The organism is Mesorhizobium sp. M0601 (assembly GCF_040320845.1).
In the GTDB taxonomy this organism is placed as follows: Bacteria; Pseudomonadota; Alphaproteobacteria; order Rhizobiales; family Rhizobiaceae; genus Mesorhizobium.
This window is the reverse complement of record NZ_JAMYQK010000025.1, coordinates 1-53,560: the sequence shown is the minus strand read 5'-3', so window position 1 is coordinate 53,560 and position 53,560 is coordinate 1. Positions and strand designations below refer to the sequence as shown.

Annotated in this window: 63 protein-coding genes, 2 tRNA genes and 2 pseudogenes (1 of these 67 cut by a window edge); 36 read left to right on the top strand and 31 right to left on the bottom strand. The window is 62.8% G+C overall.

Annotation, left to right across the window (positions count from 1 at the left end):
* Together NKI41_RS21210 and NKI41_RS21205 are read left to right on the top strand one after the other, a co-directional pair.
* Positions 1-163: the 3' portion of a DUF680 domain-containing protein gene (locus tag NKI41_RS21210; RefSeq protein ID WP_352472617.1), read on the top strand. Its footprint begins 71 nt before the window's first position; the window shows 163 of its 234 coding nt (coding positions 72-234); the start codon falls outside the window, past its left edge; the stop codon is at positions 161-163.
* Positions 164-439: 276 nt separating this feature from the next.
* Positions 440-712, top strand: a complete 273-nt coding sequence (locus NKI41_RS21205; RefSeq protein WP_352472618.1) for a DUF680 domain-containing protein — start codon at positions 440-442, stop codon at positions 710-712.
* Between the two features lie 110 nt (positions 713-822).
* Here NKI41_RS21205 and NKI41_RS21200 read toward each other — a convergent pair whose 3' ends face one another.
* The 6 genes from NKI41_RS21200 to purM are packed head-to-tail and all read right to left on the bottom strand — an operon-like array spanning position 823 to position 4,097.
* On the bottom strand, positions 823-1,338 hold the full coding sequence (locus tag NKI41_RS21200) for a SixA phosphatase family protein (RefSeq protein WP_352684972.1): 516 nt from the start codon (positions 1,336-1,338) through the stop codon (positions 823-825).
* 9 nt (positions 1,339-1,347) lie between these two features.
* Positions 1,348-1,680, bottom strand: coding sequence for a hypothetical protein (locus NKI41_RS21195; protein ID WP_352684970.1), 333 nt, complete (start codon positions 1,678-1,680; stop codon positions 1,348-1,350).
* A gap of 18 nt (positions 1,681-1,698) precedes the next feature.
* Positions 1,699-1,992, bottom strand: a complete 294-nt coding sequence (locus NKI41_RS21190) for a type II toxin-antitoxin system RelE/ParE family toxin (protein ID WP_352684968.1) — start codon at positions 1,990-1,992, stop codon at positions 1,699-1,701.
* A complete protein-coding gene (locus NKI41_RS21185) occupies positions 1,985-2,272 on the bottom strand; it encodes a type II toxin-antitoxin system ParD family antitoxin (RefSeq protein WP_352457662.1) in 288 nt (95 codons plus the stop codon). The genes NKI41_RS21190 and NKI41_RS21185 overlap by 8 nt, the downstream gene beginning before the upstream one ends.
* A gap of 59 nt (positions 2,273-2,331) precedes the next feature.
* On the bottom strand, positions 2,332-3,036 hold the full coding sequence (gene purN, locus NKI41_RS21180; RefSeq protein WP_352501881.1) for a phosphoribosylglycinamide formyltransferase: 705 nt from the start codon (positions 3,034-3,036) through the stop codon (positions 2,332-2,334).
* Complete coding sequence (gene purM / locus NKI41_RS21175) at positions 3,033-4,097, bottom strand: phosphoribosylformylglycinamidine cyclo-ligase (RefSeq protein WP_352472623.1); 1,065 nt, start codon at positions 4,095-4,097, stop codon at positions 3,033-3,035. The genes purN and purM overlap by 4 nt, the downstream gene beginning before the upstream one ends.
* Before the next feature lie 389 nt (positions 4,098-4,486).
* Between purM and NKI41_RS21170 the strand changes: the two genes are divergently transcribed.
* From NKI41_RS21170 to NKI41_RS21155, 4 genes are read left to right on the top strand one after another with little or no spacing between them, the layout of a single operon-like run.
* Complete coding sequence (locus NKI41_RS21170) at positions 4,487-5,044, top strand: CDP-alcohol phosphatidyltransferase family protein (RefSeq protein ID WP_352472672.1); 558 nt, start codon at positions 4,487-4,489, stop codon at positions 5,042-5,044.
* The gene (locus NKI41_RS21165) at positions 5,016-6,212 is read left to right on the top strand and encodes an AI-2E family transporter (protein WP_352615714.1); all 1,197 of its coding nucleotides are present in this window, start codon (positions 5,016-5,018) and stop codon (positions 6,210-6,212) included. The genes NKI41_RS21170 and NKI41_RS21165 overlap by 29 nt, the downstream gene beginning before the upstream one ends.
* Positions 6,213-6,217: 5 nt before the next feature.
* The gene (gene hdaA, locus NKI41_RS21160) at positions 6,218-6,919 is read left to right on the top strand and encodes a DnaA regulatory inactivator HdaA (RefSeq protein WP_352685021.1); all 702 of its coding nucleotides are present in this window, start codon (positions 6,218-6,220) and stop codon (positions 6,917-6,919) included.
* 10 nt (positions 6,920-6,929) lie between these two features.
* Positions 6,930-7,265 carry a hypothetical protein gene (locus NKI41_RS21155; RefSeq protein ID WP_352615716.1) on the top strand — a complete coding sequence of 112 codons (336 nt, stop codon included), beginning with the start codon at positions 6,930-6,932 and terminating at the stop codon, positions 7,263-7,265.
* A 439-nt stretch (positions 7,266-7,704) separates the two neighbouring features.
* Here the strand turns inward: NKI41_RS21155 and NKI41_RS21150 are convergent, their stop codons facing one another.
* The gene (locus NKI41_RS21150) at positions 7,705-8,733 is read right to left on the bottom strand and encodes a GlxA family transcriptional regulator (protein WP_352615799.1); all 1,029 of its coding nucleotides are present in this window, start codon (positions 8,731-8,733) and stop codon (positions 7,705-7,707) included.
* A gap of 126 nt (positions 8,734-8,859) precedes the next feature.
* Between NKI41_RS21150 and NKI41_RS21145 the strand changes: the two genes are divergently transcribed.
* The gene (locus NKI41_RS21145) at positions 8,860-9,687 is read left to right on the top strand and encodes an alpha/beta fold hydrolase (RefSeq protein ID WP_352541634.1); all 828 of its coding nucleotides are present in this window, start codon (positions 8,860-8,862) and stop codon (positions 9,685-9,687) included.
* A 124-nt stretch (positions 9,688-9,811) separates the two neighbouring features.
* On the opposite strand, the gene NKI41_RS21140 is transcribed toward NKI41_RS21145, so the two are convergent.
* Positions 9,812-9,888, bottom strand: a tRNA-Pro gene (locus NKI41_RS21140).
* Positions 9,889-10,048: 160 nt separating this feature from the next.
* Between NKI41_RS21140 and NKI41_RS21135 the strand changes: the two genes are divergently transcribed.
* The 3 genes from NKI41_RS21135 (at position 10,049) to NKI41_RS21125 (ending at position 11,761) form a co-directional block, all read left to right on the top strand.
* Positions 10,049-10,354 (top strand): ETC complex I subunit, encoded by a 306-nt coding sequence (locus NKI41_RS21135; RefSeq protein ID WP_352472630.1) that lies wholly within the window; start codon positions 10,049-10,051, stop codon positions 10,352-10,354.
* Between the two features lie 50 nt (positions 10,355-10,404).
* A tRNA-Arg gene (locus NKI41_RS21130) sits at positions 10,405-10,481 on the top strand.
* 59 nt (positions 10,482-10,540) lie between these two features.
* Positions 10,541-11,761 carry an anion transporter gene (locus NKI41_RS21125; protein WP_352615719.1) on the top strand — a complete coding sequence of 407 codons (1,221 nt, stop codon included), beginning with the start codon at positions 10,541-10,543 and terminating at the stop codon, positions 11,759-11,761.
* 105 nt (positions 11,762-11,866) lie between these two features.
* Here the strand turns inward: NKI41_RS21125 and NKI41_RS21120 are convergent, their stop codons facing one another.
* From NKI41_RS21120 to NKI41_RS21105, 4 genes are all read right to left on the bottom strand, one after another.
* Complete coding sequence (locus NKI41_RS21120; protein WP_352684965.1) at positions 11,867-12,181, bottom strand: cupredoxin domain-containing protein; 315 nt, start codon at positions 12,179-12,181, stop codon at positions 11,867-11,869.
* Between the two features lie 11 nt (positions 12,182-12,192).
* Positions 12,193-12,717, bottom strand: a complete 525-nt coding sequence (locus NKI41_RS21115; protein WP_352615724.1) for a DUF4142 domain-containing protein — start codon at positions 12,715-12,717, stop codon at positions 12,193-12,195.
* Between the two features lie 103 nt (positions 12,718-12,820).
* Positions 12,821-13,492: an RNA polymerase sigma factor gene (locus NKI41_RS21110; protein WP_352684963.1), complete on the bottom strand. Its 672-nt coding sequence runs from the start codon at positions 13,490-13,492 to the stop codon at positions 12,821-12,823.
* 253 nt (positions 13,493-13,745) lie between these two features.
* The gene (locus NKI41_RS21105; RefSeq protein ID WP_352684961.1) at positions 13,746-14,915 is read right to left on the bottom strand and encodes a cystathionine beta-lyase; all 1,170 of its coding nucleotides are present in this window, start codon (positions 14,913-14,915) and stop codon (positions 13,746-13,748) included.
* A 427-nt stretch (positions 14,916-15,342) separates the two neighbouring features.
* Between NKI41_RS21105 and NKI41_RS21100 the strand changes: the two genes are divergently transcribed.
* The 5 genes from NKI41_RS21100 to NKI41_RS21080 all read left to right on the top strand — a co-directional run bounded on the left by NKI41_RS21100 (position 15,343) and on the right by NKI41_RS21080 (position 21,775).
* On the top strand, positions 15,343-16,371 hold the full coding sequence (locus NKI41_RS21100) for an amino acid ABC transporter substrate-binding protein (protein WP_254820740.1): 1,029 nt from the start codon (positions 15,343-15,345) through the stop codon (positions 16,369-16,371).
* A 63-nt stretch (positions 16,372-16,434) separates the two neighbouring features.
* Positions 16,435-17,622, top strand: coding sequence for an amino acid ABC transporter permease (locus tag NKI41_RS21095; protein WP_352472636.1), 1,188 nt, complete (start codon positions 16,435-16,437; stop codon positions 17,620-17,622).
* A 4-nt stretch (positions 17,623-17,626) separates the two neighbouring features.
* On the top strand, positions 17,627-18,784 hold the full coding sequence (locus NKI41_RS21090; RefSeq protein WP_352541629.1) for an amino acid ABC transporter permease: 1,158 nt from the start codon (positions 17,627-17,629) through the stop codon (positions 18,782-18,784).
* 69 nt (positions 18,785-18,853) lie between these two features.
* Positions 18,854-19,603 (top strand): amino acid ABC transporter ATP-binding protein, encoded by a 750-nt coding sequence (locus NKI41_RS21085; protein ID WP_031212005.1) that lies wholly within the window; start codon positions 18,854-18,856, stop codon positions 19,601-19,603.
* A 255-nt stretch (positions 19,604-19,858) separates the two neighbouring features.
* Positions 19,859-21,775: a multicopper oxidase domain-containing protein gene (locus NKI41_RS21080; protein WP_352684959.1), complete on the top strand. Its 1,917-nt coding sequence runs from the start codon at positions 19,859-19,861 to the stop codon at positions 21,773-21,775.
* Between the two features lie 74 nt (positions 21,776-21,849).
* Here the strand turns inward: NKI41_RS21080 and NKI41_RS21075 are convergent, their stop codons facing one another.
* Genes NKI41_RS21075 through NKI41_RS21065 form a run of 3 tightly spaced genes read right to left on the bottom strand, consistent with a single transcriptional unit; the run spans position 21,850 to position 23,876 of the window.
* Positions 21,850-22,563, bottom strand: coding sequence for a HoxN/HupN/NixA family nickel/cobalt transporter (locus NKI41_RS21075; RefSeq protein ID WP_352684957.1), 714 nt, complete (start codon positions 22,561-22,563; stop codon positions 21,850-21,852).
* Between the two features lie 30 nt (positions 22,564-22,593).
* Positions 22,594-23,616: a cation diffusion facilitator family transporter gene (locus NKI41_RS21070; RefSeq protein WP_352928274.1), complete on the bottom strand. Its 1,023-nt coding sequence runs from the start codon at positions 23,614-23,616 to the stop codon at positions 22,594-22,596.
* The gene (locus NKI41_RS21065) at positions 23,613-23,876 is read right to left on the bottom strand and encodes a metal-sensing transcriptional repressor (RefSeq protein ID WP_352684955.1); all 264 of its coding nucleotides are present in this window, start codon (positions 23,874-23,876) and stop codon (positions 23,613-23,615) included. The genes NKI41_RS21070 and NKI41_RS21065 overlap by 4 nt, the downstream gene beginning before the upstream one ends.
* Positions 23,877-23,980: 104 nt before the next feature.
* On the opposite strand from NKI41_RS21065, the gene NKI41_RS21060 reads away from it, so the two are divergent.
* Positions 23,981-24,652, top strand: a complete 672-nt coding sequence (locus tag NKI41_RS21060; protein ID WP_352541626.1) for a TIGR02117 family protein — start codon at positions 23,981-23,983, stop codon at positions 24,650-24,652.
* 27 nt (positions 24,653-24,679) lie between these two features.
* Here the strand turns inward: NKI41_RS21060 and NKI41_RS21055 are convergent, their stop codons facing one another.
* Positions 24,680-25,897 (bottom strand): FAD-dependent monooxygenase, encoded by a 1,218-nt coding sequence (locus NKI41_RS21055; RefSeq protein WP_352684953.1) that lies wholly within the window; start codon positions 25,895-25,897, stop codon positions 24,680-24,682.
* Between the two features lie 19 nt (positions 25,898-25,916).
* Positions 25,917-26,162: a zinc-finger domain-containing protein gene (locus NKI41_RS21050; protein WP_254820632.1), complete on the bottom strand. Its 246-nt coding sequence runs from the start codon at positions 26,160-26,162 to the stop codon at positions 25,917-25,919.
* Between the two features lie 149 nt (positions 26,163-26,311).
* Between NKI41_RS21050 and NKI41_RS21045 the strand changes: the two genes are divergently transcribed.
* The 3 genes from NKI41_RS21045 (at position 26,312) to NKI41_RS21035 (ending at position 30,738) form a co-directional block, all read left to right on the top strand.
* Entirely contained in the window at positions 26,312-28,513 is a 2,202-nt protein-coding gene (locus NKI41_RS21045) for an RNA degradosome polyphosphate kinase (protein WP_352684951.1), read from the top strand.
* The gene (ppx, locus tag NKI41_RS21040) at positions 28,513-30,045 is read left to right on the top strand and encodes an exopolyphosphatase (protein WP_352684949.1); all 1,533 of its coding nucleotides are present in this window, start codon (positions 28,513-28,515) and stop codon (positions 30,043-30,045) included. The genes NKI41_RS21045 and ppx overlap by 1 nt, the downstream gene beginning before the upstream one ends.
* 63 nt (positions 30,046-30,108) lie before the next feature.
* Positions 30,109-30,738 carry a hypothetical protein gene (locus NKI41_RS21035; RefSeq protein ID WP_352684947.1) on the top strand — a complete coding sequence of 210 codons (630 nt, stop codon included), beginning with the start codon at positions 30,109-30,111 and terminating at the stop codon, positions 30,736-30,738.
* 18 nt (positions 30,739-30,756) lie between these two features.
* On the opposite strand, the gene NKI41_RS21030 is transcribed toward NKI41_RS21035, so the two are convergent.
* The 5 genes and pseudogenes from NKI41_RS21030 to betI form a co-directional block, all read right to left on the bottom strand.
* On the bottom strand, positions 30,757-31,170 hold the full coding sequence (locus NKI41_RS21030; RefSeq protein WP_352588583.1) for a DoxX family protein: 414 nt from the start codon (positions 31,168-31,170) through the stop codon (positions 30,757-30,759).
* Positions 31,171-31,309: 139 nt separating this feature from the next.
* The gene (locus tag NKI41_RS21025; protein WP_352501902.1) at positions 31,310-31,744 is read right to left on the bottom strand and encodes a DoxX family protein; all 435 of its coding nucleotides are present in this window, start codon (positions 31,742-31,744) and stop codon (positions 31,310-31,312) included.
* A 159-nt stretch (positions 31,745-31,903) separates the two neighbouring features.
* A complete protein-coding gene (gene fumC / locus NKI41_RS21020; protein ID WP_352588580.1) occupies positions 31,904-33,301 on the bottom strand; it encodes a class II fumarate hydratase in 1,398 nt (465 codons plus the stop codon).
* Positions 33,302-33,565: 264 nt separating this feature from the next.
* A pseudogene (locus tag NKI41_RS21015) lies at positions 33,566-34,323 on the bottom strand (SDR family NAD(P)-dependent oxidoreductase).
* 112 nt (positions 34,324-34,435) lie between these two features.
* Positions 34,436-35,038, bottom strand: coding sequence for a choline-binding transcriptional repressor BetI (betI, locus tag NKI41_RS21010; protein ID WP_352501904.1), 603 nt, complete (start codon positions 35,036-35,038; stop codon positions 34,436-34,438).
* Between the two features lie 123 nt (positions 35,039-35,161).
* Between betI and choX the strand changes: the two genes are divergently transcribed.
* The 3 genes from choX to NKI41_RS20995 are packed head-to-tail and all read left to right on the top strand — an operon-like array spanning position 35,162 to position 38,411.
* Positions 35,162-36,097, top strand: coding sequence for a choline ABC transporter substrate-binding protein (gene choX / locus NKI41_RS21005; protein WP_352684945.1), 936 nt, complete (start codon positions 35,162-35,164; stop codon positions 36,095-36,097).
* Positions 36,094-36,954 carry an alpha/beta fold hydrolase gene (locus NKI41_RS21000; protein WP_352684942.1) on the top strand — a complete coding sequence of 287 codons (861 nt, stop codon included), beginning with the start codon at positions 36,094-36,096 and terminating at the stop codon, positions 36,952-36,954. Before choX ends, NKI41_RS21000 begins: the two co-directional genes overlap by 4 nt.
* Positions 36,955-36,962: 8 nt before the next feature.
* Entirely contained in the window at positions 36,963-38,411 is a 1,449-nt protein-coding gene (locus NKI41_RS20995) for an amidase (RefSeq protein ID WP_352684940.1), read from the top strand.
* A 47-nt stretch (positions 38,412-38,458) separates the two neighbouring features.
* On the opposite strand, the gene NKI41_RS20990 is transcribed toward NKI41_RS20995, so the two are convergent.
* Positions 38,459-39,253 (bottom strand): NIPSNAP family protein, encoded by a 795-nt coding sequence (locus tag NKI41_RS20990; protein ID WP_352684939.1) that lies wholly within the window; start codon positions 39,251-39,253, stop codon positions 38,459-38,461.
* Positions 39,254-39,403: 150 nt separating this feature from the next.
* Between NKI41_RS20990 and NKI41_RS20985 the strand changes: the two genes are divergently transcribed.
* Positions 39,404-39,997 carry a TetR/AcrR family transcriptional regulator gene (locus tag NKI41_RS20985; RefSeq protein WP_352684937.1) on the top strand — a complete coding sequence of 198 codons (594 nt, stop codon included), beginning with the start codon at positions 39,404-39,406 and terminating at the stop codon, positions 39,995-39,997.
* A 59-nt stretch (positions 39,998-40,056) separates the two neighbouring features.
* Here NKI41_RS20985 and NKI41_RS20980 read toward each other — a convergent pair whose 3' ends face one another.
* Complete coding sequence (locus tag NKI41_RS20980) at positions 40,057-40,650, bottom strand: hypothetical protein (protein WP_352684935.1); 594 nt, start codon at positions 40,648-40,650, stop codon at positions 40,057-40,059.
* Between the two features lie 119 nt (positions 40,651-40,769).
* Between NKI41_RS20980 and NKI41_RS20975 the strand changes: the two genes are divergently transcribed.
* Positions 40,770-41,900: a metallophosphoesterase gene (locus NKI41_RS20975; protein ID WP_352472656.1), complete on the top strand. Its 1,131-nt coding sequence runs from the start codon at positions 40,770-40,772 to the stop codon at positions 41,898-41,900.
* A gap of 63 nt (positions 41,901-41,963) precedes the next feature.
* On the opposite strand, the gene NKI41_RS20970 is transcribed toward NKI41_RS20975, so the two are convergent.
* On the bottom strand, positions 41,964-42,143 hold the full coding sequence (locus tag NKI41_RS20970; RefSeq protein WP_254820647.1) for a CsbD family protein: 180 nt from the start codon (positions 42,141-42,143) through the stop codon (positions 41,964-41,966).
* Positions 42,144-42,290: 147 nt separating this feature from the next.
* Between NKI41_RS20970 and NKI41_RS20965 the strand changes: the two genes are divergently transcribed.
* The gene (locus NKI41_RS20965) at positions 42,291-42,959 is read left to right on the top strand and encodes a glutathione S-transferase family protein (protein WP_352684933.1); all 669 of its coding nucleotides are present in this window, start codon (positions 42,291-42,293) and stop codon (positions 42,957-42,959) included.
* A 77-nt stretch (positions 42,960-43,036) separates the two neighbouring features.
* Positions 43,037-43,792, top strand: a complete 756-nt coding sequence (locus NKI41_RS20960) for an SDR family NAD(P)-dependent oxidoreductase (RefSeq protein WP_352684931.1) — start codon at positions 43,037-43,039, stop codon at positions 43,790-43,792.
* An 18-nt stretch (positions 43,793-43,810) separates the two neighbouring features.
* On the opposite strand, the gene NKI41_RS20955 is transcribed toward NKI41_RS20960, so the two are convergent.
* Complete coding sequence (locus NKI41_RS20955; protein ID WP_352684929.1) at positions 43,811-44,662, bottom strand: LysR family transcriptional regulator; 852 nt, start codon at positions 44,660-44,662, stop codon at positions 43,811-43,813.
* Between the two features lie 97 nt (positions 44,663-44,759).
* Here NKI41_RS20955 and NKI41_RS20950 point away from each other — a divergent pair, with 97 nt between their 5' ends.
* The 7 genes from NKI41_RS20950 to NKI41_RS20920 all read left to right on the top strand — a co-directional run bounded on the left by NKI41_RS20950 (position 44,760) and on the right by NKI41_RS20920 (position 48,397).
* Entirely contained in the window at positions 44,760-45,221 is a 462-nt protein-coding gene (locus tag NKI41_RS20950) for a RidA family protein (protein ID WP_352616790.1), read from the top strand.
* A gap of 66 nt (positions 45,222-45,287) precedes the next feature.
* Positions 45,288-46,079, top strand: coding sequence for an SDR family oxidoreductase (locus NKI41_RS20945; RefSeq protein ID WP_352684927.1), 792 nt, complete (start codon positions 45,288-45,290; stop codon positions 46,077-46,079).
* A gap of 425 nt (positions 46,080-46,504) precedes the next feature.
* Positions 46,505-46,714: a cold-shock protein gene (locus NKI41_RS20940; RefSeq protein WP_010915421.1), complete on the top strand. Its 210-nt coding sequence runs from the start codon at positions 46,505-46,507 to the stop codon at positions 46,712-46,714.
* 490 nt (positions 46,715-47,204) lie between these two features.
* Complete coding sequence (locus NKI41_RS20935; protein WP_023677608.1) at positions 47,205-47,432, top strand: hypothetical protein; 228 nt, start codon at positions 47,205-47,207, stop codon at positions 47,430-47,432.
* Complete coding sequence (locus NKI41_RS20930) at positions 47,432-47,839, top strand: hypothetical protein (protein ID WP_352684925.1); 408 nt, start codon at positions 47,432-47,434, stop codon at positions 47,837-47,839. Before NKI41_RS20935 ends, NKI41_RS20930 begins: the two co-directional genes overlap by 1 nt.
* 1 nt (position 47,840) lies before the next feature.
* Positions 47,841-48,005, top strand: a complete 165-nt coding sequence (locus tag NKI41_RS20925; RefSeq protein WP_023722752.1) for a hypothetical protein — start codon at positions 47,841-47,843, stop codon at positions 48,003-48,005.
* 50 nt (positions 48,006-48,055) lie between these two features.
* Complete coding sequence (locus NKI41_RS20920; RefSeq protein ID WP_352685019.1) at positions 48,056-48,397, top strand: YkgJ family cysteine cluster protein; 342 nt, start codon at positions 48,056-48,058, stop codon at positions 48,395-48,397.
* Positions 48,398-48,431: 34 nt separating this feature from the next.
* Here NKI41_RS20920 and NKI41_RS20915 read toward each other — a convergent pair whose 3' ends face one another.
* On the bottom strand, positions 48,432-49,352 hold the full coding sequence (locus tag NKI41_RS20915; protein ID WP_352684922.1) for an AraC family transcriptional regulator: 921 nt from the start codon (positions 49,350-49,352) through the stop codon (positions 48,432-48,434).
* 171 nt (positions 49,353-49,523) lie between these two features.
* Between NKI41_RS20915 and NKI41_RS20910 the strand changes: the two genes are divergently transcribed.
* A complete protein-coding gene (locus tag NKI41_RS20910) occupies positions 49,524-49,943 on the top strand; it encodes a nuclear transport factor 2 family protein (protein WP_352684920.1) in 420 nt (139 codons plus the stop codon).
* 86 nt (positions 49,944-50,029) lie between these two features.
* The gene (locus NKI41_RS20905; RefSeq protein ID WP_352684918.1) at positions 50,030-50,641 is read left to right on the top strand and encodes a LysE family translocator; all 612 of its coding nucleotides are present in this window, start codon (positions 50,030-50,032) and stop codon (positions 50,639-50,641) included.
* 26 nt (positions 50,642-50,667) lie between these two features.
* Here NKI41_RS20905 and NKI41_RS20900 read toward each other — a convergent pair whose 3' ends face one another.
* From NKI41_RS20900 to NKI41_RS20890, 3 genes are read right to left on the bottom strand one after another with little or no spacing between them, the layout of a single operon-like run.
* The gene (locus NKI41_RS20900) at positions 50,668-51,054 is read right to left on the bottom strand and encodes a nuclear transport factor 2 family protein (RefSeq protein ID WP_352569753.1); all 387 of its coding nucleotides are present in this window, start codon (positions 51,052-51,054) and stop codon (positions 50,668-50,670) included.
* A gap of 16 nt (positions 51,055-51,070) precedes the next feature.
* Complete coding sequence (locus NKI41_RS20895) at positions 51,071-51,517, bottom strand: OsmC family protein (RefSeq protein ID WP_352622135.1); 447 nt, start codon at positions 51,515-51,517, stop codon at positions 51,071-51,073.
* A gap of 59 nt (positions 51,518-51,576) precedes the next feature.
* Positions 51,577-52,587 (bottom strand): zinc-dependent alcohol dehydrogenase family protein, encoded by a 1,011-nt coding sequence (locus tag NKI41_RS20890; protein ID WP_352684916.1) that lies wholly within the window; start codon positions 52,585-52,587, stop codon positions 51,577-51,579.
* A 95-nt stretch (positions 52,588-52,682) separates the two neighbouring features.
* Here NKI41_RS20890 and NKI41_RS20885 point away from each other — a divergent pair, with 95 nt between their 5' ends.
* Positions 52,683-53,282, top strand: a complete 600-nt coding sequence (locus NKI41_RS20885) for a TetR/AcrR family transcriptional regulator (RefSeq protein ID WP_352684914.1) — start codon at positions 52,683-52,685, stop codon at positions 53,280-53,282.
* Between the two features lie 93 nt (positions 53,283-53,375).
* On the opposite strand, the pseudogene groEL reads toward NKI41_RS20885, so the two are convergent.
* A pseudogene (gene groEL / locus NKI41_RS20880) lies at positions 53,376-53,560 on the bottom strand (chaperonin GroEL); the annotation flags it as partial.

The following is a 53,560-nucleotide window of genomic DNA, read 5'->3' as shown; positions in this document are numbered from 1 at the left end:
TTATGGCTCGGACAACGTCAACCAGCCGGCCGCCGCTGCTGCCAACGTCGACAACACCTTCACTGGTTCGATCCGCAAGCCAGTTACTTCCGAGCATACCGGTGCCAAGACAACCTCCGAGTCGGTGGCGCCTGAATCCGGCCAAGGCATCTGGGGCCGCTGATTATCACTGCCCGCAACACAAAGAGCGGCGGGCTTGGCCCGCTACTCTTGCTTTCGCGTATCAACGGGCGTGTGCGCCGAATAGTATCCTGCGCCAATCGAATACTTTGATTTGCAGGTTTCATCTGTAGCCACAATCTCGGTTGCTGAAATCGTCCAGCAACGTGCACGTCGGAAAAAGCCGGGTGCGTATTCGTCGGCGCGGACAGCGCTCTCATCTCGAATGCGTCGAAAGCAACGACAACTCACGAATGACCAGTACATTGGAGTACCTGAAATGACCAAGACTGCTCTTACCGTCGCCACCATCGTCCTCGTCGCCACGGGCAGCGCCTTTGCAGGCAGTGATCACTATGGTTCGGACGGCGTCAACCAGCCGGCCGCGCCTGTTGGCAACGCGCCTGTCGGCACCATCGACAGCGGGTTTACCGGTTCCATCCGCAAGCCGCTGACGGCCGAGCACAACGCCGTCGACACCGAGGCGACGACCCGGTTCGGCACGGATCAACCCGTAGTGCCCCAATCTGGCCGGGGCAATTGGGGCCGATAGTTCCTCAAACCCCGGAGCACGAAGAGCGGCGGGGTTGGCCCGCCGCTTTTGTTTGTGCGAAGCCGGGTTTGGTCGAAAGGTCGGCGATCCCCCGGCCTGTCGGGCAGTCCCTAGCGAAGATCCTTCGGCCAAATGCAGTGCGTCAGTCGGGCGCTGCCGAAGGTGAGACCGGTCCAATCGCCGTCGACGTCGAACCGAGCCAGGCCCGCGGTTGGGTATTTCTCCGCCAGCTTCTTCAGCGCCGCTTGGTCCGATCCAGCCTCGGCAAGCCCGCGCGCGAACTCCTCCAGCCCGGGATTGTGGCCAAGCACCAGCAGTGTTCCAGTCCCCGCCTTTACTTGCCGCACCTTGGCGAGGATGTCCGCCGCCGCTGCCTCGTAGAGCGCCTGGGAAAATTTGGCCTGCACCTTCGCCGGCAATTCCGCCGAGACCAGCCGCCACGTGTCGCGGGTGCGCAGCGCCGGCGACACCAGCGCCAGCTCCGGCAGCCAGCCGCGCCGGGCCAGTTCGCGCCCGACCAGTGGTGCTGCCTTCAGCCCGCGCGCGGACAGCGGCCGGTCGAAGTCGATGAGGTCGGGATCGTCCCAACTCGACTTGGCGTGACGCAGGAGCAGCAGTTGCTTCATGGATTCAACTCAAGTCCAAGGGATGTCGGGCTGAAAGTCTTTCCCATAGCCGCCGCCATGTTTTGTGCCCATGGCGGTATCAAAACTCGCCCAAAGCGCACCAAAGATGAACAGGCCTACATGCCGTTCATCTTTATCCCATCTGACCAAAATGTCTGCTTCAGTGATGGCCCAATCGCCCGATCGAACGTGAATTGCACCGACGACGGGACCTACTCGTCCGTCCTCGATCCGACAGAGATAAAAATATGCCGTGGCACTTTTCGGATCATCCGCCTCGTCGTACTCGAAGACGCCGGCCAGATCACGCTTTGTCCGGATCGCGCTGTCGAAAACGTCCATTTGCTTGTCCGCAATCTATCAAAACAGTGCCGAAGCGTCGCGGGCGCCGTGTACGGCGCGGACGATCTCGACGCGCTGTTCGGCCAGGCGATAAAGCACGAGATAGTTGCCGATCGTCAACGCCCGCACCTCGGCAGCGATGTCGGGCCTCTTGGGACCGGATTCCGGGAATGTGCCCAATTGCACGATGCGCACGGCAATAGCATCCAAAAAGCGGTCCGCGGCAAGCGGGTTGTCCCTTGCAATGCCAAACCAAATATCGATCAGGTCGTCTTCTGCCGCCGGGCTGTGGACAATGCGGATGTCAGCCATTCCGCCGGTTTTTGCTGGTGTTGCCCAACCGGCTGCGGGCTTTCTGTTTTATGTCCTCGATGTCGAACGGCGCAAACGGACCGCTCTCCAGCCCTTCCGTCCAGGCTTTCCGCAACCGCTCCGCTTCGGCCTCGCGCAAGGGCTGGCGAAGCCGCCATTCGCGCAGTGCCTCGCGGATCACTTCACTTGCCGAACCGTACTGCCCGCTGGCCACCGCGCCTTTGACCATGTCCAGCAGTTCCGGGGAAAGCGCTACGCTGACTTTTTCGACTGTCGCCATCAAGCCGTCTCCTCACGAAAACGGTAGCAAAATTTGCTACCAAATTCAAGAACTGACTCTTACGGCGTTATCCGCGCCAGGTGCTCGAGATCGGTCTCTTCGCGCAGCGGGTCGGGCGCGATCACCACCGACGTGGCGTTGTCGGCATCGTCGGCGAAGCGCGAAAACACCGTGCGGCCGCCTTCCATTCGCGCCTTGCCTTCGGCGACCAGCCCCAGCGCCAGCGGATAGAGCTGGTGCTCGGCCTTGAGCACGCGCGCGGCCAGCGTGTCCTCATTGTCGCCGACCATCACCGGCACGGCGGCCTGGGCGATGATCGGCCCGTCATCCATGTCGAGCGTGACGAAATGCACCGTGCAGCCATGGATGCGCATGCCTGCGCGGAGGGCCCGCGCATGCGTATCCAGCCCCTTGAAGGCAGGCAGCAGGGCAGGGTGGATATTGATCATGCGGCCCTGCCACTTCTCCACGAAGCGCGCGCCGAGGATGCGCATGTAGCCGGCCAGCGCGACGATCTCGGCGCCGAACGACAAGAGGGCCGCATCGATCGCCTCGTCATGCGCTTGCTTGCTGGCATGGTCGGAGCGCGAAATCACTCTGGTGGCGATGCCGCGCGCCGCGGCGATGCCAAGGCCGGCGGCATTGGCGCGGTCGGAGATGACGCCGACGATCTCGGCCGGATAGGCCGGGTTGCTCGCCGCCGCAACCAGCGCCGTCATGTTGGAGCCGCGCCCCGAGATCAGTACGACCGTCCGTTTCCTCATAGGCCAATCGAGCCCCGATAGATGACGCCGGCATCGCGGCGCGGCACGATCTGGCCGATCGGCGTCACCGTCTCGCCGGCCTCCTGCAGAACGGCAGCGACCTGCGCCGCCTGGCCGGAGGCGACGACCAGGATCATGCCGATGCCGCAATTGAAGGTCCGCATCATCTCTTCCGGCGCGACGCCGCCGGTCTTGGCCAGCCATGAGAACACCGGCGGCACCTCGATGGCGCCGAGATCGAGCTCGGCCGAAAAATCCTTGGGCAGAACGCGCGGGATGTTTTCGGGAAAGCCGCCGCCGGTGATATGGGCCAGCGCCTTGATGCCGTGGGTGTTGCGGATCGCCTTGAGGATCGACTTGACGTAGATGCGGGTAGGTTCGAGCAGCGCCTCGGCCAGCGTCGCCTCGTCATTGAACGGCGCCGGATCGCCCCAGCCAAGGCCGCTTACGGCGACGATGCGACGGACCAGCGAAAAGCCGTTCGAATGCAGGCCCGACGAGGCAAGGCCGAGCAGCACGTCGCCCTCGACGATGTCGTCGGTCGGCAGCAACTGGCCGCGTTCGGCGGCACCGACGGCAAAGCCGGCAAGGTCATAATCCTTGTCGTGATACATGCCGGGCATCTCCGCCGTCTCGCCGCCGATCAGCGCGCAACCGGCCTGCCGGCAGCCGGCGGCAATGCCGCCGACAATCGAGGCACCCTGGTCGGGATCGAGCTTGCCGGTGGCGAAATAGTCGAGGAAGAACAGCGGCTCGGCGCCTTGCACGACGATGTCGTTGACGCACATGGCGACGAGGTCGATGCCGATCGTATCGTGCTTGCCGGCATCGATGGCGATCTTCAGCTTGGTGCCGACGCCGTCGTTGGCGGCCACCAGCACGGGATCGGTGAAGCCGGCGGCCTTGAGGTCGAACAAACCGCCGAAGCCGCCGATCTCGCCATCGGCGCCCGGCCGGCGGGTGGCGCGCACCAGCGGCTTGATCTTCTCGACCATGAGATTGCCGGCGTCGATGTCGACGCCCGCTTCGGCATAGGTGAGCCCGTTCTTGCGCTTGCTCATACTCTTTCCCTGCTTTCTCGGGCTCTTCGCATGAACGGTTTCGGTCCGCAAGGATAACGGCGGGATGTGGAGCTTTTGCCCCCGATAATAACAAAGGTTGGCAGGCCCTGCAGTTCCGAATGTGGCGATCCTTCGCGCCCCCCTCTGTCCTGCCGGACATCTCCCCCTCAAGTGGGGAGATTGGATGTCGCCTCGGCTTTCGCCAACCTGCAACGTTGCAGGAAGGGCGCGATAAATGAAGCTGCCAATCTCCCCACTTGAGGGGGAGATGTCCGGCAGGACAGAGGGGGGTGGTTCACGCTAGCCTTCGCGTTCCTGTGTCGCTTCTTACTTGCCGTAACCCTCCATCTCCATCATGTATCGGCAAACAAGAGCGACGGGATATGCGTTTGACCATCCCCAACATGATCACGATCATGCGCTTCGTGCTGGTGCCGGCCGTGGTGCTGGCCATGCTGCAGGACCGCTGGGACTGGGCCTTTGCCGGCTTCCTCATTGCCGGCATTTCCGACGGCGTCGACGGCTTCATCGCCCGCCATTTCAATCAGTTTTCCAGGCTCGGCGCCTATCTCGATCCGATGGCCGACAAGCTGCTGCTGGTCTCGGTTTTCGTGGTCCTGGGCTTCAGCGGCGAACTGCCGCTGTGGCTGGTCGTTACCATGGTGTCGCGCGACGCACTGATCGTCTGCGCCGTGCTTTTGTCCACCGTCATGGCGCATCCCGTCGAGATGAAGCCGCTCCTGGTGTCGAAGGCCAACACCGCGATCCAGATCGTGCTGGCGGCAGTGGTGTTGGGCGAACTCGCCTTCGACATCCATCTCGATCCGCTGAGGCCGGCCCTCATATTGCTGTCCGGGGTCTTGACCGTGGCTTCGGCCGCGGCCTATCTCGTGGCTTGGCTGAGGCATATGAGCGGCTATGGCGAAGGCTCCACACCCGGCACCTGACGAACGGTCCATCGACGCTGAAGCTGAGGCTGCGGCAGCGGAGGCTGCGGCATCGGCATCGTTTCGCCGCCAGATCCGCTTCTGGCTGATCAGCGCCATCATCCTCGCCGTCTTCCTCTATGTCTTCAGCGGCATCCTTCTGCCGTTCGTCGCCGGCATGGTGCTCGCCTATTTCCTCGACCCTGTCGCCGACCGGCTGGAGCGGCTCGGCCTCTCCAGGCTGATGGCGACGGTGGTCATCCTCATCGCCTTCATCGTCGTCCTGGTGCTGGCCGTCGTCATCCTGGTTCCGGTGCTCGCCTCGCAGATGGCTGATTTCGCCAGCAAGCTGCCGGACTATCTGACCCGGCTGCAGAGCCTGATCACCAGCTTCGACCCGAAATGGCTGGAAGAGAAATTCGGCGTCGACGCCAACGGCCTGCGCGAAGGCCTGAACTCGCTGCTGACCTCCGGCTTCGGCCTCCTGACCACCGTGTTCACCTCGATCTGGAGCTCCGGCGTGGCGCTGGTCTCGGTGGTCAGCCTGTTCGTGGTGACGCCGGTCGTCGCCTTTTACATGCTGCTCGACTGGGACCGCATGGTGACAATCGTCGACAGCTGGGTGCCGCGCGACTATGTCAAGACCGTCAGGACGATCGCCAGGGACATCAACACGGCGACCGCCGGCTTCGTGCGCGGCCAGGGCACGCTCTGCCTGGTGCTCGGCGCTATGTATGCCACCGGGCTGACACTGACGGGCCTGAATTTCGGCATCCTCATCGGTCTGTTCGCCGGGCTGATCTCCTTCATCCCCTATGTCGGCTCGCTGACCGGCCTGGTGCTGGCCGTCGGCGTCGCCTTCGTCCAGTTCTGGCCCGACTGGACCATGATCGCGGCGGTGGCCGGCGTGTTCTTCGTCGGCCAGTTCATCGAGGGCAATATCCTGCAGCCGCGACTGGTCGGCAAAAGCGTCGGCCTGCATCCGGTGTGGCTGATGTTCGCGCTGTTTGCCTTCGGCGCGCTGTTCGGCTTCGTCGGCCTGCTGATCGCCGTTCCGGCTTCCGCCGCCGTTGCCGTTCTGGTGCGCTTCGCCATCGCCCGCTATCTCGAATCGCCGCTCTACAAGGGCCACGCCGACGAGCCGGTGCCGCCGCTGCAGGTGCGCCGCCGCGGGGGCGCGCGCGGTTGAGCCAGATGCCGGACAAGATCGATCCGCCGCGCCAATTGCCGCTCGATCTAGGCCACGGCACCGGCTATTCGCGCGACGAGCTCGTCGTCTCCAGCACCAACAGCCAGGCGGCGGCGCTTGTCGACCGCTGGCCGGACTGGCCGTCGCCGGTCGTTGTGCTGGCCGGGCCGGCCGGCTCGGGGAAAACCCATCTGGCCTCGATCTGGCGGACCCGCGCCGACGCCGTGAAAGTGGAGGCCGGCCGCATCGGCGACTGCATCGAAAACCTCGGTCCGCATCCCGCCCTGATCGACGATGTCGACGCCGAACCGATAGATGAGCACGGCCTCTTCCACCTGATCAACGCGGTGCGCGGCGCCGGCTCGAGCTTGCTGTTGACGGCGCGGCGCTTCCCGTCCGCCTGGGGCGTCACGCTGCCCGACCTGGCGTCGCGGCTGAAGGCGGCGGCGACCGTCGAGATCCACGAACCCGACGATCTTCTGCTGGCCGGCGTCATCACAAAGCTGTTCGCCGACCGCCAGGTCGAGGTCGAGCCGCATGTCGTGCAATATCTGGTGCGCCGCATCGAGCGCTCGCTGGCCACTGCCATGCGGGTGGTCGAACGGCTCGACCGCACCGCACTGGAGCGCAAGACGCCGATAACGCGAGCCCTCGCAGCCGAGACCGTCAGCGCCATGGATGAAGGGCAGGGCGAGTTCGAGATTTAGAGGATACAAAATGACGTCTGAATTCAGTGCATACGACATCATTGATCCGTTTCTGATGTCGTGGGCAAATCGGCACGGAATACGGGTCGCCACGAAATATCGCGACGACGATGTCCGTTCTATCTGGGTTTACGGCAAGAATGGCAATCGTCGTGCTCAGTTGTGGCTCAATTTGCCTGACGTCAACGGCAACGTAACCATTGTGGCGTCGGTGCTGGATCCTAAAAGCGCTACACAATGGGGTGCTAGAGAGGAACGCCACGCGTCTCCCGAAATGCTGCAAGCCGCCCTTGAAGAACTACGGCCAATGGTTTTTGGCTGGGCCGGGGAAGGTGCATATACCTAGTTCTTACCTCGGCCGGTGTCTCATTTCGGGAAACAAACCTGGCATCTGTCTTGCACCTGACAGCTTGCCGGCTAACCCCGGTCCTGATTGCGTACCAAATCAGGTTGTAGGCTCGCCGGGAGATGGGGCGGTTGGGGTTCTCTTCCCGGCGAGCTTGCCATATGCGGGATCCGACCAGTCGCCTTGAAGTGTGATTTTCTCGCCAGCTGATAGCGCTATTCTCAACGCTGTCGGTCTTGCCTGGAAATGATGTCGGCGACGTATTTTGATCGAGAGCCGTCCCACCCGCAGGCCGTGCATCGGCCGCTTTCGAAATGATGTTCGCAGTTTGGATATCCATAGAGCAGAGATGCGCATTCGGCACATAGACTGGCCATTGCGCTGCTGTCGGAAAAATACGTGCTGCCGCACTCATCGCAGGTCGCGATTGGTCGGTCCGTCATTGCTCTAGCCTCGCTACCGTTTCAGACCGATCGTCTCCCCCAAGCGCCGCTCGTTCCACGCCAAAGCGCCGGCGATAGTCGCCGGGCACCAAGCCGGTTATCCTGGCGAATACCTTGCGGAAGGAGCCGGGATCGTCATAGCCGACCTCCCAGGCGATCTGGTCGATCGCTCGTATCGTGGTTTCCAGCATCTCGCGCGCCTTGCCGACGCGCAGGTGCTGACAATATTCGGTCGGCTTGAGGCCGGTGGCGCTGCGGAAGCGCCGCAGAAAAGTCCGCTCCTCCAGCCCGGCGTGATCGGCCATGGCGCCAAGCGTCACATCGCGCGCGCCGTTCGCCTGCAGCCAGTGCTGCACCTTGAGGATCGCTTCGTCGCCGTGGGTCAGCCGCGGCGCGAACGGGCTGTAAAAGCGTTGCTCGCGGCCCGGCGGGTCGACCAGCATGAAACGCGCCGTGTCCATCATGACGGTCGGCCCGAGCACCCTGTCCACCAGCTTCAGGCCGAGATCAGTCCAGGCCATGTAGCCGCCCGCGGTGATGATGTCGCCATCGTCGATGACCAGCCTGTCGGCGTCGAGCAGGATGTCTGGAAAGCGTAGCGCCAGCGCGTCGCGATAGGCCCAATGCGTGGTCGCAGCACGACCCGACAGCAGGCCGGTCTCGGCAAGCACGAAAGCGCCGGCACAGACCGAACCGAGCGTCGCGCCTGCCGCATGACGGTCCCTGAGCCAGCCGGCATAGGGCGCGGCTGCTTCCCGAGCGATCGGATCTCCCAAGGTCGGCGGGAGGATAACCATGGCTGGTTCATTGTCGGCGCCGGGGTCGCTGTCGAAGGTGCGGACTACGGTGTGGCCCGCGTCCTCCAATTGCCAATGACTGACGCGAAGCCTCGCCGCCTCGGGCGACCGCTCGACAGCCAGCCGGTTTGCCAGCATGAAAAGATCGGTCAGGCCGAGCACGGCTGCTTCCTGCACGCCGGGATACAAGACAAGGCCGATTTCGATCAGATCACGCGCCGCCGTCATTGTCAGTTTTGCCACGTTGAATGTCCGTTTTGCCAATGCTCACCCTGGCCGCACTGTTATAATTTGTCCAGCTGAAGGGGCTAAAACTCCCTGTTACCCCTAACTTTTCCATCAAGGAGTAGGACGATGAGCACATTCACCACCCATGACGGCACCGAGATTTTCTACAAGGATTGGGGCAAGGGCCAGCCGATCGTGTTCCATCACGGCTGGCCGCTGAGCTCAGACGACTGGGACAACCAGATGCTGTTCTTCCTCGAAAAGGGCTACCGCGTCATCGCCCATGACCGCCGCGGGCACGGCCGCTCGTCGCAGACCGCGACCGGCAATGAGATGGACACCTACGCCGCCGATGTTGCGGCGCTGGCGGCGCATCTCGATCTCAGGGATGCGATCCACATCGGCCACTCGACCGGTGGCGGCGAGGTGGCGCGTTACGTCGCGCTTTATGGCGGCGGCGGCCGTGTTGCCAAGGCGGTGCTGATCGGCGCCGTGCCGCCGATTATGGTCAAGACCGACAGCAACCCCGGCGGCTTGCCGATCGAAGTCTTCGACGGCTTTCGCGCGGCTCTGGCCGCTAACCGCGCCCAGTTCTACAGGGACGTGCCGGCCGGCCCGTTCTATGGCTTCAACCGCGAGGGCGCCAAGGTCTCGCCAGGGGCTATCGACAATTGGTGGCGCCAGGGCATGATGGGCGGCGCCAAGGCTCATTACGACTGCATCGAGGCCTTTTCCGAGACCGACTTCACCGACGATCTCAAGAAGATTGCCGTGCCCGTCCTGATCATGCACGGGGACGACGACCAGATCGTGCCGATCGCCGATTCCGCGCTGCTTGCGGCCAAGCTGGTGAAGCACGGCACGCTCAAGGTCTACAAGGGCCTGCCGCACGGCATGTGCACCACGCATCCGGAGATCATCAATCCGGATCTGCTGGCCTTCATCCAGGGCTGACGGCTTACATGTCGGACGGGCAGCGCGGGCTCGTGGTGTCCGTCCGTCGCTTAAACATGACCGGCGACGGGAGACACACTCGAGCGTGATCCGCTTGCCCTGTCGACGAGATTTGCTTGATGAATGGTCGGAGTGGAGAGATTCGAACTCCCGACCCTCTGGTCCCAAACCAGATGCGCTACCAGGCTGCGCTACACTCCGAACGGTCTGTTGCCTAGTGATTTCAGTCCGCCAAAGCAAGCGTAAAAAGCCATCGGCCTTGCTGCCGGCGGCATTGCGCAGTAATGACGGGCTAGTGCATGGCCAGAGAACAGTAATGTGGTCTCGGGGTCGTGTGCTTGCAACCAGCAATGAGGTGGTCATGTCAGCCCGCATTTTCAGCCCAGCCAAAACCGCGATGCAGTCCGGCAAGGCCAAGACCGGCTATTGGGTGCTGGAATTCGATCCGGAGCAGCGCAAGAAGATCGATCCGCTGATGGGCTACACCACGTCCGGCGACATGCGAAGCCAGATCAGGCTGACCTTCGACACAAGAGAAGACGCGGTCGCCTATGCCGAGAAGGAAGGGCTGGCTTTCCGCGTCGAGGAGCCGAAGGAAATCAAGCGCCGCCAGATTTCCTATGCGGAGAATTTCCGCTATGACCGCAGGACGCCCTGGACGCATTGATCCCATACCGGCCCTGCCGGCACAATCCGCCGGTCATGCGGCCGGCCAGCGGTCCCGTAGCTCAGCTGGATAGAGCACCGGCCTTCTAAGCCGATGGTCACAGGTTCGAATCCTGTCGGGATCGCCAATATTTTCAGGGTCCATTCCGGACAGGTTCACTCGCCAGTCGCACAGGATTTCCAACACATGACAGCGATGGGCGCGGCGGCATTGCTGATCCTGGTCCTGACCTATGCCGGCGTCGCAATCGGCAGGATACCCGGACTGCGCCTCGACCGGGCAGGCATCGCGCTGCTCGGCGGTGCGGCGATGATCGCCATCGGCGCGCTCGACATGGAAGACGCCTACCGCGCCATCAGCTTCGACACCATCACACTTCTGCTCGGCATGATGATCGTCGTGGCGCATCTTAAAGTGTCGGGCGCCTTTCGCGCGCTCGGCGGGTTCGCCATCGAGCATGCGCATGCGCCGTTCATGCTGCTGGTGATGGTGACGCTGTTGACCGGCGTCCTGTCGGCGTTCCTGGTCAACGACGCCATCTGCCTGGTGATGGCGCCGATCGTCGTCCATGTCACCCGCGTCATCAACCGCAACCCGGTTCCCTATCTGATCGCCACCGCCACGGCCTCGAATTGCGGCAGCGTCGCCACCATCACCGGCAATCCGCAGAACATGGTCATCGGCGCGCTGTCGGGGATTTCCTATCCGGCCTTCTCGGCGGCGCTGGCGCCGGTCGCGGCGTTCGGCCTCGTCGCCGTCATCGTCATCATCCGCATCGTCTACCGCGCCGAATTTTCGCGCAAAGCCGAGCTCAGCCCCGAAGTCTATCGCGGCCGCATGCTGCCGGGGCAGGTGGTGAAGGCGGTGGTCGTCTGTATCGGTTTGGCGATCGCCTTCTTCGCCGGCGTTCCAGTCGCCAAGGCAGCGCTGATCGGCGGCGCCATTCTTCTTTTGACCCGCGCCATCAAACCTGAGCGCATCTATCGCGAGATCGATGGGCCGCTGCTGTTCATGTTCGCCGGGCTGTTCATCGTCGTCGCCGGGGCGGAGAAGACGCTGCTGACGCCCGACATCGTCGCCTCGGCAAAGGACCTCGGGCTGAATGATGTGTGGCGGCTGTCCGGCTTCACCGCGGTGCTGTCCAACATCATGAGCAATGTCCCGGCCGTGCTGGCGCTGAAGCCGTTCGTGCCCGGACTGGAAAACCCCGAGCGGGCCTGGCTGGTCGTCGCCATGAGCTCGACGCTGGCCGGCAATTTCACGCTGCTCGGCTCGGTCGCCAATCTGATCGTTGCCGAGCACGCGCGGGTCTCCGGCAAACCGCTGGGCTTCATCGCCTTCTTCAAGGTCGGCCTGCCGTTGACGCTGGTCACGCTGCTTGTAGGGACGGCATGGCTGGCAGCCTAAAAGCGCGTCGCATTAGACCGGCCTCATGCGGCGCGCTTCAGGCTCTTTTTATGCATGTCGTTATCGCAAAACCGCTGCACACTTTGCGCGACATGCATCAGCCAGTCAGGGCGATGTCACCGTCAGATGGCCTTTCATGTTGGGATGGAAGCGGCAGAAATAATCGACCGATTCCGCCTTCTTCACCGTCAGGCTCGCCGCGTTCTTCGGCGGGATCATCACTTCCCAGCCGCCGTTGACGGTTGCCGTGTGGGCAAACACGTCCTTGTTCACCCACTTGATCGTGTCGCCGACCTTCGCCTCGATCTTTGCCGGCGAAAACACAAGCTTGTCGATCGTCACCTCGATGGTTTCGGCCTTGGCCGGTGCGGCGCCGATGGTCAGCGCCAGCGCAACCCACAGACGCCGCCTCGACACCATTGGCCCGATCCTCACTTCAGCATGCCAGCGACGTGTTCGGCGTGCTGTTCGTGGCCCTGGAATATTTTCAGGCCGGTTTCCAGCAGGCTCTTCAGCTCGGCATTGCTGGCTGACGGGATCAGCAGTGTTTCGAGCGCGCCATTGACCTGCTTGTGGTAAGCCACCTCGCTGGCGACATAGGCCTTGTCGAACGCCGCGCCCTTGAGCTTGGCAAGCTTGGCACGTTCCTCGGCCGCCGCCTTGGTCAGCGCCTTGCTGGTCGGATTGTCCTCAGGCGTGACCTTGAGCTTCTTGACCAGGTCGAGAGCCTGTTTGTTGACCGCCTCGTGATCTCGCACCATGTCCTTGGCGAAATCCACGACCTCTTTGTTCTTCGATTTCTTCAGTGCCTGCTTGGCCGCCTCGACGTCAAGCACGCCTGCTGTGTAGGCGATATGTGCGATCTGCGGATCGGTCGGTTTGTCGGCAGCTTGCGACAAGGGCGCTGCGCTAAGCAGGAAAAATGCGGCCAGTGCCGTGGTCGATCGAATGAACATGATGCTCTCCTTCGCCCCGACGCGGAACTGCATCGCGCTTCGTTTCAGTGATGCTCATTGGATGCAGGTCACGGGAAAACGTTCCCGCGAAAATCGGCGCGGCCTATCCGGAAAGACCGAGCCGCCGCATCACGGCATTGGTCAGCCGTTCGCAGCGCCGGCCCGCGAAGGGAAAGGCGTCGAGCAGCACCGGGCCGATCTGGTCGTCCAGCGCCTTGCGCACCAGCGCGCGGGCGCGGTGCAGCCGGGTCTTGATGGTTTCTGGTCGCACGCCAAGCAGTTCGGCGGTTTCTTCGATGCTCAATCCCTCGATGACGCGCGCCACGAACACCATCCGGTAGACATCGGGAAGACTGTCGGTTGCCCGTTCGACAAGCTCAAGGATCTGCCGTTGCGCCATCGTCCGCTCCGGATCGTCGCTCGGGTTGAGGGGAAACCGGATGATTTCGGCTTGCGGGTTTTCAGGCATCGCTACCATTCGCCGCCTTTTGCGCAAACGGCCGAGCGCTTCGTTGATGACGATACGCGATAGCCACGTGGCGAGCGAGGCATCGCCGCGAAAGGACTCGAGATGGGCAAAGGCACTGACATAGGCCTCCTGGACGATGTCCTCGGCCTCGCTGTCGTTACGCACGACGCCTCGGGCGATGCGGTAGAGCCTTTGGTTGTGCGTCTTGATGATGGTGCGGAATGCATCGCTATCACGTGCCAGCGCGCGACCGACAAGCTGCATGTCGCCGGAAGCGGCGGGCGTTGCCGTCAACGCAGCAGGCATGGCCGATCTCCTGATAGGCTTCTCATCGGACATTGGATGAATCGGCCGACAAAAGGTTCCCGACCGATCCGCCGGCCGGCCTCGATCCGTTTCAACCGCCGGCAGAGGCTATTCTAACGCCTCCACCACACCGGCGTCTCTATTTTGTAGACGCCGTGTCATCGGCTGATCGGTCGCCATGACATCACTCAGGATCGCAATTTTTCCAAGCTGTTACGCCGATTTCCTGACTCAGCCTGGAAAGGTGCTTGGCTCAGGCCTGTGCGGCCGCCGCCAGCCCGCGCGCCAGGTCGGCCTTCAAATCCTCGACATCCTCGAGCCCGATCTGCAAGCGCACCAGCGGCCCGTCATACGGGCCCTTGGCGATTGTGCGGTCGCCAAGGAATACCGGCACGGCAAGGCTCTCATAGCCGCCCCAGGAATAGCCGAGGCCGAAAAACTTCAACGCGTCGAGGAAGGCGTGCTGCTGCTTCTGTCCGCCGCCCGCGAGAACGATCGAGAAGATGCCGCTCGATCCGCAAAAATCGCGCTTCCACATGGCGTGGTCGGGATGACTGGGCAGCCCGGGATGCAGCACCTGCGCTACGCCCGGCTGACCCTCGAGCCAGCCGGCGAGGGCAAGCGCGCTCTTTTGATGATGCTCCAGCCGCACACCCATCGTGCGCAGGCCGCGCAGCACCTGGTAGACGTCGTCAGGCCCGGCGCAGCAGCCCATCGTGTTGAACGTCTCGAAAAGCTGCTTCCAGCAGTCCGCATTGGCCGACACGGTGCCGAGCAGCACGTCGGAATGGCCGGCCGGGTATTTCGTCGCCGCGTGGATCGAGATGTCGACGCCATGGTCGAGCGGGCGAAAGTAGAGCGGCGTCGCCCAGGTGTTGTCCATCATGACGATGGCGCCGGCGGCATGCGCTGCCTTGGCGATGGCCGGTATGTCCTGCACCTCGAAGGTGTTGGAGGCCGGCGATTCGGTGAACACCACCTTGGTGTTGGGCTTGATCAGCGCCGCGATGCCGGCGCCGATGCGCGGTTCGTAATACTCGACCTCGATGCCCAGCCGCTTCAGCATCGTGTCGGCGAAATTGCGGGTCGGATGATAGACGGAATCGACGATCAGCAGATGATCGCCGGCCGACAGGAAGGCGAGCAGCGGCAGCACCACGGCCGCCAGGCCGGACGGCACCGCGACCGTGCCGGCGGAGCCTTCCAGCGCATCGATGGCGCTGGTCAGCGCATCGGTGGTCGGGGTGCCGCGCGTGCCGTAGGTGTATTTCTGGCTGCGCGCCGCCATTGTCGCCGCATTGGGATAGAGCACGGTCGAGGCATGCACCACCGGCGGATTGACGAAGCCGAAATAGTCATGCGGGTTGTTGCCGGAATGGGCGAGCCGTGTGTTGACGCCCATCTCGCTGTCGTCTTTTGCCATTGCTTTTCGTCCCATGGGTTGGTCGTTAGCCATAGTGCGGCGGCATTGGCCGCGCAACCGCACCGCACTCGCCAGGCCAAGGTCTTGAATATGCCAATTCAGCAACGAGCCGTGGACCTGCGGGAAGGCTGCCAAGTGCGCTTGGCAACTCACGGTCGGACTTTGCCGGCTTTATTGGCGCGCTGGCCGATTTGCGAGCGCGTTTGTCTGCAATTTCAGGCATTTCAGGCAGTTGGTTTTCAAAGTCTTTCGGATTTGGTCATTTCCCTTGACCTCACAGGAATAATCGCCTTCGATGTTGTTCGTGAATGGGAGGCAGCGCGTCGGTTACGATGCGGGATTCCGGTAATGGGCCGGGATACATAGCTGCGTTCACACGGGAAAAAGTCAGGTTCGCCTGGAAAAAACAGAAAAGGGTCTGTGGGTCATGAAACACATTGCAATCGGCGTTTTGGGCGCCGCCGCGTTTGGATTCGCGGCTTCGGCGGCTTCGGCGGCCACGCTCGACGATGTCAAAGCGAAGGGCTTCATCCAATGCGGCGTCTCGACCGGTCTGGCCGGCTTCTCGGCGCCGGACGACAAGGGTGAGTGGCAAGGCATCGACGCGGACTTCTGTCGCGCTGTGGCAGCCGCCGTGTTCGGCGATGGCACCAAGGTGAAGTTTACGCCGCTCAGCGCCAAGGAGCGGTTTACCGCTCTGCAGTCGGGCGAGATCGACATCCTGTCGCGCAATACCACCTGGACCATCAATCGCGACACCGCACTCGGCCTGAACTTCATCGGCACGACTTATTACGACGGCCAGGGCTTCATGATCAACGCCAAGAAGCTACCGGGCGTGAACTCGGCGCTGCAGCTTTCGGGCGCGGCGGTCTGCGTGCAGAGCGGCACCACGACCGAGCTCAACCTTGCCGACTATTTCAAGTCGAACAAGATGGAGTACAATCCTGTCGTCTTCGAAAAGCTGGAAGAGGTTAACGCCGCCTATGACGCCGGTCGCTGCGACGTATACACCACCGACCAGTCGGGCCTCTATGGCATCCGCCTGACGCTCGGTGCGCCGGCCGACCACGTCGTGTTGCCCGAGATCATCTCCAAGGAACCGCTTGGGCCGGCCGTACGCCAGGGCGACGACCAATGGTACCACATCGTCAAGTGGACCTATTTCGCGTTGCTCGACGCCGAGGAACTCGGCATCACCAAGGCCAATGTCGACGAGATGAAGAACTCGGACAGTCCAGAGATCAAGCGCGTGCTCGGCCAGGAAGCCGACACCAAGATCGGCACCGATCTCGGCGTCTCTAACGACTGGGTCGTCAACATCGTCAAGGCCGTCGGCAATTACGGCGAGATGTTCGAGCGTAATGTCGGCTCGGGCAGCCCGCTGAAGATCGCGCGCGGCATCAACGCGCTGTGGACCAAGGGTGGCCTGCAGTACGCTCCGCCGATCCGCTGATCGAAAATGGATCCGGAAGGCAGATCGTCTGCCTTCCGGTCTCTCTTTCCAGGGGACTGTCGAATGGCATCGCAGGAAGTTCTTCGCGAGGAGCCAAGCCGCGGTTCCTTCATCAATGATCCTCGTGTCCGCGGAATATTCTTTCAAGCGCTGGTCCTCGTCCTGCTGGTAGCGGGGGTCTGGTGGGTTACCCACAACGTCATCGTCAATCTGACGCGCTTGCACATCGCTTCCGGCTTTGGCTTCCTCAGGGGCCGCGCCGGCTTCGACATCAGCGAAAGCGCGATCGCATATTCGTCGGATTCGACCTATTTCCGAGCCATCCTGGTTGGCTTCATCAACACCGTGATCGTTGCCGTCGTCGGCATCATCACCGCGACCATTATCGGTTTCATCGTCGGCATCGGCCGGCTTTCGCGCAACTGGCTGATCAGGAAGATCTGCACGGTCTATGTCGAGGTCTTCCGCAACATCCCGCCGCTGCTGGTCATCTTCTTCTGGTATTCCGGCGTGCTCGCCGTGCTGCCGCCGCCGCGCGAGAGCATCAATTTGCCGTTCGGCTCCTTTCTCAACCAGCGCGGCTTCTATTTTCCGCGCGCTGTCTGGGGCGAGGGCTCCTGGCTGATCCTGGTCGCCCTGCTCCTCGCCCTTGCCATGGCCTGGTTCGTCGCCCGCAAGGCGCGGCAGCGGCAGATGGCGACGGGCCAGCCGTTCCCGGTGCTCTGGACATCCATAGCGTTGATCGTCGGCCTGCCGCTGCTGGCCTACGCGCTGAGCGGCTTTCCTCTGACCTTCGAATTCCCGAAACAATCGACTTTCAACCTGGTCGGTGGCTTTCAGGTCAGACCAGAGTTCCTGTCACTCTATCTGGCGTTGTCCTGCTATACGGCCGCCTTCATCGCCGAGATCGTGCGCGCCGGCATCAGGGGCGTCAGCACGGGCCAGACCGAGGCGGCCGCGGCACTCGGGCTGCGCTCGGGATCGATCCTCAGGCTTGTCGTCGTGCCGCAGGCGATGCGCATCGTTATTCCGCCGCTGACCAGCCAGTATCTGAACTTGACCAAGAACTCTTCACTCGCCATCGCCATCGGCTATCCGGACCTGACGGCGACTGCCGGCACTGTCTTGAACCAGACCGGGCAGGCGGTTGAAGGCGTGGTGATCATGATGGCTGTCTATCTCGCGCTCAGCCTGATCACGTCGGCGATCATGAACGTCGTCAATGCCAGGATGGCGCTGGTGGAGAGGTAAGGCCATGCAGGAACACGACATGTCCTGGGTGCGGACGGAGATGGCGCTGGCCCAACCGGCGCCGTCGAGCGAGCGTGGCCTCACCGCCTGGATCCGCAAGAACCTGATTGCCACCACGGGCGACACCATTCTCACCATCGTTGGCATCGCACTGGTCGCTGTGATCCTGCCCCAAATCATCAATTGGGCCTTCATCAACGCCCAGTGGACCGGACCGGACCGCTCGGTCTGCGCCACCGTGGCGCAAGGCGGCATCCAGCCGGATGGCTGGACCGGTGCTTGCTGGGCATTCGTCAACGCCAAGTTCGGCCAGTTCATGTTCGGCACCTATCCTATCGAGGAGCGTTGGCGGCCGATCGTGGTGGCCATCCTGTTCGTGGCACTGCTGGTGCCGTTGCTCATTCCGCGCGTGCCGCGCAAGGGGCTGAATGCCATTCTTCTCTTTTTTGTACTGCCGGTCGTCGCCTTCGTTCTGCTGGTCGGCGGCATGTTCGGCCTGCCGCATGTCGAGACGTCGCGTTGGGGTGGACTGCTGGTGACGCTCAGCCTGTCGTTCGTCGGCATTGCCGTGTCGCTGCCGATCGGCATCGTGCTGGCGCTCGGCCGGCGCTCGAACATGCCGATCGTCAAGCTGCTGTGCGTGATCTTCATCGAGACGGTACGCGGCATCCCGCTGATTACGGTGCTGTTCTTTGCCAGCGTGATGCTGCCGCTGTTCCTGCCGGCCGGCGTCAGCTTCGACAAGTTCCTGCGCGCGCTGATCGGCGTGTCGCTGTTTGCCGCCGCCTACATGGCCGAAGTGGTGCGCGGCGGCCTGCAGGCGATCCCCAAAGGCCAGTATGAGGGCGCCGATTCGCTCGGTCTCAGCTACTGGCAGAAGATGGGCCTGGTCGTCATGCCGCAGGCGCTGAAGCTGGTCATTCCCGGCATCGTCAACACCTTCATCGGCATGTTCAAGGACACCAGCCTGGTCATCGTCATCTCGATGTTCGACCTCCTCGGCATCGTCAAGCAGAACTTCTCCGACGCCAATTGGGCGACGCCACAGACGGCCAGATCCGGCCTGGTGTTCGCGGCGTTCATCTTCTGGCTGTTCTGCTTCGGCATGTCGCGCTATTCAATGTACACGGAACGCCGTCTCGACACCGGCCACAAACGCTAAAAAGGGGACCTTGTCATGGCCATAGAAAACGCCGTCAGCGCGGAAGAGATCAAGGTCAATGCCGCCAAGATGCACATTTCCACCACCGATGTCGCCATCGACATCATCGCCATGCACAAATGGTACGGCGAATTCCATGTGCTGAAGGACATCAATCTAAAGGTGATGCGCGGCGAGCGGATCGTCATCTGCGGCCCGTCGGGCTCCGGCAAATCGACGATGATCCGCTGCATCAACCGGCTGGAGGAACACCAGAAGGGCAAGATCATAGTCGACGGCAAGGAACTGACCAACGATCTGAAGAAGATCGACGAGGTGCGTCGCGAGGTCGGCATGGTGTTCCAGCACTTCAACCTGTTCCCGCATCTGACCATTCTGGAAAATTGCACGCTGGCGCCGATCTGGGTGCGCAAGATGCCGCGGAAACAGGCCGAGGAAATCGCCATGCATTTCCTCAAGCGCGTCAAGATCCCGGAACAGGCCAACAAATATCCCGGCCAGCTTTCCGGCGGGCAGCAACAGCGCGTGGCGATCGCCCGCTCGCTGTGCATGAACCCGCGCATCATGCTGTTCGATGAGCCGACCTCGGCTCTCGATCCGGAAATGATCAAGGAAGTGCTGGAGACGATGGTCGGGCTGGCCGAGGAAGGCATGACCATGCTCTGCGTCACCCACGAAATGGGCTTTGCGCGCAAAGTCGCCAATCGGGTGATCTTCATGGATCAGGGTCAGATCGTCGAGCAGAACACGCCGGCCGAGTTCTTCGACCACCCGCGCCATGAGCGCACGAAGCTGTTCCTGTCGCAGATCCTGCACTAATCCTTACTCCGGTTCGGGACAAGACCGGCGGATCAAACCTCTCTGTCTTGCTGGCTTCGCGCGTATTCGACGAGCGCTGACCGTGCGCTGCGCGAGAAGATAGCAAGCGTGCGTCAGGCCGTTCGAGTGGTCACGTTGCAACCTGGTAACTAAGGCCGGCACGGATCATAAGCGCGCCGACTGCGTTCATTGCCATTGGGAGTTGTATAACGAGCCGCGTGGGCGCGTGCGGCGGCAGGTCACGGGTTCATCCTGATGCTCATCCAACCGATCGATTATTTCCTCGTCGTCTGGTTCGCGCTGGCGCTGGCTTCGACGCTTTACGTCGGCTTCGACCAATATCGCAACAATCCCGAGCCGGTGGTGATGAAATGGGGCTTCATCCTGGTCACCCTCTATATGGGTCCGCTCGGCTTGCTGCTCTACGTGCTCGCCGACAAGGAGCCCCGGCCGGGCGAGCATGAACTCTTCACCCGGCCGCTCTGGAAGCAGGGCGTCGGCTCCACCATCCACTGCGTCGCCGGCGATGCCACCGGCATCATTCTTGCCGCCGCCGTCACGGCGGCGCTCGGCCTGCCGATGTGGATCGACCTGATCGTCGAATATCTCGCCGGCTTTGCCTTCGGCCTGTTCATCTTCCAGTCGCTGTTCATGAAATCGATGATGGGCGGCACCTATTGGGAGAACGTCCGCAAGAGCTTCCTGCCCGAGTTCATCTCCATGAACTTCATGATGGCCGGCATGGCGCCGGTCATGAGCTTCCTGATGATGGGCCGCGACATGCGCGCGATGGAACCGACGGAGCTGCTGTTCTGGGGCGTGATGTCGATCGGCGTCATCGCCGGTTTTGCGCTTGCCTATCCGGCCAATGTCTGGCTGGTCGCCCGGGGGCTGAAGCATGGGCTGATGACGCAGCGTGCGCAGGCAGCCGGCATCGATGTCCGGGAGCAGCCTGCCACGAGGCAACATGCGCAGATACAAATGCAGCAGGCCGACGCCAGCGGCCATCGCGGGCAGCACCACGACATGGTTTCCCACAAAGGCAAAGGCGGCGGCCATCACATGGAGACGGATGCCACGACGCCGCAGGTCGCTGCCCTGGGTGCCGTCTCCCTGCTGTCGCTCGCCATCGGCATGGTCGCGCCGGCGAACTGGCTGAACCTGACGCTGTCGGCACGCGACGTCGGCGGGGTGATCATGCCGCAAGGCATGATCATGGATCGCGACACGCCGGCCGATACGATGCGTGACATGGCCGCTACCGATCCACGCCTCGTGGCCGCCTCTTATGGCCTGACGGCAAAGGGCGACCAGGAACTGCCGTTTCGGATGGAGAACGGCATCAAGGTGTTCGAGCTCAGGCCTTCGGTGGTCCGCTGGCAGATCCTGCCGGCCGTTGCGGTCGACGCCTATGCCTATAACGGCCAGATTCCCGGTCCGCGAATTCACATTCGTCAGGGCGATCGGGTCAGGATCAACGTCACCAACGGCCTGCCTGAGGAAACGACGGTGCATTGGCATGGCTTGATCCTGCCGAACCAGATGGATGGGCCGGCCGAGATCACGCAGCCGCCGATCGAGCCCGGGCAATCCTATTCATACGAATTCACCGCAACCCAGCACGGAACCTATTTCTACCACCCCCATGCCAAGCCGGACCGGACCCAGGCGCTCGGCCTCTACGGTGCGCTGATCATCGATCCCGCCAATCCCGCCGACGAGGTCGCGGCCGACCATGATTACGTCATGCAGCTTCAGGAATGGCTGGTGCGGGAAGGGCTGACCTACCCGTCGATGCCGATGGACGGCGGCATGCCGAATTTCTTCACCATCAACGGAAAGGCCTATCCCTCGACCGAGACGATCCCGATGAAGGTCGGCGAGACGCTCAAGGTGCGGTTCATCGGCACCAACAACGGCTTCATCCATCCGATGCATATCCATGGCGGACCGTTCGAGGTCGTTGCCCGCGACGGCGAGACGGTCCCCGCTTCGGGTCGTTTCCTTGCCGATACGATCAACGTCGGGCCGGGTCAGCGCTACGACGTGATCTGGAAGGCGCAGCGTCCGGGCAAATGGCTGATCCATTGCCACATCCCGCATCACACCACGAACAACAATGTCGAGGAGAAGGGCGGCGGCGGGCTGATGGTCGTGATCGATGTGACATGACCGGCGTCGCCTTGGCGCGTTCCATCCGCTGCACCGGCCCGGACGCCATGCAGTGGCTGGGGCCAAATTTTCTCTCAAGCTGAGGTGATCTGCCAGACAGCGACGCCGGCAAGGGCGAGACCGGCGGCGCCCTCGATGGCCCGGGAGATGGTTTCGAACAGCCGTGGCTGGCGCGCGAAAAACTGTACAAGCCGTTCCCGAAACACGATCGACAACACGGCGATGCAGGACAGCGTCAGCGCCACGCCGACCATCATGGTGATGGCAAACAGGACGCCCGCTGCCGGAACACCCCTGGACATCGCGAAAGTCATCGCGAAAAGCGTCAGCGGACATGGGATCAGGCCTGCCATGACGCCGACAGCCTCGCCCTCGTGCCTGTGGTGATGGCTGTGGCTCAAAGCGCGCCAGAGCATCCAGACGCCAATGAGGCCGAGCAGCCCGCGACTGATGTGCTCCAGAAGCGGAGCGCGGCCGACGCTGCCCAATGCTATTGAGACCAGTGGCAGCGAGAGAGCCGCAATCAGAACGGCAATCGTCACATGCGTGAACGATAGCGTGATAGATACGAGCAGACCACGCGAGACCTTCGCATCCGAACCGGCAAGATAAGTCGCCAGGACGGCCTTGCTGTGCCCCGGCGTCAGCGCATGGGCAGCCCCGAACAGGACGCCCATCGGCAGGAAGGCCATGAACGCCAGCCAATTGCCTCCGGCCGCAAGCAGCTTGATCTGTTCGCCGAGCGTCAGATAGATCGTGCGCTGAAATTCGACGAGCGTCTGGAACATCGGGCGAGACTAGCAGAAAATCGGCGAGCGTCAGTGCATGTGGCCGTGGTCATGCGTGTGCTCGTGAGGATGGCCGTTCTCTCCACGTTCCGTTGAAAACCGCACATTCGCCTCAGCCAGGGCGGGCATATGCTGGGATAGTTCGTCCTTCAGCGCTGCGGCGATCTTGTTGGCCGCCGACAGCGGCAGGGTTTCGTCCGCGGCAATTGCGATGTCGGCGTGCAATCTATGACCGATCCAGCGCGCCTTGGCATCGACAATGCGCGCGCCCGGAACATGCTCGGCGGCATGTCGGATTTCGTCTATCACACCGGGTTCGATTCCATCCAGCATGCGGGTCAGCACCGAGCGGGCCGATTGCCAGACGATACCGAAGATCGCAATCGTGATCAGCAGGCCGACGATCGGATCGGCCAAGGAAAAGCCAAACCAGACGCCGATGGCTCCGATGACCACGGCAAGGCTGGTAAGTCCATCTGTGCGGGCGTGGTAGCCGTCGGCAATCAGTGCCGCGCTGTTGATTTCGCGGCCGACGCGGATACGGAACACGGCAACCGCCTCGTTGCCGAGGAAGCCGACAATGCCCGCCGCAGTCAGCCAGCCCAGGTGTGTCACCGCTTGTGGATTGATCAGCCTGTCGATGGCTTGGTAGGCAGCGACTACAGCGCTGAACAGGATGATGAGCACGATGATGATGCCGGCCAGATCCTCGACCCGGCCCAAGCCATACGTGAAGATCCGCGACGGCTTGCGCCGCGCCAGAACGAACGCAATCCAGAGCGGGATCGCCGTGGTCGCGTCGCCGATGTTATGGATCGTGTCGGCCAGCAATGCCACGCTCCCCGACAACGCAACCACGACCATCTGCAATGCCGCGGTGATGGCCAGGATCACGAACGACCATTTGATTGCCCAGATGCCCCGGTCGGTGGTGGCAATTGTCGCGTCGATGACGCCATGGCTGTGACCGTGCGGACCGTGATCGCCGTGATGATGTGCGGCGTGCGAGCCGAACCCGAGCCAGTCCAGAATGCGGGCTACGATGGCATTCATAGATACTTCGCCAGCTGCTTGAGTTCCGCCAGCGAGTTGCCGCCGGTTTCCACGCTGTCCGTCAGGCAATGCTCGATGTGATCGTTGATCAGCTCGCGCTTGGCGCTGCCGATGGCCCTTTCGACGGCATGAAGCTGCTGCGCCAGGTCAACGCAAGGGCGATGCGCCTCGATCATCGCCAGCACCGCCGCAAGGTGGCCCTGCGCGCGCTTCAGGCGCTTTATGATGGAAGGATGCGAGGCGTGGAGGTGATCTGACATGCCTCAGCGTATCCTCCCGGGGAGGATACGCGTCAAGCTCTAAGTCAGCTGTGCACCTTGCGGAGGGGCTTCACCTTGAGCATTGCTTGTTCTATGCCTTTCCCATGAAGAAGCTTGCTCGTTTTCTTGGCCTGCTGGTCGTTGCAGCAGTCCTTGCAGTGGCGCTGGGCACGCTGCTGCCGCGCCCGCTCTGGCCGGCGGCAGTTGCCGATCCGATCGGCTCAAGCCACCGCATCCTGGTGCTGAAAAATCCGATCCACACCGACATCGCCATCCCGGTCGACGACGATGTGCGCCGGCGCTTCCATTTCCTGGTCGATGCCGGCATTCCAGCAGACGTGGCGGAGGTCCGCTACATCGTCTTCGGCTGGGGCGGCCGCGCCTTCTATCTCGAGACGCCGACCTGGTCGGAACTGAAGGCAGTGCCGGTGATGAAGGCGCTGACCGTCGATGCCTCGGTGATGCATGTCGACATTTCAGGCGAAATCGCCGAGCCGCATCCCGACGTCGCCGGCTTCGACATCGGCGAGGAGCGGTTTACGGCGCTGCTCGATTACATTGCGGGAAGCTTCCGGCAGGGACCGAGCGGGGCCATGCCGATCGAGAATGCGGCGTATTCCCGTTTCGATCGTTTCTTCGAAGGCAATGGCCGTTTCAACGCGCTGGTCGGCTGCAACACCTGGGCGGCGGCGGCACTGCGCATCGCCGGGCTGCGCACCGGCTGGTGGAACCCGCTGCCGGCATCGCTCGGCCTGTCGATGCGGCTTTACAATTGACCGGGCGACTTAGGACCGCCGAACGTCCTACGCCCGCCAGCCGTAGAGCCAGTCGAGATCGGCGGCGAGTTTTTCGGGCGAGCGCATCGCCAGGAACAGGTTGCGGGCCATCGCCACCGGCCCGGCCGCATGCCAGGCGAGGCGATTGACGGCGCCGCGGCGGGCGACCTGGGCGACGCGCGGCCGCCGCGCCTGTTCCCAGGCGGCAAGCGCCCCCTCAAGATCGGCTGTGGAGGCCGCAATGAAGCCGGCAAGCGTCGCCGCGTCCTCGATCGCCATCGCCGCGCCCTGTGCGGCAAACGGCGTCATCGCGTGCGCCGCATCGCCGATCAGCGCGATGCCTTGCGGCGTCGTCCACCGCCGCTGCTCGACAATGTGGATCGGCCATGCCGTCCACGGCGCCGCCTCGGTCGCCAGGCGAACCAGCGCCGGCGCGGTACCGCGCATGGCGCTGGCGAGGCTGGCGGGGTCGGCATACCCCGACCAGCCTTCGGCGATGCGCTCGCCCTTGGTGAAGGCAGCGAGGTTGAAGGCAGTGCCACGGCTGACCGGATAGGCGACCATATGAAAGCCGGGATAGAGGAATGCGGTAACGCAATCGGGCGCACCGATCGCCCTGAAGGCTTGTCCGGCGAGGGTGTCCGCGGCCACCGTGGCGCGCCAGGCAAGCTCGCCCGAGAATCGGCTTCTGCCGAATTCGGCCGCCTTGCGGGCCAGTTTTTCTCGCACCGACGACCAGACCCCATCGGCGCCGACCAGCAACGATGCTTCGGTTTCGATGGTCGTGCCGGCAATCTCGACTGTTGCGGTGATGCCATTCGGTCTGGTTGCGACGCCGCAGACGCGGGCACCGGTGACAAGCTCGACCTTGGGCCGCTCGGCTATCCGCTGCATCAGCGCTGACTGCAGATCCGCGCGGTGGGCAACGAGATAGGGCGCTCCCCAGCGCGTGTCGGCCGCCTGGCCAAGCGGTACGCGCGCCAGCTTGCGCAGCGTGGCGGCATCCTTGAGCACGACTGCCTCCGGCCGCACCGCCGTCGCCAGCAGCCGATCGAGTACGCCGAGCTGCCGTAGGATGCGCGTCGCGTTGGGCGAAAGCTGGATACCGGCGCCGGCAGCCTCGAGGTGCTGCGCCTGTTCGAACAGTTTTACCCGATAGCCGCGCTCGGCGAAGGCCAGTGCCGCGGTCAGCCCGGCGACGCCCGCCCCGGCGATGACCACCTGCCGGGACTGCGTTTCCTGCATCAGGCTTGTCGCGGAAGAATCAGGCGGCCTGGTCGATATAGAGGCAGCCCGGCGGCTGCGTTTCCAATGCCTTCAGTTTCGGCGAATAGCGATAGAGCGTCGAGCAATAGGGGCAGACCTTTTCATTGTCGTCGCCCATGTCGAGAAATACATGCGGATGGTCGAAAGGCGGATTGGCGCCGGTGCACATGAATTCCTTGACGCCGATGTCGATTGCCGGGTAGCCCGCATCGTTCTGGAAATGGGGAATGGAACCGCCTGCCATCGTCGTCTCCTGATCTCGTCGATTGCATCTGGATCATAACCCGTCTCTTTGCAAGATCGATGAAATGAAACTGTCGCAAAAGCCTGTCAGAAGATAAGTTAAGCCGGTTAAGGCTGTGCTCGTCGAACGGTGTGGGAAGAGCGGGAACCATGAACGAACTGAAGCCGGTGCAGAACGAATTCATCACCGTCGAGGCGGCGAGCCCCGAAGGCGGCAATCCCGATCGCTTCGTCAATCGCGAGTTTTCCTGGCTGCAATTCAACCGGCGCGTGCTCGAGGAATCGCTGAACGCCAATCACCCGCTGCTCGAGCGCGTTCGCTTCCTGTCGATATCGGCCGCCAACCTCGACGAGTTCTTCATGGTCCGCGTCGCCGGTCTTGCCGGCCAGGTGCGCGAAGGCATCGTGCTGAAGAGCCCGGATGGGCGCACTCCCGAGCAGCAGCTCGAACAATTGCTGCGCGAGGTCGAGCGCCTGCAGGAGGACCAGCAGAACAGCCTTTCGGCGCTGATGCTGCTGCTCGACAAACAAGGCATCGAAAGCATCACCCGCGATGCGCTGACCAAGGACGAGAAGACCTGGCTCGAGGACCATTTCCAGGAGCAGGTATTTCCGGTCCTGACGCCGCTGTCGATCGACCCGGCGCATCCGTTTCCGTTCATTCCCAATCTCGGTTTCTCGATGGCGCTGCAATTGCGCCATCGCAAGAACGGCGAGGAAATGAGCGCGCTTCTGCGCCTGCCGGTGGCACTGAGGCGCTTCATCCGTTTGCCGGATCGCAAGCATCATGTCCGCTTCATTCCACTCGAAGAGGCGGTCAGTCTCTATATCGGCAAGCTGTTCCCCGGCTATGAGGTCAAGGGCTCCGGCACGTTCCGCATCATCCGCGACAGCGATATCGAGGTCGAGGAAGAATCAGAGGATCTGGTGCGGCTGTTCGAGACGGCGCTGAAGCGGCGGCGCCGCGGCTCGGTTATCCGGATCGAGTTCGACCGGCTGATGCCGGCCGAATTGCGCGATTTCGTCGCCGGCGAGCTCGGCGTCTCGGCAAGCCGCATCAGCGTGCTCACCGGTCCGCTGGCGCTCAGCCAGATCTCGGAGATCGTCGCCGTCGCCCGCGACGATCTGAAATTCACCCCCTACAATCCCCGCTTTCCCGAGCGCATCCGCGAGCATGGCGGCGATTGTTTTGCGGCGATCCGCGAGAAGGACATCATCGTCCACCATCCTTACGAATCTTTCGACGTGGTGGTGCAGTTCCTGCGCCAGGCAATGGCCGACCCGGAAGTGGTGGCGATCAAGCAGACGCTCTACCGCACCTCCAACGACAGCCCGATCGTACGCGCTCTGGTCGACGCCGCCGAGGCCGGCAAGTCGGTGACGGCGCTGGTCGAGCTCAAGGCGCGCTTCGACGAGGAGGCCAACATCCGCTGGGCGCGCGACCTCGAGCGCGCCGGCGTCCAGGTCGTCTTCGGTTTCCTCGAGCTCAAGACCCATGCGAAAATGTCGCTGGTGGTGCGGCGCGAGGATGGCAGGCTGCGCAATTACGTGCATCTGGGCACCGGCAACTACCACCCGGTCACGGCACGCATCTACACCGACCTGTCCTTCTTCACCACCGATCCGACGATCGCGCGCGATGTCGCCCAATTGTTCAACTTCATCACCGGCTATGCCGAGCCGGCCGAGCAGATGCGGCTGGCCATCTCGCCGTTTACGCTGCGCGACCGCATCCTCCAGCACATTTCGGATGAGATCAGCCACGCGCTGGAGGGCAGGCCGGCCCGCATCTGGATGAAGATGAACGCCTTGGTCGACCCGATCGTCATCGATGCGCTCTACGATGCCAGCCGCGCCGGCGTCGAGATCGATCTCGTTGTGCGCGGCATCTGCTGCCTGAGACCGCAGGTGCCCGGCCTATCGGAGAACATTAGGGTGAAGTCGATCGTCGGCCGTTTCCTCGAGCACAGCCGCATCTATTGCTTCGGCAACGGTCACGGCCTGCCCTCGGACGGGGCGATCGTCTACATCTCCTCGGCCGATCTGATGCCGCGCAATCTCGACCGCCGTGTCGAGACCATGGTGCCGATCACCAATCCAACTGTGCACGAACAGGTGCTCGGCCAGATCATGCTCGGCAACATCATGGACAACCAGCAAAGTTTCGACGTATTGGCTGACGGAACCTCCCGGCGCGTTGTGCTGGAAGAGGGCGAGGAACCGTTCAACGCGCAGGAATATTTCATGACCAATCCGAGCCTGTCCGGACGGGGCGATGCGTTGAAGTCGCATGCGCCCAAGCGCATCGCGCAGTTCAAGCGCCGCAAGAAACAGAACGCAGCGACGGGCTGATGATTTCAGCGTCCCAGGGCCGGCTTCAGGACCGCCGACCGCTGTCCATCATCGATATCGGATCGAACTCGATCCGTCTTGTCATCTATGAAGGACTGGCGCGCTCGCCGACCTTGCTGTTCAACGAAAAGATGCTGGCCGGCCTCGGCCGCGGCATCGTTTCGACCGGAAAGCTCGATCCCGAGGCGGTGACGCGCTCGATGGAAGAGTTCCGCCGCTTCCGCGCGCTCTCCGACCAGGCCGGCGCCGAGCGCATATATGTGCTGGCGACCGCCGCCGCTCGCGAGGCCGTCAACGGCCCCGACTTCATCCACCGCGCCGAGGATGTGCTCAAGACCGAGATCCAGGTGCTGAGCGGCCGCGAGGAAGCCCATTATTCGGCGCTCGGCGTCATTTCCGGTTTCCATCCGGCCAACGGCATTGCCGGCGACCTTGGCGGCGGCAGCCTCGAGCTGATCGATATTGACGGTGAGACGATCGGTGACGGCATCACGCTGCCGTTGGGCGGCTTGCGCCTGCAGGACATGGCGAAGAACTCGCTGACCCAGGCGGCAAGGATCACGCGCGAGCAACTGGCGCGGGCGAAATTGCTGAAGGGCGGGCAGGGCAGGGCGTTCTACACGGTCGGCGGCACCTGGCGAAACCTCGCCCGGCTGCACATGGAAATGACCAACTACCCGCTCGGCGTCATGCACCATTACGAGATCGGCATCGAAAGCGCCGCGAACTTCCTCCGGCAGGTCGCCAAAGCCGAGATCGACAAGATCAAAGGCATCGAGGGCATCTCCAAGAACCGCCGCTCGCTGCTGCCCTATGGCGCCATCGTGCTGCAGGAGATCATGGCGGCGATGCAGCCGTCGAAGATCATCGTCTCGGCGCTGGGCGTGCGCGAGGGCTTTCTCTACTCGCTGCTCGACGAGGCCGAGCAGAAGGCCGATCCGCTGATCTCGGCGGCGGAAGAGCTTGCCCGCCTGCGCTCGCGCTCGGTCGACCACGCGCATGAGCTTGTCGAGTGGACCGGCAAGGCCTTCTCTGCCTTCGGCATCGACGAAACCAGAGACGAGGCGCGCTACCGCCACGCCGCCTGCCTGCTCGCCGATATCGGCTGGCGTGCCCATCCCGAATATCGCGGCAAGCAATCGCTCAACATCATCGCCCACGCCTCGTTCATCGGCGTCGACCATCCCGGCCGCGCCTTCCTGGCGCTTGTCAGCCTGTTTCGCCACGAGGGCGTGTTCAATGAAGCCGCGCCGGAAATCCGCGGACTGGCGACGCCGCGCTATCTCGAGCGCGCCCGCGTCTTGGCGGCGCTGCTGCGCGTCGTCTATCTCCTGACCGCGGCAATGCCCGGCGTCATGCCGCGGCTGAAATGGGAAAACCGCGGCAATGGCGTGCTGGCGCTGGTGCTGCCGGCAGCACTGGCCGATCTCTACGGCGAGCGCCCCGCCGGCCGGCTGGCACAACTGGCAAGGGTCACCAACCGTCGGCTGGTGCTGGCGGTCGAGGGCGGGCCCAGTATTTCAGTGAAGTAGTTTCAGGCACGACGCCAATTGCATGTGGCAATTCGCTGCGAGCTCCACGCTTGGGAGAAGATCGTGAAATCCAGTCAAATCCTGCTGCTGCTGCTGCTTTCCATCCTGCCATTGTTGATTTTCGACGCGGCCAGAGCTCAGACGGTTTCCAAGGTTTCCGTTGCTGCAAAAGGCGCGTTTGAGTTTGACAAGAGTTATCCAAAAGCCGCAGACGGAAAAACACTGTTCAATTTGCTCACAGGTTTTCTAAAACCTAAAGGCGGACAAAAGATAAACTATTTTGTATTTAGAATAAGCGACGAAATGATCAAATTTCAAAGATCGATTTCGATGAACACGTTTTATGCGGACGTTAATCTCTGTCCTGGCGCTGTCGATCGAACCGTGTCCGTTCATCAGCCCCTCGGCAACTTTCTTGAGCCTGTCGCGGGCCGAATCGACCTGTTGCCATACGTTAAGAGGGCAAGCCTGATCCAACTGCGCAACTACCTGTATGTCGCGATTGACAGCAATCTTCGGAGCTACTCCCCCAAGGGCGCAGATCAATATGGATATGAATGGTTGCCGATCGCGGTACAAAGCAGACAGGTTTGCCTGACCATCAGCGTCGGCCGAATGGGGCATGGGGGCTTCCTCTCTCAGCCCATAAACATAACCAGGCTTGCGGAGTTCGTCTTTCTCGACAGCAAATGAGCCGAGCCGGGCGGCAGCTTAGCCAGTCCCTGCAGCCATCCGGCCGTCGGCCGACCATGCACCCGCGCCAGCCATCGCCAGCGCCAGAAAACCGCCTGATATCGCGATGTCCTTCATCAGCATCTGCGAATGCATGAAGGTCAGCGTCGGATCGCCGCCGCCCTGGCCATAGTGGCCGATGAACGCTGTCGCGACGCAAAAGGCGGCGAGCAGCAGCGCCACGATCGGCGTCTTGAAGCCGACTAGGATGAGCAGCCCGGCGATCAGTTCGAACAGCCCGGTGCCCCAGGCAGCCAGCGTCGGCAGCGGCAGGCCAAGGCCGGCGAAATAGCCGGTCGTGCCGGCAATGTCGGTCAGCGCGTGGAAGCCGGACGGCACGAACAGTGCGGCGAACAGCAGTCGGGAAAGCAAAAGCAGCGCATTGCGGGGCATGGTAACCTCCGTTGTCGGCCGGGTGGCCAAGAGCCCGATCCTAGCAGAATTCCGGTCAGCGGACCGACAGGCACAAACGACAACGAAAAAGGGGCGCGGAAAATTCCGCGCCCCTTTGTTCAGGAAATGCTGGACTGCTTCAGCCGCGCTTGGCGTCGATCGAATACGCGCCTGGGCCCGAGGAGGCGAGCACGAGGAAGCCGCCGGCAATGCCGAGGTTCTTCATGAAATTGATCATCTGCATCTGATCGGCCCAGCCGGTGTGGGCGACCAGCGCGGTGGCGACGGTGAAGATCGCCATTACCCAGCCGACGATCCGGGTCTGGAAGCCGACCAGGATGGCTAGGCCGCCAAGCAGTTCGATAAGGCCGACGACAATGGCGGTCACCATCGGCAGCGGCAGGCCAAGGCTGCCGAAATAGCCGGCGGTGCCGGCAATCGCCGTCAGCTTGCCGAAACCGGAAAGCAGGAAGATGACCGAAAGCAGGATGCGGCCGAGCAGGATCGTGCCCGAGGCGCCGGCGGCGGTGCCGGAACCGGCAAACGAAGTATTGGCGGACGTGTTGGTGGACATGCGTAACTCTCCAGAAGGGTTTGGCCAAACGGCTTGGGATACCCGTCTAGTTAGCGCAGGCCGACTGTTCACCAAAGATGCCAGATTGGTTACGGATTGTTCACCAAGGTAACGTTTTCGCGATCAACATGGGTGTTGAGATCCAGGCATATCAACGCCCTAGCCTGGATGCGTCATGTCCTCCGGCCGCACCAGCCGCTCATAATCGGCTTCGCTGACCAGCCCGGTGGCCAGCGCTTCCTGGCGCAGCGTGGTGCCGTTCTTGTGCGCCGCCTTGGCGATCTTGGCGGCGTTGTCGTAGCCGATCGTCGGCGCAAGCGCCGTCACCAGCATCAGCGAACGGTCGAGTGCTGCCTTGATGTTGTCTTCGCGGGCCTCGATGCCGACGACGCAATTGTCGGTGAACGACACGGAAGCGTCGGCCAGCAGCTGTACCGATTGCAGGAAACAATAGGCCATCAGCGGATTGTATACGTTGAGCTCGAAATGGCCCTGACTGCCGGCGAAGCTGATCGCCGCATTGTTGCCGAACACCTGCACGCAAACCTGCGTCATCGCCTCGCATTGGGTCGGATTGACCTTGCCCGGCATGATCGAGGAGCCCGGTTCGTTTTCCGGCAGCGACAATTCGCCGAGGCCCGAACGCGGGCCGGAGCCGAGCAGGCGGATGTCGTTGGCGATCTTGAACAGCGCCGCCGCGCAGGCATTGATGGCGCCGTGCGAGAAGACCATGGAATCATGGGCGGCCAGCGCCTCGAACTTGTTCGGCGCGGTGACGAAATCGATGCCGGTGATCGCGGCGATGCGCGCCGCCACCTTTTCGGCAAAACCGACCGGCGCATTGAGGCCGGTGCCGACCGCGGTGCCGCCCTGTGCTAGCTCCTGCAGGCCGGGCAGGGTCATCTCGATGCGCTTGACCGACGAGGCGACCTGCGCCGCGTAGCCCGAGAATTCCTGGCCGAGCGTCAGCGGCGTCGCGTCCTGCGTGTGGGTACGGCCGATCTTGACGATGTGGGCGAAAGCCCTGGTCTTGGCCTCGAGTGCCGTATGCAAATGTCTTAGCGCCGGTAGCAGGTCGTGAGTGATGCGCTCGGCGCAGGCGATGTGCATGGCCGTCGGATAGGTGTCGTTCGACGACTGGCTCATGTTGACGTGGTCGTTGGGATGCACCGGCTTCTTCGATCCCATGACGCCGCCCAAAAGCTCGATCGCCCGGTTGGAAATCACCTCATTGGCGTTCATGTTGGACTGGGTGCCTGAGCCGGTCTGCCAGACGACCAGCGGGAAATGCTCGTTCAGCTTGCCGTCGATGACCTCCTGCGAGGCCTCGATAATGGCCTTGCCAATCGCCGGATCGAGCCGCTTCAGCTCCATATTGGCCTCCGCTGCCGCCCGCTTGACGATGCCCAGCGCCCGAACGATCGAGGCCGGCTGTTTCTCCCAGCCGATCTTGAAATTGGCCAGCGAACGCTGCGCCTGCGCGCCCCAATAGCGGTCGGCGGCGACCTCGATGGGACCGAACGTGTCGGTTTCGGTTCTGGTCTCTGGCGCGCTCACGAAGTCTCTCCGGTTTGCAATTTGCAAACGGCGTATCGCGTTGCACAAATGCCTTCAAGCGGAGATTGCGGGTGACGGGAATGCAAATCGGTTGAAGGTGCTGGCAATCTCCCCACTTGAGAGGGAGATGTCGCCGAAGGCGACAGAGGGGGGCGGTAGGTCTTGACGCAACTCCCATAGCGGACGGAACAGGCTGGTGTTCCACGCGAGACGACCCCTCCTGGCCTGCCGGCCATCTCCCCCTCGAGGGGGGAGATCGCAACCTTACCCCGCCGTGTGTCCCCCATCCACGGCGAAGATTCCGCCGCTGGTCCATGCTGCTTCGTCGCTGGCGAGATAGACCGCGATGCCGGCAAGGTCGCTGGTCCGGCCGATGCGGCCGAGCGGATAGCTGCGCTCGACATAGGCCTTGAGCTCGACTTGCGCGGCCTCAGGCAGGTTTTCGATCGACCTGCGCCGCATCGCTGTGTCGACCGTGCCGGGCGCGATCGCGTTGACCCTTATGCCGCGCGGCCCGAGCTCGAAGGCGAGCGACTTGGTCAGCGAATTGAGCGCGCCCTTCGACAGCGAATAGAGGCTGGACGGCCGCTTCGGGATCATTTTGTGCGCGAAATAGGACGAGATGTTGATCACCGAAGCCGCACCCGGCGCGAGATGCGGCAACAGCCGTTGGGTGAGAAAGAATACCGCCGTGACGTTGAGCGCGAATGACTGCTGGAACTGGTCCTCGCTGACGGTCTCGAACGGCACAAGGAACGCTACGCCGGCATTGTTGACGAGGATATCGACAGGTGGGCCGCGCCTGGCATGCTCGACCACGGCATAGATGCCGGCAATGGCCGACAAATCGGCCGACAGCGTGTCGACATTATCCCCGAGCTGCTTGCGGGCGGCGTCGAGTTTTTGCCGTCGCGGCCGACGATCAGCACGTCCGCGCCTTCGCGCAAGAAAGCCTCGGCGATTGCCAGCCCGATCCCGTCCGAGCCGCCGGTGACCAGTGCCCGTTTGCCGCCTAGTCTCATCCAACACTCCCGCGCATTGCCGTCTTGTCTGATAAGCAGAACAGCGCCGTTGCCAATTGTGGTCAAGCCGCCGGCCTATCCTACAATATGAACTTTCGGCTGATGCGCCTGTCTATTCGGCAGCGGCTGCACCGCGCCGAACAGCCAGCCGCGTAGCGACGAAATCCTTGACCTGATGAATGGCCTGTTCACGCGTGACGCTGCCTGGCTGCAGGCCAAGCCGCAACCACAGCCCGTCGATCAGGGCGGTGACGCCGAAAGCGATCTCGTCAGCATCGCGTGCCGGCGCCAGACCGCGCAGGCCAGATAGCAGGTTGGAGCGCATGCGCGCATGGATCACCTTCTGGATGCGGGCAAGCTTTTCGTCGCGCGGCACCTCCGCGCAAAGCGAAAGCCAAGCGTGGCAGAGGGACGGCTGGAAGAGATGCGGCTCGAAATTGCCTTCGATGATGGCCTCTATCCGTTGCATTGGCGTGCGCGCCTGTCTCAGCCGCTCGACCACCGCATGCCGCAGCACCAGGTTCGATTCGCGCATGGCATGCTCGAACAGCTCCCGCTTGCTGTTGAAATAGTGCAGCACGATGCCCTTCGACGCACCGGCCTGTGCCGCCACTTTTTCTATGGTCGCGCCAGCTATGCCTTCGCGCTGAAGCACGGCAAAGGCGGCTTGCCGCAGCTCCTTGCGGCGTATGTCGCTGAGACGCTTGAGTTTCACGGGCCAGGATCCATGCATCGAAAACCGACGTTGACATTTTTGTCCGCCGAGATCAATGATTGACCGTTGGGACAATTTAAAAACCGAATGGTCAACGTCGTTGGTGAAATGAGGAGAACCGAAATGCTTCGTAGCCTTGGAATAGGCGCTTCGCTCTGCGTCCTGCTGGCGATCCGGCCGGCCTTTGCGGCTGAACCTGAGCAATGCGAGGTCGTGCGCATGGCCGAGCCTGGATGGAACGACCTTGCCTTCACCACCGGCGTCACCAGCGTCCTGCTCGATGCGCTCGGCTACAAGCCGGCAAGCTCGCTTCTGGGCATCAACGTCATCTATGAATCATTGAAGAACAATGACTTGGACGTGTTCCTTGGCTATTGGGATCCGGCGATGATCACCTACTACGAGCCCTATAAGAAGGACGGCTCGGTAGACGATGTGCGCGTCAATCTCGTCGGCGCCAAATACACCTTTGCCGTGCCGATTTACGTTTGGGAAGCCGGCGTCAAGGATTTTGCCGACCTGCAAAAGTTCGCCGACAAGTTCGGCAGGAAGATGTACGGCATCGAGCCGGGCTCCAACCAGCTGATGATGGACGCCATCGCCGATAAGTCGCTCGGCCTCGATGGCTGGCAGGTCGTCGAATCAAGTGAAGCCGGCATGCTTTCCGAGGTCGGCTACGAGATCAAGGAAAAGCGCTTCATCGTCTTCCAGGGCTGGGCGCCGCATCCAATGAACACGATGTACAACTTCAAATATCTGAGCGGCGGCGACAAGTTCTACGGTCCGAACTTCGGCGCCGCGACGGTGACGACGCAGGTGCGCAAGGGCTATCTGCAGCAATGCCCGAATGTCGGGCAGTTGCTGAAGAACCTCGCCTTCGATGTCGATTTCGAAAATCTCGGCATGGGCTATCTCATCAATGACGGTATGAAGCCGGAGGAAGCCGGCCTGAAGGCCCTCAAGGAGAATCCGGATAGGCTCGGCGCCTGGCTTGCCGGTGTCACCACATTCGATGGCAAGCCCGCGCTCGACGCAGTCAAGCAGCAGCTCGGCCTGTGATATCGGCCGATCAGGCGGGCTGGAACGGCCGCAAGCGCAGGGTCGGTGCCGGCTGCACTGAAACGGCCTGCGTCGAAATCGCCGGGCAGGAGCCCGCGCTGGTGCTGGTGCACGGCTTCTCCGACACGAGCCGCAGCTTCTCCTTGCTGGCGCCGCATCTCGCCGGGCGCCGGCTTGTCATTCCAGACCTGCGCGGGCATGGCGCCTCGCCGGCCGGGACACGCGGCTTCGCCCCGGCGGATTTCGCGGAAGATGTGGCGAGTTTGATCGAGCGATTGCGGCTCGAGCGGCCGGTTCTGGTCGGGCATTCCCTGGGCAGTATGGTGGCGATCGAGGCAGCCGCGCGCTACGCCGAGATGATCGGCGGCCTGGTGCTGATGGCCGGAACGCTGCGGCCGCAGATCGGTGAGGATCACCCGATGACCATTGGTGTGCGGGCACTTCGAGACCCGATATCGCCGGCCGATCCGTTCTATGACTATTGGCATGCCTGCGAGGCCGAGGTTCCAGCGGAATTCCTGACCATGACTGCGGAGGAGGCGTCAGCCATGCCGGCGGCACTCTGGCGCGCAATCCTGGAGCAGGTTCGGCGCATCGATCTGACCGACAAGGCGCGCATGCTGCGCCTGCCGGCGCTTGTCATTGCTGGCGCGCACGACCTGCTCTTCGACGAAACGCACCAACTGCGGCTCCTCGAAGAAATCCCTAGCGCCGCTTTCGTGAGCGCGGTGCGATGCGGACACAACCCGCACTGGGAGGATCCGGCATTGGTCGCGGCAGCCATCGGCCGGTATTTCAAGATCGGTACCAAAGCTGGACCCCAGCCGACAGCCGAAGCGACCGGTAGTCCGGGCTGAGAGCAGTCATGAATCTTTCCGAATACGTGGCGTTGGATGCCGTCGCCCTGGCCGGGCATGTTCGCTCGGGCGAATTATCCGCCGTCGAGGTCGTCGAGGCGGCTATCGAAGCGATCGAAAGCATCAATCCCGCCCTCAATGCCGTGACGCTGATCGATGCGGACCGGGCGCTTTCCGTCGCGGCAAGCTGCAACCGGCAGGCGGCACTCGCCGGCATTCCTTTCCTGGTCAAGGACACCGGCGTCAATGTACGGGAGTGGCCGACGACGCACTCGTCGCTCTACTTCAAGGATGCCGCGCCGAAGCCCGACAGCGAGATCGTCCAGCGCTGGCGGGCCGCCGGTCTGATCTTGCTGGGCAAGACAAACACGCCTGAATTTGCCAACGACTTCGTCACCGAACCCAGCTTTCGCGGCCCGACCTCGAACCCCTGGGATCCTTCGCTGACGGCGGGCGGCTCAAGCGGCGGAGCTGCTGCCGCGGTGGCGAGCGGCATGGTGCCGGTCGCCCACGGTTCCGATATCGGCGGATCGATCCGGGTGCCGGCTGCCTGTTGCGGCGTGTTCGGCATGAAGCCGTCGCGCGGGCTCACGCCTGTCGGGCCTGGTCGAGGTCAGGTCGGCGCCGGGCTCTACGCCGAGAACGTGCTGTCCCGCACCGTTCGCGACAGCGCCGCCATGCTGGACATGACTGCCGGTCCAGAGCAAGGAGCGCCTTACTCCGTGTCCAAATCGGTGCCGTCCTACCTGGACTGGCTGTCTTCGCCCGGCGAGCGTCTGCGCATCGCATGCCTGGCGCGCCGGCCGGACGGCACGCCCGTCGCGTCCGAGATCGGGGCAAAATTCCAGGAAGCCATGATCCTCCTCGAGGACAGGGGGCACGAGGTCACAGAGGCGCGTTTCCCGCGGGAAGCCAGCGCCGAAGCGGACTGGAGCATCTTCTGGATGTCGGAGGTCGCGCGGCTGGTTGACGAGCGCGCCGACGAGATCAGGCGGATGCCGGGGGCCGGCGAAATCGAAAGCCTGACTCGTCACGCGCTCGACCGTTTTCGGCGGTCTTCGGCCGCCGACTATCTCAGGGCGCAGGACCATGTGCACAGCGCTTCGCTGGCGATGGCGATGGCGTTCGATGGGTTCGACCTGATCATGACACCGACGACGGCCGAGCCTACGCCCCGGCTTGGCGCCATCCATGGCGATGGTGCTCTCTTCGATTACGAGGCTTGGGCGAGCCGGGCCTACGGCTTTGCGCCTTTCACAGAAATCTTCAACGTCACCGGCCAACCGGCCGCCAGCCTGCCGCTTTTCCAGTCGAAAGACGGCCTGCCGATTGGCATCCAGCTCATTGGCCGCAAGAACGAGGATCACCGGCTGCTGCGCGTTTGCCTTGACCTGGAGCAGGCAACCGCATGGACCACGCGTTACCAGGTGATCTATGCGAGGCATTTTCAGGTGTGAACTAGACAGAGGGTTCAGTGCACATAGGTGGCTTTCAACGGCATTGGTCACGCCGGCGTTGGCTGTCCGAGCAGCGACCGCACCGTCGGCGCCAGGCGCAGAACCTCCACGGGCTTGGCGAATTCCCACTGCGTGGCCTGCTCGAATTCCTGCCATCTCGGGAAGGCAGCCAAGGCTGCCTCATGGCGGGCATGCGCTTCGGCGCTGGCGAAACCGGTGATGCTGATGAAGACGTTTTCGCTGGCCCGCACCGGCAACCGCGGAAAGCTGTTTTCGGCATGTTCGGTAACGAAGGCGCCAAGCGGCCGTGCGCCAAATGCGGCGAGCACCGGAAGGGCCGCGGTATGGAAGTCGTTGGCGAAACGGGCTTCCAGGCCCGGTCGCAAATGATGAATCCTGATGACAACAATTGCCTGCAAATCGCTGCTTGCGCTCGGTTTTTCGAGGTCCGCCTGGGGCAATCGTTTCGATCCCGAGAGGTCTAGGCTCGCGCCCGGCCAGGCCGGCTTCAGCAGCAGCACGTCGTCGGATGAGATCATCGTGGCGTTGGCGGCGTCGCGCCACGCAGCCCAGACCGGCCCGTCGTAGAAGGCGGTCAGAGCGTTTTTCCGCGCTTCCATACCGTCGAAGCCGCGCAGCCAGACGAACATATCCGGCCGGTCGAGATCGCGGAACTGGCCGATGATGGTCATCCCCGCGGTTTCCTGGCTCTCGATCAGGTGATTGTCGAAGATGCCGATCAGCGTCTCGCGCCTACCGGGTTTCAGCGTGTATTGCCTGAGTTCGACAACGGGCGAGGTGAGCATATCGGATTTAGAACCGACGTTCAAAGGCAGGTCCATTGCGCGATCTCCAAAACAGGACAGTCATCCTGTTTTACAAAACAGACCGGTTGTCCTGTTTTGTCAATCTGCTATCGTGTGAAGATGTCAGCAGAGATATCCGCTCGCCCAAGGTCGCGGGCTCAAAAACGCACCAACGACCCCCAAGGCATGCGCAAAAAGGTGCTCGATGTCGCCGAGGAGGCGTTTCAGGCACGCGGCTATCATGCGTCCAGCATGGGCGACCTGATGGCGACTGCGGGCGTCACCGGTGGCGCGCTGCACCACCATTTCGCGACCAAGAAGGCGCTGGCGCTTGCAGTGATCGAGGAGCGGGTCGCCGCCGCGGTCGAAGAGACATGGATCGCGCCGGTGCGGATGGCTCCCTCAGCGCGCGAGGGCGTGCGCTCCGTGTTCGCGGCCGTCGCGGCGGAGCTGGAGCGGCAGGGTTTCGTGCGCGGCTGCCCGCTCAACAATCTGGCGCATGAACTGTCGCTTGCCGATCCGGATTTCCGCATTGCCCTTGCCAGCATTTTTTCGGCCTGGCGTCAGGCGATCGTCGACAAGATCAGGGCCGACCAGCAGGCGGGCCGGGAGCAGGGCATCGATCCGCAGCGCTTCGCGGCGCTGGCTGTCGCCACCTATTCCGGCGCGATGTCGATGGCCAAGACCGCGCAGGACGCAAGCGTGTTGCGCGATTGCCTGATGGCATTGGAACAGGGAGTCACGAGGCGACGTCGCAGGATACTGCACAGAGCGCTTTAACGCTGGCAGGACAAAGGCCGCAGTCGCTGATATCGCGACCGAGGCGGGAGGCCGAGCTCTTAATTCGGCAGCGGCTTGATCAGCTCGTAGCCGACCACGCTTTCGGCGCTAGTGCCCTCGTCATAGCGCCTGGCCACAACTGCCTGCAGGTCGGGTGCGTAAAGCGCGGTGAACTCGTCCCGCGTCTCGCCGGCCTCGCTCCTGATCGTCTGCTTGACCGCGAGTACCGAGTATTTGCAATCACCCAGGCTGAACGTCTCCTTGCCCTTAACGTTGATCTCCAGCGTCTCGGTGCCCTTCGGCGGCTTGTTCGGTGCAAGACGGGCAAACACGATCTTGCTCTTGGCACCCGCCTTCAGCGGGAACACCTTCCTGAGATCGGAAAACGGGATCATCGCCAGCTGCCCCGTGCTGCTATCGCGAAACACCTCGATCAGCCCGCCGAACAGGTACTGCGACTGCGGCGATTGGGACTGGTATTTGTTGGCCACGGCAACCATTCCGCCCGCCGCCGGACGAAATTCGCTACGGATGCCGGGCCTTTCGAGAATGAAGCCGGCCTTGGCCGATTTGGCGTCGATGCACCCGGCGCCATGCGCTACGCTCGTCACCGCCAGAATCGCCATTGTCATGCCGATGGATGTAGCTTTCATGGCGTCCTCCTTTGCCCGCGCAAGTTGAATGCCGAAAGCAATGCCAGACCTGGGAGAACGTGTCGACATACTTTACGAGCAACTGGACTGCCGGTCCCCGTCGTGCTGAATTTTAGCGCATGATGCATCGCATTCCCGCCCGGCCGGTTTCCCGGCGCAGGTTCCTGATGCAGGCAGCGGGCCTTGCCGCGGCCGGCGCCGTTTCGCACCCGGCCTTCGGCCAGACCGGCCAGCGCATCCCGCCGATCGACGCCACCTTCTTGTTTATCGCCGATGTCCATGCCTGCCGCACGGCGAACGGATTGAGCCCGCATTGCGAGCAGGAGGGCAAGACCGACGCTGCCTTGCTGCGCAACGTCGCCGCACTCAACGGCGTCGGCGACAGGCAATGGCCGGCTGAAATCGATGGCGTTGCCACCGGCCTGCGCTCGACGGGCAACATCGGCACGCCGCTCGGCCTGGTCGTTGGCGGCGACATCACCGATGATGGCGGCGGCCAGATCACCCAGCCCAGCGAGGGCACGCAACTGCTTCAGTTCAGCCAGCGCTACCAGCAAGGCGTCGGCCCCGACCGCGTGCACATGCCGGTCTATGTCGGCCTCGGCAACCACGACCTCGACCAGAACGGCCCGCGCTCGCATGTCGACTGGTACCGCCGCGAAATGCGCGACTACGTCGAGGTCAACCACCGCCCCGGCGTGTTCTTCAAGCCGCCTGCGCCGGCGACCGACTACGATGTCGGGACCGATTGCTATTCATGGGATTGGGGCGGCCTGCATCTTGTCCAGACGCACCGTTTCGCCGGCGATACCGGCCATGGCGCCACCAGCAGCCTGCCATGGCTGAAGCAGGACCTGGCAACCTATGCCGGCGACGGCCGCCCGGTCATCCTGTTCCAGCATTATGGCTGGGATACTTTTTCGATCGAAAGATGGGACGCCGCCGAGAAAACCTTCGACGACGGCGGCAAGGGTCCGCCCCACTGGTGGAGCGAAGCCGACAGGCAGGCGCTGCTGGCTGTGCTGAAGGGTTACAACGTCGTCGGCATCTTCCATGGCCACCAGCACGCGACGCCGATGATCTACCACCGTGACGGGGTCGACTTGTTCAAGCCGAAGGCCGCCTTCATGGGCGGCTTTGCGTTGGCGCGGGTGACGGGAAACAGCATGGATGTGGTGCTGGGCGAAGCCGCCGGAGATCATGGCGAGGTCACCTTCACCAATGCATACAGCAAAAGCCTGACTTTCTGACGGGCAGGAGAGGGCCAAAAAAGGCGGCCGAGCCGCCTCTTCCTGGTTCACGAAGGGCCGGCGTCAAAGCGCCTTCTTCACCTTGTCCTTCACGTCGCCGTAAGCCTTCTGCATCTTGCCGGTGGCCTTGTCGACGTCGCCTTCGGCCTCGGTGCGCCTGTTGCCGGTGGCCTTGCCGGCGGTCTGCTTGACCGAGCCCTTGGCTTGCTTGGCAACGCCGGCAACCTGATCCTTGTTCACCATCTCGCATCTCCTGGACCGTTCGCCTGGAGAAACGGTCGCGGATCGCTTAGGTTCCGGCTTCTGCCCGTCGATTGGGATAGCTTCCGGCCGCGAAGCCGACAGGATAGGGTGCACCAGAACGCCCGAACAGACAGGGCCGGAGGGACAATGGCTGAATTCACGCTCTTCATCGGCAACAAGTGTTTTTCGTCGTGGTCACTGCGGCCGTGGCTGGCGATGAAGCATCTGGAGGTCCCGTTCGAGGAAGGTCTTGTGCGCCTGCGCACGCCCGAGACCGCGGCCAATCTGGCCAGGATATCGCCGACCGGCCAGGTGCCGGTGCTGAACCATCGGCTGCCGAATGGCGAGGTCCGGATCGTCTGGGAAACCCTTGCCATCCTTGAATATCTTGCTGAGCTGTTTCCCGAGAAAAAGCTCTGGCCGGCCGACATCGGCGCTCGTGCGCTGGCCCGCTCGGCGGCGACAGAGATGCATTCGGGCTTTCGCGAGGTCCGCTATGGCTGGCCGATGAATTTGCGCCGGCCGAAAGGCCACAGGCCGCTCGACGCCGAAGGTGAGGCGCAACGGGCGCGCATCGAGGATTTGTGGCGGCAATGCCGCGAAAAGCACGGCAAAGGCGGCCCGTTCCTGTTTGGCCATTTCACCGCGGCCGACGCCATGTACGCGCCGGTCGTCACCCGCTTCGACACCTATGGTGGCACGCTGGCAACCGATACCCGCGCCTATGTCGACGCCGTGCTTTCGATGCCGGCGATGCGCCACTGGTATGCCGAGGCGGCGAAAGAGCCTTGGCCGGAGCCCGGCCCAGACGAGTAGAACCAAGCAAAGCCGGTCTTCCACTTCGCGGCCCGCGGCCTATCTGAAGATCGGGCAGGGGCCTTGGAGATTTCACAATGACAGCTGTTTCTTCCGCACTGGCCGGCAAGGTCGCACTCGTCACCGGCGCCTCCTCGGGCATCGGCGAGGCAACGGCTGTGGCGCTCGCAGCCGCCGGGGCCAAGGTGGCGATTGCCGCACGCCGCGCCGATCGTCTCGAAGCGCTGGCCGCACGTATCGAAAAGGCCGGCGGCACGGCGCTCCGCATCGAGGCCGACGTCACCAGCAACGACGATGTCACCGCCATGGTCGACAAGGTTGTCACCGAATGGGGCCGCCTCGACATCCTCGTCAACAATGCCGGGGTGATGCTTCTGTCGCCGGCCGCCGAGGCGTTGCTCGACGACTGGCGCCGCATGATCGAGCTCAACCTGCTGGCGCTGATGGGCGTCACCAAGGCGGCGCTGCCGCATCTCAGGGCCGCCAAGGGTCACATCGTCAATGTCTCGTCGATCGCCGGCCGCGTCGCCAATCCCGGCGCCAGCGGCTATGCCGCAACCAAGTTCGGCGTCGTTGGCTTTTCCGAATCGCTGCGCCGCGAAGTCTATGCCGATAAGGTTCGCGTCACCGTCATCGAGCCTGGCCTTGTGCGCACCGAACTCGGCGACCATGTCACCAACCCGGCGGCGAAGGCCGGGCTCGACCAGCGGCTCGCCGCCATGGAGGCGCTGACCGCCGAGGACATCGCCGCGGCCATTCTCTACGCCGTGAGCCAGCCGGCACATGTCAACGTCAACGAGATCGTCATCCGCCCGACCGACCAGGAACGGTGAACGGCGTCAGATATTTCGCTACGCTTCGAATCCCGCTCGCAGGAAATCGCCACACTCCTCGACCAGCCGCGACGGGTCCCTCGCGAGGTAGACGCCGAAATCCGCCATCGGCGCCGGCGGCAGGTTGAAGCGTCCGTTGAGGCTTTGGCAGTCGGGCGGCAGTCCTTCTTGCAGCAGAAGGCCGATGCCAAGCCCGGCCCTCAGCGCCGAGATCAGCGTCGCGAAAGTCGACACGCGGCAGCCGATCTTCCAGCCGATTCCGGCCTCGGCGAGCGAGGCCAGCATTCTGTCCTGCCAGGAGCAGGCGCCTTCGAAGATGATCAGCGGAAGCTCGACCTCGTCATCGATCTCGATCATGCGGCTTGCCGCCCAGACCAGCTGTCGTGACACATGGCCTCGCGGCGCCATTGTGAAGCGCGCCGGATCGGCCATGACGATGTCGCATCTTCCTTCGCCCAGCGACTTGCTGAGATCGCTGCTGCTGGCCGACGTCAGCTCGATCTCCACGGAAGGATGCCGGCGGCGGAATTCGGCGATGATCAACGGCAGCCGCGTTATCGCCAAATCCTCGACGATGCCCAGCCGGACACGGCCGACCAGCCTGCGGCCTTCTATCTCGCGCCTGGCATCGTCACCGATCGCGATGGCCTTGCGGGCGAAGGCGAGCAGGATCTCGCCGGCCTCGGTCAGCGTCACGCCGCGCGGCGAGCGGCGCAGCAGCTCGGCGCCGACTTCACCTTCGAGGCGCTGAAGCTGCATGCTCACCGCCGCCTGGGTGCGGGCAAGCCGATCGGCCGCTCGGCTCACCGTTCCCGTATCGGCCACGGTGACGAAGGCGCGCAGCAGCCGGACGTCGATATCTCCGGTCATAAGAATTCCTGATAGCTGTGTCAGCACTATCAGGCTATCCGAAAGCCCGATCTGAATTCAAGGTCCGCTCGCACCAACGAAAACAGGAGCAGCCACCTTGTCCTACAGACGAAGATTTGAGGAGTTCGGTGTCGCCTGGCCGTCGCTCGATCGGCCCGCTTTGCCGTTCTCGCCGACGGTTCGGGTCGCAGACATCGTCTATGTCTCCGGTCAGATCCCCGAGATCGGGCAGGAGATCGCTGCGATCGGCCAGGTCGGCGCAGAGATCGATCTGGCCGCGGCGCGGAACGCCGCCCGGCTCTGCGCGGCCAACATCGTCTATTGGCTGGACAAGGAATTGGACGGCAATCTCGACCGCGTCGTGAGATTCGCCAAGCTGACCGTCTATGTGAACGCGGCGGCCGGCTTTGCGGCCTATTCGGAGGTCGGCAACGGAGCATCCGAATTTCTGCTCCATGTTTTCGGCGAGCGTGGCGAGCATGCCCGCTGCTCGCTCGGCATGGCCGGCTTGCCGGCCAATGTTCCGGTCGAAGCCGACGCCATTGTGCATGTCCGCTGATGCACGCCCAAAGCATGCACTCAGGGCTTATCCGGGAGTGCGCAGTGAAACCAGAGGAGGCTTGGCTTGATAAGTACAAATCTTGAGGGGCGGAAGGCGCTGGTTCTCGGCGGAGGCAAGGGCCTGGGTTTCGGCGTCGCCGAAGCGCTCGCGGCGAAAGGCGCCGAGATCATCCTGGTCGGACGAGGGGAGGAGACCCTGGATGCGGCGCGGCGCGCGATCGAGTCCGCCGGCCCCGTCTGCTCGACCTTCAGCGCCGATCTTTCCGATAACGACAGCGTCTCCCGGCTGATCCGTGCCATCGAGGACGAGCATCAGCGGATCGACATCGTCCTGCTCAATGGCGGCGGCCCGCCGCCCTTCGCGGCCAGCGTCTTCGATGCGAGCGCCTGGGAGAAGCAGTTCACCAGCATGGTGCTGAGCCAGATGCGTATCGCCATTTCTTTCCTGCGAGGCATGCGGGCGCGGCGCTGGGGGCGCATCATCGCCGTTTCCTCCACGTCCGTCCGCGAGCCGATCCCCGGCCTCACCGCTTCGAATGCGTTGCGCGCGTCGCTTGCCGGCTGGGCCAAGACCCTGGCCGGCGAAGTGGCGGCGGACGGCGTCACCGTCAACCTGTTGCTGCCTGGCCGTTTTGCGACGGACCGGACGAAACAGTTCGACGCGATGGACGCCGCCGACAGGGGTGTCGACGCTGCTGTGATCGCCGCCGAGAGTCAGGCCGAAATCCCGGCAAAGCGCTATGGAGCCCCCGCGGAATTCGGCGCGGTTGCCGCATTCCTGGCCAGCGACGACGCTGCCTATATCACCGGCGTGGCTTTGCCGGTGGATGGCGGGCTCAGCCGCGGCATGCTGTGAGGGCAGGCGGCGCGAATGGTCGCATCACACAGGAACGTCCCTCGTGCCTTTTATCTGCGCGGGGGGCGTCCTGTTTGTCGTCCGCCTTTTCTCAAGATCGCTCTTTCGAGAACGGCTTTCGACACCGAAGAGAATGCTCCGGCGCCAAAATGGTTCCCGGCTAAGTGGCTTCGGCTCGCCCGGCTTTCGCTCTCCAATATGCCTGCACGGGCAGTCGCGGCGCCCTCGGCGAGTGTGACAAATCAAAAAAATTGACATAAGGCGCAAAGAAGTCTATAAGAACTTTGTCGATATTTGTTTGACCGACTTTTGTTATCCGCGTGCTTAGGCGCGCCTTTGGCGAACTTCCCCCATCAAAATCGAGACAAACGTTGTTGTGCATCCGCATGACGGCGAACGAATATTTGCCATGGAAAGGGTTCGTTATGAGCACAGGCACAGTTAAATGGTTCAACGCCACCAAGGGTTTTGGTTTTATTCAGCCTGACGACGGTTCTGCCGACGTTTTCGTCCACATCTCAGCCGTCGAGCGCGCCGGAATGCGCGACATCGTCGAGGGCCAGAAGCTTGGCTACGAGATGGTCCGCGACAACAAGTCGGGCAAGATGTCCGCCGACCAGTTGAAGGCGGCCTAAAACGGAATTAAGCCTCACCGGTGACCACGGATGTACTGGCACCGGTGAATGGCAAATTCCAGCGCATGGTGGCGGGGAGGTTAAGTCCCCGCTCATGCGCATGAGAAGAACGTTCCCTTGCGCGTCTCTCGGGATGCGCAGGCGTTCTCATGGGAGGTCAGGCGGTGCCTGGCCTTTTTCATTTTTGCGCTTCGACCGCCGAAAGAGCGCTGCTCGACGGCCCGGACGTGCTAAGAGGCTGTTTCGAAATTCGCTCCGGCGAGTCATATGGTGGTGGTTTCGAGAACCGGAGCGCAGCGGACATTTGGGTCCGTGAGCACCGGAAGCGCAGAAAACCCCATCAGATGGCCGTCAGAGTAGAATTTCCAAACGGTCTCTAAGGACGTTCCAGCAATTTGAAACCGGCTGCCGTATTGCTTTGTGCGGGATCCTGGCCGAAAGACCAGTCTCGCCACTTTTCGGCGGCGTGCTCCGAACCGGGAGAAAGACCTTGACCGCAACTTCAAAAAAACCCCGCGACCAGGCCGAATCCATTTTCAGCAAGACGCGGACCCAGTCGATGTCGCTCGACCGCATCAATTCCGAACGGGATGCCGTCAGCCAGGCCCGCGAAGCCAAGACCGCGCGGCTGCGCGAATTGCGCCTGGAGAAGGAAGCCGACGACATGGCGGCGGCGGTTGCGCTCGCAGCCTCGCCAAAACGCGCAGGCAAACGCTGATGGCCACCAAACGCGTGCCTCAAAAGGCGATCGCCGCCGATTCGACCATCGCCGATGTCGTGGGTGAACTAGACAAGCCGGTCGAATATGTCCGGCGCGTGCTCGAAAAGCTTGAGCGCTGCCGGCGTGCCCACGGCGATGCTCAGGTGCGGCTCGGCGTGCGCGGCCGCGCCGAATGCCCCAATTATCTGATCGAATATGTCCGGGAAAACGCCAAGACGCACGAGCGCGTGACCTATCCGGATGCTGCCTACAGCGGCAGCACGCATCGCGAACTGGCGCCCCGGCACATCGAGGAAGCCAGGAACTGGTCGCCCGAAGAAATGAACATCACGGCCGTTTCGGCGCTCATCGGCCGCCTTCGCAATCCGAATGCGCCATCATCGCGTTTCTCTGACGAGGATTGATATGGCAATCAAGTTTTCCGCCAAGGGCCAGCCGGCAGCGCCTGCTGCCGCCGTGAAGCCGGCCAAGCCGGCGGCCGCGCCAAAAACCGGCGAAGCCGCCGAGGCGGGCACCGATCTGTTCAGGTCGCCGGCGGAAGCACCGCCGCGCAAGCCCAAGAAGAAATAGCGTCCTTGCAGCAAAATGCCGGCCGGAAATCTGCGCCAAGGCTGCTTGCCCTGGCGGTCGCAGAGGAGTTTTCGTCGCCACGAGAGGGCGCCGGTCCGGTTGCCTTCGATTGCCAGACCTGTGGCGCCTGCTGCGCCTACTCGTCCAGATGGCCGCGCTTCTCCACCGAGGATGACGCGCAGCTCGACCTTATCCCGCAAAAATACGTGGCTGCCGACGAAGCCGGTATGCGCTGCGACGGCGCGCGCTGTTCGGCACTGTGCGGCGAGGTCGGCAAGTCAACGGCCTGCGGCATCTACGACATCCGCCCCGACGTCTGCCGCGCCTGCATGCCGGGCGATGACGACTGCCTGATCGCGCGTCGGGCTCACGGTCTGCCGACGCTTGAATGACGGCCCTCGGGCTGGCGTCCCAGTTTGAATTTCGTCAATCAGATGCGCGAAAGTCGCTGCGGTAGAGGCCGGGCGATCGTCCGGTCAATCGTTTGAATGCCTGCGAGAACGACGGCACCGATTCATATCCGACGGCGCGCCCGATCTCGCCAATGTTCTGGTTCGTTTCCCGCAGAGCCCTGGCGGCAAGGTTCATCCGCCACCGGGTCACATAGGACAGCGGCGGCTGTCCTACCAGTTGAGCGAAGCGACGCGCGAAGGTGGCCCGCGATTGTGCTGCGCCGCTGGCAAGGGAAGCGATGGTCCAGGGATTGCCCGGCCGCTCGTGGATCAGGCGCAAAGCCTGCGCAATGCCTTTGTCGCGCAAGGCGCCAAACCATCCCCCTGTTCCGAGTGGCTGATGTTCGATCCAGGCACGCAACAAGAAGATCAGCGTGCTGTCGAGAAGGCGAGGGGCGACAATGTCGTGGCCGCCGAGATCGCCTTTCGCTTCGACCTGCAGAAGTTCCAGGGCAAGCCGCAGCGGCTCGCTGGTGCCAATCTGATTTCGGGTCAAATGGATCAGCGGAGGAAGCAGCGAAACCATCGGGTATGGCCCGACGCCGTCGAGTGAATATCTAGCACAAAGAAGAGTTGTCGCGCCGCTTTCGCTTTTCGGTTCCGCTCCGCTCCGATTCGCGGAAAGGACGGCGGATATCGATGCCGTCGGTGCATCCGCCGGATTGCAAAGGGTATGCCCGATACCGCTCGCGACAAGGATGACATCTCCCTCGCCTAAGCGGATCGGCTCCCTTTCACCGGCTAACCGCAGCCAGCATTCGCCGTTCTGGATGACGTGGATGGCGGCATTCCTTGTCGGATCCACCGAAATACCCCAGGGCCGATGCAGGGTCGCGCTGCCGATCATGGCGCTGCCAAATCTCAGCGAAGCAAGAACTTCGGACAAGGCATCCATGAGAACCATCCTCCGCCGATAACCAGATTGACGATATTAGACGATTGGATAAGAATCTAGGCGAATAGCGTATCGACCGTCTCACAAGCGTGGCTGATCATGTTGGCAATATCGGCCTGCGGACGCTCCCGTCCACACCGGGCAGAAGCAGGCACCTGAAGGAGCAAAAACATGCGTGACGAACCATCAAATCCAGTTCCAGCCAAGATCCATAATTCGCTCGAGACCAACAAGACGATCGTCCTGGACTTCATCGACAAAGCGGTAAACCAGGGCAACATCGAAGCTGCTTCGATGCATTTTGGCGAACGCTACATCCAACACAATCCGAACATTGCGGATGGTGCGGACGGCTTCAAAGCCTATCTGCAGCAGCTCAAACAGTCATTTCCCCTCGTAAGGGGAGAGGTGAAGCGGATTTTTGCAGAAGGGGATTTCGTCATTGTGCACATGCACGCAAAACGCGAACCGGAGGAGGAGGGCCTGGCCATTGTCGACATTTTCAGGCTGAAGGACAGCAAGCTGGTCGAACACTGGGAAGTTCGGCAGCCTATTGCCGATAGCAAGCTGCACGCCAACAGCATGATCTGAATGCGCATAGGCTCTCAGGTTGGCTTGTGCCCGCACGTTTCGCTGATTACGCTGCCGGCGGCAGGGCCAGCACCGGGAGACCATCCGTGAGCATCGAATTTCTATTGACGTCGCTGATTGTCGTGGCTTCGCCCGGTACCGGCGTTCTCTATACGCTGAGCGCCGGGCTCTCGCGTGGTGCGCGCGCCAGCATCATTGCCGCTTTCGGCTGCACGCTCGGCATCATTCCGCACATGGCGGCCGCCATCACCGGCCTCGCGGCGCTGCTGCACACCAGTGCCGTCGCCTTCGAGACGCTGAAATATCTCGGCGTCGCCTACCTGCTCTACATGGCCTGGAACACGCTGAAGGAGAAGGGTGGCCTGAGCGTCGAAGAAAATGTTGCGCCGCGCTCGGCCGGCAAAGTGATCACTTCGGGCATCCTCATCAACATCCTCAACCCAAAACTGTCGATCTTCTTCTTTGCCTTCCTGCCGCAATTCGTCAGCACCACCGAACCGCATGCGCTGTCGAAGATGCTGGAACTCAGCAGCATCTTCATGCTGCTCACCTTCGTGGTCTTTGTCGGCTACGGCGTTTTCGCGGCGTCAATCCGCAGCCATGTCGTGTCGCGGCCAAAGGTGCTGACCTGGATGCGCCGTACCTTCGCCGGAGCCTTTGTCATGCTCGGCGCCAAACTGGCGCTGGCGGACCGGTAGACAGGAAGGTCGCGGGCAGCGCAAATCTATCCCTTCACATAGCCCATGGCCTCGACAATCTGCCCGTCCGCCACGCGCATCAGGTTGACGCCGCGCAGCGAATTGCCGTCGGCCATCCAGTAGCGCCAGCGGATCGTCGCCCGATCACCGGCGACGAAAGTTTCTTCAATGTCGAAGCGCGTGCCGGGTCCGGTTGCGATCGCCGACCACAGTTCGACGCAGGCGCCCTTGCCGATGCGGCGGGCGCCGTCCGGGGCCGGCGTGGTGTTTTCGATCACGCAATCTTCCGCCACCAGATCGTCGAGCGCCGACGGGTCGTGGCGCTGGAAGACGTCGTTGTAGCGCCGCATGATCTCGGCCGTTTCGGCGGAGCGTTTGGCGGCGGCGATGTCGATGACGAGTTCCTGTGTCATTGGATATTCCTTCCCTTCAGTGATCGGTAGCGGTTTCGATGAGGCGGGCCTTGAGCGTGATCACTGCGACGCCGGCCAGCGCCCGCGACACGAGGCAGCTCTCCTTGGCCGTCTGCGCCAGCCGCTCGAACTCCCCCGCCGCCAGCCCGGCGACGCTTGCCTCGGTTTCCAGCTCGATACGGGTCAGCGTCGGTCCAGCCGCGGTGGCGCCGAGATGCGCTTTCGCGATCGTGTGGATGCGTGCGGGAGTGTAACCTTCGCGGCCGAGGACGGCGCTCAGCGCCATCGAGAAGCAGCCGGCATGCGCCGCCGCAATCAATTCCTCGGGGTTGGTGCCGGGACCGTTCTCGAAACGCGACGGGAACGAGTAGGCGCCTTCGAAGACGCCGCTGCCGAGCTTCAGCCGGCCCGAACCTTCCTTCAACGATCCCTGCCATTGGGCCTCGGCTTCACGAATGGTCATAATGGTCATTGTGTCTCTCCTTTGATTTGAGGGGTCGATCAGATTTTGGGGCGAACCAGTCAGGCGCTGTCGACGACCACTTTCCCGAAGACGTCGCCTTGCTGGAAATAGCGATAGGCGTCGTTGGCCTCGTCGAAGGCGAACACCTTGTCGATGACAGGCTTAAGCCGATGCACCGAGATGGCGCGCAGCATGGCTTCGAGGTTGGTGCGATTGCCGACGAACAGGCGGCTGATGGTGGCGAGGCTGCGCTGGTAGACCGGGCCGGGGATCTGCACCGTCCCGCCTTTCGCATCCTGTATGGTGAGAAGCACGATGCGCCCGTAAAGCGCGCAGGCGATCATCGACTGCCCGAAGGTCGGCGGGCCGCCGGTCTCGACGACGAGGTCGATGCCGCCGGTCTGCTCTCGTACCGCAGCACCCCATTCCGGCATGTCGGCGGTCGAGACGACGAGGTCGGCGCCCAGCGCCTGCAGCCGGTCCAGCTTCTCGTTGCGCGAGCTGACTGCCACGACACGGCAGCCGAGCAGCTTGGCGAATTGCAGCGCAAATAGCGCGACGCCACCTGAACCGATGACAAGAACCCATTGGCCGGGCTTCGGCATTTCGGCCGCCGTCACGGCATTCCAGGCGGTCAGGCCGGCGCAGGTTAGTGTCGCCGCTTGATGCCAGTCGAGATGATCGGGAAGCCGCACCGCCCATTGCTCGTCGAGCACGGCGTATTCGGCCAGCATCCCGTCCAGCGTGCAGCCAAGCTGGTCGATCAGACCGGCATTGATGCGGCCATCGATCCAGCGCGCAAAATAACTGCCGGTGACGCGGTCGCCGACGGCAAAGCGGGTGACGGCCTCGCCGACGGCAACGACTTCGCCGGCGCCGTCGCTCAGCGGGATAACGCCTTGGCGCGGCGCCAGCGGGTAGGTGCCGTTGAGGATCATCGTATCGCGGCGGTTGAGCGCGGTGGCGCGGACACGCACGACGATCTCGTGCGGCTTCGGCGTCGGCTGCGCCTCGTCGCGCATCACCAGGCACTTGGTCCCGCAGGTTCCTTCAAGACGATAGCTGCGCATTTGCCTCTCGATATGTAGACTGATCTACATATTATGTAGACCGATTGTCATATTCGAGGCAAGGTCTATAATGCTCACTCCTGACAGAGGTTGACATGGCGAACGACACCCGTACCCGCATACTCGAGACCACGGGGCGCCTGCTTCGGCAGCGCGGCTATCACGGCACTTCGCTCAACGACATATTGAGCGCCTCAGGCGCGCCGAGAGGCTCGCTCTATTTTCATTTTCCGGGCGGCAAGGACCAGTTGGTCATCGAGGTGACGCGCGACAGCGTCGAGGACGTCTCGAAAAGGCTGGGCGAGGCCCTTGCAGCCGAAAAGGACCCGGCGGTGGCCGTCCACCACATCTACCAGTCGGTCGCGCGCATGCTGGAAGACAATCGGTTCACGCTCGGTTGCCCGATCGCGCCCGTGGTGTTGGACTCGCCGATCGACATGCCGGAACTGGCCGAGTTGTGCCGCTCCGCCTTCGAGCAATGGATAGGCTTGCTCAGGGCGGCCTTCGTCAGGGCAGGGGTGCCCGAGCGCCGCGCGCATGCGCTGGCACTGCTGGTCGAATCATCGCTGGAAGGGCTGATGGTGATCGCACGCGCCACCCACGACCGCGCCCCGGTGCTGGCGGTAGCCGATGAGGTCGCGGCGCTGATTGAGGGCGCTTTGCCGGCCAAGAGTGCCACTGCCGCGGTGCATTGATATCGCCGCTTGAGCCGGGGCAGCCCGCTATGAAGCAAACAAAAAGGGCGGCATCGCTGCCGCCCTTTCCGAAAGCTTGCGAGATTGGCTGGATTAGAAATCCATGCCACCCATGCCGCCCATGCCGCCGCCGCCCATGCCGCCAGGCATGCCGCCGCCAGCCGACTCCTTCTTCGGAGCCTCCGCGATCATGGCTTCGGTGGTGACCAGCAGGCCGGCGACCGAGGCCGCGTCCTGCAGAGCCGTGCGCACAACCTTGACCGGATCGACGATACCCA

Bases quoted from the DNA above. Each gene is read 5' to 3' on its own strand.
- NKI41_RS21205 (WP_352472618.1), top strand. From the start codon at position 440: ATGACCAAGACTGCTCTTACCGTCGCCACCATCGTCCTCGTCGCCACG.
- NKI41_RS21200 (WP_352684972.1), bottom strand. From the start codon at position 1,338: ATGAAGCAACTGCTGCTCCTGCGTCACGCCAAGTCGAGTTGGGACGAT.
- NKI41_RS21195 (WP_352684970.1), bottom strand. From the start codon at position 1,680: ATGGACGTTTTCGACAGCGCGATCCGGACAAAGCGTGATCTGGCCGGC.
- NKI41_RS21190 (WP_352684968.1), bottom strand. From the start codon at position 1,992: ATGGCTGACATCCGCATTGTCCACAGCCCGGCGGCAGAAGACGACCTG.
- NKI41_RS21185 (WP_352457662.1), bottom strand. From the start codon at position 2,272: ATGGCGACAGTCGAAAAAGTCAGCGTAGCGCTTTCCCCGGAACTGCTG.
- purN (WP_352501881.1), bottom strand. From the start codon at position 3,036: ATGAGGAAACGGACGGTCGTACTGATCTCGGGGCGCGGCTCCAACATG.
- purM (WP_352472623.1), bottom strand. From the start codon at position 4,097: ATGAGCAAGCGCAAGAACGGGCTCACCTATGCCGAAGCGGGCGTCGAC.
- NKI41_RS21165 (WP_352615714.1), top strand. From the start codon at position 5,016: ATGGCGAAGGCTCCACACCCGGCACCTGACGAACGGTCCATCGACGCT.
- hdaA (WP_352685021.1), top strand. From the start codon at position 6,218: ATGCCGGACAAGATCGATCCGCCGCGCCAATTGCCGCTCGATCTAGGC.
- NKI41_RS21155 (WP_352615716.1), top strand. From the start codon at position 6,930: ATGACGTCTGAATTCAGTGCATACGACATCATTGATCCGTTTCTGATG.
- NKI41_RS21150 (WP_352615799.1), bottom strand. From the start codon at position 8,733: ATGACGGCGGCGCGTGATCTGATCGAAATCGGCCTTGTCTTGTATCCC.
- NKI41_RS21145 (WP_352541634.1), top strand. From the start codon at position 8,860: ATGAGCACATTCACCACCCATGACGGCACCGAGATTTTCTACAAGGAT.
- NKI41_RS21135 (WP_352472630.1), top strand. From the start codon at position 10,049: ATGTCAGCCCGCATTTTCAGCCCAGCCAAAACCGCGATGCAGTCCGGC.
- NKI41_RS21125 (WP_352615719.1), top strand. From the start codon at position 10,541: ATGACAGCGATGGGCGCGGCGGCATTGCTGATCCTGGTCCTGACCTAT.
- NKI41_RS21120 (WP_352684965.1), bottom strand. From the start codon at position 12,181: ATGGTGTCGAGGCGGCGTCTGTGGGTTGCGCTGGCGCTGACCATCGGC.
- NKI41_RS21115 (WP_352615724.1), bottom strand. From the start codon at position 12,717: ATGTTCATTCGATCGACCACGGCACTGGCCGCATTTTTCCTGCTTAGC.
- NKI41_RS21110 (WP_352684963.1), bottom strand. From the start codon at position 13,492: ATGCCTGCTGCGTTGACGGCAACGCCCGCCGCTTCCGGCGACATGCAG.
- NKI41_RS21105 (WP_352684961.1), bottom strand. From the start codon at position 14,915: ATGGCAAAAGACGACAGCGAGATGGGCGTCAACACACGGCTCGCCCAT.
- NKI41_RS21100 (WP_254820740.1), top strand. From the start codon at position 15,343: ATGAAACACATTGCAATCGGCGTTTTGGGCGCCGCCGCGTTTGGATTC.
- NKI41_RS21095 (WP_352472636.1), top strand. From the start codon at position 16,435: ATGGCATCGCAGGAAGTTCTTCGCGAGGAGCCAAGCCGCGGTTCCTTC.
- NKI41_RS21090 (WP_352541629.1), top strand. From the start codon at position 17,627: ATGCAGGAACACGACATGTCCTGGGTGCGGACGGAGATGGCGCTGGCC.
- NKI41_RS21085 (WP_031212005.1), top strand. From the start codon at position 18,854: ATGCACATTTCCACCACCGATGTCGCCATCGACATCATCGCCATGCAC.
- NKI41_RS21080 (WP_352684959.1), top strand. From the start codon at position 19,859: ATGCTCATCCAACCGATCGATTATTTCCTCGTCGTCTGGTTCGCGCTG.
- NKI41_RS21075 (WP_352684957.1), bottom strand. From the start codon at position 22,563: ATGTTCCAGACGCTCGTCGAATTTCAGCGCACGATCTATCTGACGCTC.
- NKI41_RS21070 (WP_352928274.1), bottom strand. From the start codon at position 23,616: ATGAATGCCATCGTAGCCCGCATTCTGGACTGGCTCGGGTTCGGCTCG.
- NKI41_RS21065 (WP_352684955.1), bottom strand. From the start codon at position 23,876: ATGTCAGATCACCTCCACGCCTCGCATCCTTCCATCATAAAGCGCCTG.
- NKI41_RS21060 (WP_352541626.1), top strand. From the start codon at position 23,981: ATGAAGAAGCTTGCTCGTTTTCTTGGCCTGCTGGTCGTTGCAGCAGTC.
- NKI41_RS21055 (WP_352684953.1), bottom strand. From the start codon at position 25,897: ATGCAGGAAACGCAGTCCCGGCAGGTGGTCATCGCCGGGGCGGGCGTC.
- NKI41_RS21050 (WP_254820632.1), bottom strand. From the start codon at position 26,162: ATGGCAGGCGGTTCCATTCCCCATTTCCAGAACGATGCGGGCTACCCG.
- NKI41_RS21045 (WP_352684951.1), top strand. From the start codon at position 26,312: ATGAACGAACTGAAGCCGGTGCAGAACGAATTCATCACCGTCGAGGCG.
- ppx (WP_352684949.1), top strand. From the start codon at position 28,513: ATGATTTCAGCGTCCCAGGGCCGGCTTCAGGACCGCCGACCGCTGTCC.
- NKI41_RS21030 (WP_352588583.1), bottom strand. From the start codon at position 31,170: ATGCCCCGCAATGCGCTGCTTTTGCTTTCCCGACTGCTGTTCGCCGCA.
- NKI41_RS21025 (WP_352501902.1), bottom strand. From the start codon at position 31,744: ATGTCCACCAACACGTCCGCCAATACTTCGTTTGCCGGTTCCGGCACC.
- choX (WP_352684945.1), top strand. From the start codon at position 35,162: ATGCTTCGTAGCCTTGGAATAGGCGCTTCGCTCTGCGTCCTGCTGGCG.
- NKI41_RS20995 (WP_352684940.1), top strand. From the start codon at position 36,963: ATGAATCTTTCCGAATACGTGGCGTTGGATGCCGTCGCCCTGGCCGGG.
- NKI41_RS20990 (WP_352684939.1), bottom strand. From the start codon at position 39,253: ATGGACCTGCCTTTGAACGTCGGTTCTAAATCCGATATGCTCACCTCG.
- NKI41_RS20985 (WP_352684937.1), top strand. From the start codon at position 39,404: ATGCGCAAAAAGGTGCTCGATGTCGCCGAGGAGGCGTTTCAGGCACGC.
- NKI41_RS20980 (WP_352684935.1), bottom strand. From the start codon at position 40,650: ATGAAAGCTACATCCATCGGCATGACAATGGCGATTCTGGCGGTGACG.
- NKI41_RS20975 (WP_352472656.1), top strand. From the start codon at position 40,770: ATGATGCATCGCATTCCCGCCCGGCCGGTTTCCCGGCGCAGGTTCCTG.
- NKI41_RS20970 (WP_254820647.1), bottom strand. From the start codon at position 42,143: ATGGTGAACAAGGATCAGGTTGCCGGCGTTGCCAAGCAAGCCAAGGGC.
- NKI41_RS20965 (WP_352684933.1), top strand. From the start codon at position 42,291: ATGGCTGAATTCACGCTCTTCATCGGCAACAAGTGTTTTTCGTCGTGG.
- NKI41_RS20960 (WP_352684931.1), top strand. From the start codon at position 43,037: ATGACAGCTGTTTCTTCCGCACTGGCCGGCAAGGTCGCACTCGTCACC.
- NKI41_RS20955 (WP_352684929.1), bottom strand. From the start codon at position 44,662: ATGACCGGAGATATCGACGTCCGGCTGCTGCGCGCCTTCGTCACCGTG.
- NKI41_RS20940 (WP_010915421.1), top strand. From the start codon at position 46,505: ATGAGCACAGGCACAGTTAAATGGTTCAACGCCACCAAGGGTTTTGGT.
- NKI41_RS20930 (WP_352684925.1), top strand. From the start codon at position 47,432: ATGGCCACCAAACGCGTGCCTCAAAAGGCGATCGCCGCCGATTCGACC.
- NKI41_RS20925 (WP_023722752.1), top strand. From the start codon at position 47,841: ATGGCAATCAAGTTTTCCGCCAAGGGCCAGCCGGCAGCGCCTGCTGCC.
- NKI41_RS20915 (WP_352684922.1), bottom strand. From the start codon at position 49,352: ATGGATGCCTTGTCCGAAGTTCTTGCTTCGCTGAGATTTGGCAGCGCC.
- NKI41_RS20910 (WP_352684920.1), top strand. From the start codon at position 49,524: ATGCGTGACGAACCATCAAATCCAGTTCCAGCCAAGATCCATAATTCG.
- NKI41_RS20900 (WP_352569753.1), bottom strand. From the start codon at position 51,054: ATGACACAGGAACTCGTCATCGACATCGCCGCCGCCAAACGCTCCGCC.
- NKI41_RS20895 (WP_352622135.1), bottom strand. From the start codon at position 51,517: ATGACCATTCGTGAAGCCGAGGCCCAATGGCAGGGATCGTTGAAGGAA.
- NKI41_RS20890 (WP_352684916.1), bottom strand. From the start codon at position 52,587: ATGCGCAGCTATCGTCTTGAAGGAACCTGCGGGACCAAGTGCCTGGTG.
- NKI41_RS20885 (WP_352684914.1), top strand. From the start codon at position 52,683: ATGGCGAACGACACCCGTACCCGCATACTCGAGACCACGGGGCGCCTG.